The 57,194-nt window shown below is 51.7% G+C and carries 55 protein-coding genes and 1 other RNA gene (1 of these 56 running past the window's edge); 33 read left to right on the top strand and 23 right to left on the bottom strand.

What is annotated here, in order from left to right; translation table 11 throughout:
- Positions 1–28: 28 nt before the first annotated feature.
- Entirely contained in the window at positions 29–367 is a 339-nt protein-coding gene (locus N6G83_RS27420; RefSeq protein ID WP_074029572.1) for an MbeD/MobD family mobilization/exclusion protein, read from the bottom strand.
- A gap of 177 nt (positions 368–544) precedes the next feature.
- On the opposite strand from N6G83_RS27420, the gene smrA reads away from it, so the two are divergent.
- The gene (gene smrA, locus N6G83_RS27415; RefSeq protein ID WP_024530930.1) at positions 545–1,117 is read left to right on the top strand and encodes a DNA endonuclease SmrA; all 573 of its coding nucleotides are present in this window, start codon (positions 545–547) and stop codon (positions 1,115–1,117) included.
- 45 nt (positions 1,118–1,162) lie between these two features.
- Here the strand turns inward: smrA and N6G83_RS27410 are convergent, their stop codons facing one another.
- Positions 1,163–1,576: a DoxX family protein gene (locus tag N6G83_RS27410; RefSeq protein ID WP_024485123.1), complete on the bottom strand. Its 414-nt coding sequence runs from the start codon at positions 1,574–1,576 to the stop codon at positions 1,163–1,165.
- A 105-nt stretch (positions 1,577–1,681) separates the two neighbouring features.
- Positions 1,682–1,864 (bottom strand): YodC family protein, encoded by a 183-nt coding sequence (locus tag N6G83_RS27405; RefSeq protein ID WP_021178943.1) that lies wholly within the window; start codon positions 1,862–1,864, stop codon positions 1,682–1,684.
- A gap of 190 nt (positions 1,865–2,054) precedes the next feature.
- Here N6G83_RS27405 and N6G83_RS27400 point away from each other — a divergent pair, with 190 nt between their 5' ends.
- The 13 genes from N6G83_RS27400 (at position 2,055) to N6G83_RS27340 (ending at position 18,549) form a co-directional block, all read left to right on the top strand.
- Positions 2,055–2,534: a GNAT family N-acetyltransferase gene (locus N6G83_RS27400; RefSeq protein WP_211135567.1), complete on the top strand. Its 480-nt coding sequence runs from the start codon at positions 2,055–2,057 to the stop codon at positions 2,532–2,534.
- A gap of 218 nt (positions 2,535–2,752) precedes the next feature.
- On the top strand, positions 2,753–3,118 hold the full coding sequence (locus tag N6G83_RS27395) for an antiterminator Q family protein (protein ID WP_021807641.1): 366 nt from the start codon (positions 2,753–2,755) through the stop codon (positions 3,116–3,118).
- A 285-nt stretch (positions 3,119–3,403) separates the two neighbouring features.
- Entirely contained in the window at positions 3,404–3,808 is a 405-nt protein-coding gene (locus N6G83_RS27390; RefSeq protein ID WP_199062864.1) for a phage tail terminator-like protein, read from the top strand.
- 103 nt (positions 3,809–3,911) lie between these two features.
- Positions 3,912–4,574 (top strand): phage tail protein, encoded by a 663-nt coding sequence (locus tag N6G83_RS27385; RefSeq protein ID WP_024530933.1) that lies wholly within the window; start codon positions 3,912–3,914, stop codon positions 4,572–4,574.
- A gap of 73 nt (positions 4,575–4,647) precedes the next feature.
- Entirely contained in the window at positions 4,648–4,998 is a 351-nt protein-coding gene (locus tag N6G83_RS27380) for a phage tail assembly chaperone (RefSeq protein WP_029711939.1), read from the top strand.
- Entirely contained in the window at positions 4,998–5,300 is a 303-nt protein-coding gene (locus tag N6G83_RS27375) for a DUF1799 domain-containing protein (RefSeq protein WP_065686660.1), read from the top strand. Before N6G83_RS27380 ends, N6G83_RS27375 begins: the two co-directional genes overlap by 1 nt.
- Before the next feature lie 57 nt (positions 5,301–5,357).
- Entirely contained in the window at positions 5,358–7,646 is a 2,289-nt protein-coding gene (locus tag N6G83_RS27370; protein ID WP_211135908.1) for a phage tail tape measure protein, read from the top strand.
- A 283-nt stretch (positions 7,647–7,929) separates the two neighbouring features.
- Positions 7,930–8,271, top strand: coding sequence for a phage tail protein (locus N6G83_RS27365; protein WP_024486957.1), 342 nt, complete (start codon positions 7,930–7,932; stop codon positions 8,269–8,271).
- Between the two features lie 8 nt (positions 8,272–8,279).
- Positions 8,280–9,032 (top strand): phage minor tail protein L, encoded by a 753-nt coding sequence (locus tag N6G83_RS27360; RefSeq protein WP_211135907.1) that lies wholly within the window; start codon positions 8,280–8,282, stop codon positions 9,030–9,032.
- Positions 9,033–9,034: 2 nt separating this feature from the next.
- Positions 9,035–9,745 carry a C40 family peptidase gene (locus N6G83_RS27355; protein ID WP_021807649.1) on the top strand — a complete coding sequence of 237 codons (711 nt, stop codon included), beginning with the start codon at positions 9,035–9,037 and terminating at the stop codon, positions 9,743–9,745.
- Entirely contained in the window at positions 9,745–10,395 is a 651-nt protein-coding gene (locus N6G83_RS27350; RefSeq protein WP_409529726.1) for a tail assembly protein, read from the top strand. Before N6G83_RS27355 ends, N6G83_RS27350 begins: the two co-directional genes overlap by 1 nt.
- A 58-nt stretch (positions 10,396–10,453) precedes the next feature.
- Positions 10,454–16,132, top strand: coding sequence for a phage tail tip protein (locus N6G83_RS27345; protein WP_211135905.1), 5,679 nt, complete (start codon positions 10,454–10,456; stop codon positions 16,130–16,132).
- Between the two features lie 41 nt (positions 16,133–16,173).
- The gene (locus tag N6G83_RS27340) at positions 16,174–18,549 is read left to right on the top strand and encodes a hypothetical protein (protein WP_211135904.1); all 2,376 of its coding nucleotides are present in this window, start codon (positions 16,174–16,176) and stop codon (positions 18,547–18,549) included.
- Between the two features lie 137 nt (positions 18,550–18,686).
- On the opposite strand, the gene N6G83_RS27335 is transcribed toward N6G83_RS27340, so the two are convergent.
- Positions 18,687–19,424, bottom strand: coding sequence for a bifunctional 2-polyprenyl-6-hydroxyphenol methylase/3-demethylubiquinol 3-O-methyltransferase UbiG (locus N6G83_RS27335; protein WP_211135903.1), 738 nt, complete (start codon positions 19,422–19,424; stop codon positions 18,687–18,689).
- 259 nt (positions 19,425–19,683) lie between these two features.
- On the opposite strand from N6G83_RS27335, the gene N6G83_RS27330 reads away from it, so the two are divergent.
- A complete protein-coding gene (locus tag N6G83_RS27330) occupies positions 19,684–20,139 on the top strand; it encodes a GNAT family N-acetyltransferase (RefSeq protein ID WP_211135902.1) in 456 nt (151 codons plus the stop codon).
- 51 nt (positions 20,140–20,190) lie between these two features.
- Here N6G83_RS27330 and N6G83_RS27325 read toward each other — a convergent pair whose 3' ends face one another.
- From N6G83_RS27325 to N6G83_RS27315, 3 genes are all read right to left on the bottom strand, one after another.
- Complete coding sequence (locus N6G83_RS27325) at positions 20,191–20,718, bottom strand: rhodanese family protein (RefSeq protein ID WP_024530945.1); 528 nt, start codon at positions 20,716–20,718, stop codon at positions 20,191–20,193.
- Positions 20,719–20,725: 7 nt separating this feature from the next.
- The gene (locus N6G83_RS27320; RefSeq protein ID WP_024530946.1) at positions 20,726–21,028 is read right to left on the bottom strand and encodes an ArsR/SmtB family transcription factor; all 303 of its coding nucleotides are present in this window, start codon (positions 21,026–21,028) and stop codon (positions 20,726–20,728) included.
- A 126-nt stretch (positions 21,029–21,154) separates the two neighbouring features.
- Positions 21,155–21,793 carry a LysE family transporter gene (locus N6G83_RS27315; protein ID WP_211135901.1) on the bottom strand — a complete coding sequence of 213 codons (639 nt, stop codon included), beginning with the start codon at positions 21,791–21,793 and terminating at the stop codon, positions 21,155–21,157.
- 215 nt (positions 21,794–22,008) lie between these two features.
- On the opposite strand from N6G83_RS27315, the gene N6G83_RS27310 reads away from it, so the two are divergent.
- A complete protein-coding gene (locus N6G83_RS27310; protein WP_199063627.1) occupies positions 22,009–22,356 on the top strand; it encodes a DUF6404 family protein in 348 nt (115 codons plus the stop codon).
- A gap of 52 nt (positions 22,357–22,408) precedes the next feature.
- Here the strand turns inward: N6G83_RS27310 and N6G83_RS27305 are convergent, their stop codons facing one another.
- The 9 genes from N6G83_RS27305 to smpB form a co-directional block, all read right to left on the bottom strand.
- Entirely contained in the window at positions 22,409–22,666 is a 258-nt protein-coding gene (locus N6G83_RS27305) for a hypothetical protein (protein WP_211135900.1), read from the bottom strand.
- A 58-nt stretch (positions 22,667–22,724) separates the two neighbouring features.
- On the bottom strand, positions 22,725–23,954 hold the full coding sequence (locus N6G83_RS27300) for an MFS transporter (protein WP_211135899.1): 1,230 nt from the start codon (positions 23,952–23,954) through the stop codon (positions 22,725–22,727).
- Between the two features lie 15 nt (positions 23,955–23,969).
- The gene (locus N6G83_RS27295) at positions 23,970–24,731 is read right to left on the bottom strand and encodes an ABC transporter ATP-binding protein (protein ID WP_098930000.1); all 762 of its coding nucleotides are present in this window, start codon (positions 24,729–24,731) and stop codon (positions 23,970–23,972) included.
- A complete protein-coding gene (locus N6G83_RS27290; RefSeq protein WP_370592699.1) occupies positions 24,731–25,747 on the bottom strand; it encodes a FecCD family ABC transporter permease in 1,017 nt (338 codons plus the stop codon). Before N6G83_RS27290 ends, N6G83_RS27295 begins: the two co-directional genes overlap by 1 nt.
- Positions 25,748–25,764: 17 nt before the next feature.
- Positions 25,765–26,766 carry an ABC transporter substrate-binding protein gene (locus tag N6G83_RS27285; RefSeq protein WP_094982617.1) on the bottom strand — a complete coding sequence of 334 codons (1,002 nt, stop codon included), beginning with the start codon at positions 26,764–26,766 and terminating at the stop codon, positions 25,765–25,767.
- A gap of 512 nt (positions 26,767–27,278) precedes the next feature.
- Positions 27,279–27,692 carry a GFA family protein gene (locus N6G83_RS27280; RefSeq protein ID WP_211135898.1) on the bottom strand — a complete coding sequence of 138 codons (414 nt, stop codon included), beginning with the start codon at positions 27,690–27,692 and terminating at the stop codon, positions 27,279–27,281.
- A gap of 242 nt (positions 27,693–27,934) precedes the next feature.
- Positions 27,935–33,490: a DUF3320 domain-containing protein gene (locus tag N6G83_RS27275; RefSeq protein WP_211135897.1), complete on the bottom strand. Its 5,556-nt coding sequence runs from the start codon at positions 33,488–33,490 to the stop codon at positions 27,935–27,937.
- Between the two features lie 428 nt (positions 33,491–33,918).
- Positions 33,919–34,282: a transfer-messenger RNA gene (gene ssrA / locus N6G83_RS27270) on the bottom strand.
- A gap of 48 nt (positions 34,283–34,330) precedes the next feature.
- Entirely contained in the window at positions 34,331–34,813 is a 483-nt protein-coding gene (gene smpB, locus N6G83_RS27265; RefSeq protein ID WP_021178921.1) for an SsrA-binding protein SmpB, read from the bottom strand.
- A gap of 161 nt (positions 34,814–34,974) precedes the next feature.
- Between smpB and N6G83_RS27260 the strand changes: the two genes are divergently transcribed.
- On the top strand, positions 34,975–35,409 hold the full coding sequence (locus tag N6G83_RS27260) for a type II toxin-antitoxin system RatA family toxin (RefSeq protein ID WP_021178920.1): 435 nt from the start codon (positions 34,975–34,977) through the stop codon (positions 35,407–35,409).
- Positions 35,402–35,686, top strand: a complete 285-nt coding sequence (locus N6G83_RS27255) for an RnfH family protein (protein ID WP_074029510.1) — start codon at positions 35,402–35,404, stop codon at positions 35,684–35,686. The genes N6G83_RS27260 and N6G83_RS27255 overlap by 8 nt, the downstream gene beginning before the upstream one ends.
- Positions 35,687–35,799: 113 nt before the next feature.
- Here N6G83_RS27255 and bamE read toward each other — a convergent pair whose 3' ends face one another.
- The 3 genes from bamE to nadK form a co-directional block, all read right to left on the bottom strand.
- Positions 35,800–36,138, bottom strand: a complete 339-nt coding sequence (gene bamE, locus N6G83_RS27250) for an outer membrane protein assembly factor BamE (protein WP_021178918.1) — start codon at positions 36,136–36,138, stop codon at positions 35,800–35,802.
- Between the two features lie 103 nt (positions 36,139–36,241).
- The gene (gene recN, locus N6G83_RS27245) at positions 36,242–37,903 is read right to left on the bottom strand and encodes a DNA repair protein RecN (RefSeq protein ID WP_024485806.1); all 1,662 of its coding nucleotides are present in this window, start codon (positions 37,901–37,903) and stop codon (positions 36,242–36,244) included.
- A gap of 86 nt (positions 37,904–37,989) precedes the next feature.
- On the bottom strand, positions 37,990–38,868 hold the full coding sequence (gene nadK / locus N6G83_RS27240; RefSeq protein ID WP_024485805.1) for an NAD(+) kinase: 879 nt from the start codon (positions 38,866–38,868) through the stop codon (positions 37,990–37,992).
- 124 nt (positions 38,869–38,992) lie between these two features.
- Here nadK and grpE point away from each other — a divergent pair, with 124 nt between their 5' ends.
- Positions 38,993–39,568: a nucleotide exchange factor GrpE gene (gene grpE, locus N6G83_RS27235; RefSeq protein WP_021178915.1), complete on the top strand. Its 576-nt coding sequence runs from the start codon at positions 38,993–38,995 to the stop codon at positions 39,566–39,568.
- A gap of 55 nt (positions 39,569–39,623) precedes the next feature.
- On the opposite strand, the gene ung is transcribed toward grpE, so the two are convergent.
- Positions 39,624–40,307 carry a uracil-DNA glycosylase gene (gene ung, locus N6G83_RS27230; RefSeq protein WP_021178914.1) on the bottom strand — a complete coding sequence of 228 codons (684 nt, stop codon included), beginning with the start codon at positions 40,305–40,307 and terminating at the stop codon, positions 39,624–39,626.
- A 348-nt stretch (positions 40,308–40,655) separates the two neighbouring features.
- Here ung and grcA point away from each other — a divergent pair, with 348 nt between their 5' ends.
- The 3 genes from grcA to N6G83_RS27215 all read left to right on the top strand — a co-directional run bounded on the left by grcA (position 40,656) and on the right by N6G83_RS27215 (position 42,926).
- The gene (gene grcA, locus N6G83_RS27225; RefSeq protein ID WP_021178913.1) at positions 40,656–41,039 is read left to right on the top strand and encodes an autonomous glycyl radical cofactor GrcA; all 384 of its coding nucleotides are present in this window, start codon (positions 40,656–40,658) and stop codon (positions 41,037–41,039) included.
- A gap of 176 nt (positions 41,040–41,215) precedes the next feature.
- The gene (locus tag N6G83_RS27220) at positions 41,216–42,178 is read left to right on the top strand and encodes a DUF2974 domain-containing protein (RefSeq protein WP_211135896.1); all 963 of its coding nucleotides are present in this window, start codon (positions 41,216–41,218) and stop codon (positions 42,176–42,178) included.
- Entirely contained in the window at positions 42,171–42,926 is a 756-nt protein-coding gene (locus tag N6G83_RS27215; protein WP_211135895.1) for an ankyrin repeat domain-containing protein, read from the top strand. The genes N6G83_RS27220 and N6G83_RS27215 overlap by 8 nt, the downstream gene beginning before the upstream one ends.
- A 50-nt stretch (positions 42,927–42,976) precedes the next feature.
- Here the strand turns inward: N6G83_RS27215 and srmB are convergent, their stop codons facing one another.
- Entirely contained in the window at positions 42,977–44,293 is a 1,317-nt protein-coding gene (srmB, locus tag N6G83_RS27210) for an ATP-dependent RNA helicase SrmB (protein WP_024485802.1), read from the bottom strand.
- An 87-nt stretch (positions 44,294–44,380) separates the two neighbouring features.
- Here srmB and trmN point away from each other — a divergent pair, with 87 nt between their 5' ends.
- Positions 44,381–45,160 carry a tRNA(1)(Val) (adenine(37)-N(6))-methyltransferase TrmN gene (gene trmN / locus N6G83_RS27205; RefSeq protein ID WP_211135894.1) on the top strand — a complete coding sequence of 260 codons (780 nt, stop codon included), beginning with the start codon at positions 44,381–44,383 and terminating at the stop codon, positions 45,158–45,160.
- 4 nt (positions 45,161–45,164) lie between these two features.
- On the opposite strand, the gene nadB is transcribed toward trmN, so the two are convergent.
- A complete protein-coding gene (nadB, locus tag N6G83_RS27200) occupies positions 45,165–46,766 on the bottom strand; it encodes an L-aspartate oxidase (RefSeq protein WP_024529381.1) in 1,602 nt (533 codons plus the stop codon).
- Positions 46,767–46,979: 213 nt separating this feature from the next.
- Here nadB and rpoE point away from each other — a divergent pair, with 213 nt between their 5' ends.
- Genes rpoE through rseC form a run of 4 tightly spaced genes read left to right on the top strand, consistent with a single transcriptional unit; the run spans position 46,980 to position 49,671 of the window.
- Entirely contained in the window at positions 46,980–47,555 is a 576-nt protein-coding gene (gene rpoE / locus N6G83_RS27195) for an RNA polymerase sigma factor RpoE (RefSeq protein WP_012146382.1), read from the top strand.
- 30 nt (positions 47,556–47,585) lie between these two features.
- On the top strand, positions 47,586–48,239 hold the full coding sequence (gene rseA / locus N6G83_RS27190; RefSeq protein ID WP_024529380.1) for an anti-sigma-E factor RseA: 654 nt from the start codon (positions 47,586–47,588) through the stop codon (positions 48,237–48,239).
- Positions 48,239–49,198, top strand: a complete 960-nt coding sequence (rseB, locus tag N6G83_RS27185; protein WP_199062701.1) for a sigma-E factor regulatory protein RseB — start codon at positions 48,239–48,241, stop codon at positions 49,196–49,198. The genes rseA and rseB overlap by 1 nt, the downstream gene beginning before the upstream one ends.
- A complete protein-coding gene (gene rseC, locus N6G83_RS27180) occupies positions 49,195–49,671 on the top strand; it encodes a SoxR-reducing system protein RseC (protein ID WP_024529378.1) in 477 nt (158 codons plus the stop codon). Before rseB ends, rseC begins: the two co-directional genes overlap by 4 nt.
- On the opposite strand, the gene N6G83_RS27175 is transcribed toward rseC, so the two are convergent.
- Positions 49,668–50,492, bottom strand: a complete 825-nt coding sequence (locus tag N6G83_RS27175) for a hypothetical protein (RefSeq protein WP_211135893.1) — start codon at positions 50,490–50,492, stop codon at positions 49,668–49,670. The two genes, rseC and N6G83_RS27175, sit on opposite strands and share 4 nt — an antisense overlap.
- Positions 50,493–51,025: 533 nt before the next feature.
- Here N6G83_RS27175 and lepA point away from each other — a divergent pair.
- The 6 genes from lepA to pdxJ form a co-directional block, all read left to right on the top strand.
- Positions 51,026–52,825 carry a translation elongation factor 4 gene (gene lepA, locus N6G83_RS27170; protein ID WP_024529376.1) on the top strand — a complete coding sequence of 600 codons (1,800 nt, stop codon included), beginning with the start codon at positions 51,026–51,028 and terminating at the stop codon, positions 52,823–52,825.
- Between the two features lie 31 nt (positions 52,826–52,856).
- Positions 52,857–53,834 (top strand): signal peptidase I, encoded by a 978-nt coding sequence (gene lepB, locus N6G83_RS27165; protein ID WP_211135892.1) that lies wholly within the window; start codon positions 52,857–52,859, stop codon positions 53,832–53,834.
- Positions 53,835–54,176: 342 nt separating this feature from the next.
- Positions 54,177–54,857, top strand: coding sequence for a ribonuclease III (gene rnc / locus N6G83_RS27160; RefSeq protein WP_021178901.1), 681 nt, complete (start codon positions 54,177–54,179; stop codon positions 54,855–54,857).
- A complete protein-coding gene (gene era, locus N6G83_RS27155) occupies positions 54,854–55,762 on the top strand; it encodes a GTPase Era (protein ID WP_065686632.1) in 909 nt (302 codons plus the stop codon). The genes rnc and era overlap by 4 nt, the downstream gene beginning before the upstream one ends.
- An 8-nt stretch (positions 55,763–55,770) precedes the next feature.
- The gene (gene recO / locus N6G83_RS27150) at positions 55,771–56,502 is read left to right on the top strand and encodes a DNA repair protein RecO (protein WP_021178899.1); all 732 of its coding nucleotides are present in this window, start codon (positions 55,771–55,773) and stop codon (positions 56,500–56,502) included.
- A 74-nt stretch (positions 56,503–56,576) separates the two neighbouring features.
- Positions 56,577–57,194, top strand: partial view of a pyridoxine 5'-phosphate synthase gene (pdxJ, locus tag N6G83_RS27145; protein WP_211135891.1) — the 5' portion only. It continues 114 nt past the right edge of the window; the window shows 618 of its 732 coding nt (coding positions 1–618); the start codon lies at positions 56,577–56,579; the stop codon falls past the right edge of the window.

The following is a 57,194-nucleotide window of genomic DNA, read 5'->3' as shown; positions in this document are numbered from 1 at the left end:
TGGTGCGCAGCATACGCGCCCGAAATTGTCAGTGTTGCTCGCCGCTGAAATTGTCTGCGGCCCGTTGTTTATTATGCACATGGCGATTAAAGGTGGCGGCATCTTGTGCCAGCGCATCCAAATGGGCACCCAGCATCTTGATCTGCTTGACCAGGGCATGCTGTTCCGGCACCGAACTGGCGGTGCTTAGTTTGTTGAGCAGTTGTTCATTCTGCATGCGCAGGGCGGTTTCACGCCGTTGCGCTTCGGCCAACTGCTGTTGCAGAGCCTGGTAGCCTTGTTGCCATTCACGGTGCTGCTGTTCGAAGCTGGCTTGTAACTCATTCATTGCATTCTGAAACTGGATTTCCAGCTCGCGCATATTCATGGGTTGGATCCTTTGCGGCACTCAATAATGGCTTGCAGTATAACGAAAACCGCTCACAACCTCACCCGTTGCCGTCAATTCCTCACTTGCAACCCTGACGAGGCGTCTTACAATCAAGCCATTCCCACTAAAAGCAATAGCCCGCCGGTGGGTGAAATCTCCCGAGAGTGATGTGAAATGAGCGACGAAGAGAACGATTTTTTTGCCCAGGCGATGACCGATGTGAAGCCGTTATCCGCGGGGCAACCCACGCTGTACCTCAAGGCGCAGGATCCTGTCGATAAACGTGCGCGCCGGGAAGCTCAGGCGTTACAGTTGGAGAACTTCCTCAGCACCGGCTTTCTGGACATTATTCCCTGCGATACCCCGTTGGAATATAAGGGCGAAGGTATTCAGCAAGGGGTGCTGGATAAGCTGCGTCACGGCCACTATCCACCACAGGTCAGCCTCAATCTGCTGCGCCAGCCTGTCGAGAGCTGCCGCCAAGCGCTGTTCCGCTTTATCATCCAAGCGGAGAAAGACAGCCTGCGTTCGTTGCTGATTGTGCATGGCCGTGGGCGCACAGATCAAAGCCATCCGAATATCATCCGCAGCTACCTGGCCAAATGGCTGGAGCAGTTTGAACAGGTGCAGGCGTTTTGCCGGGCACTGCCACGTGACGGTGGTGAGGGGGCGTGCTATGTCACCTTGCGCAAGTCTGCCGCAGCCAAGGCGGATAACTTCGAACGCCATGCCAAACATAGCCGTTAAGGTGTGAGCATGGCGGCGCAGGGGAGCTCCGCCATAGAGGGAGCGTTAGCGGTTAAACCACTTATAATCCAGAGAGTAACGGCCAGCACCGGTGACGGCAAGCAGCAACAGGCCAGCGATAATACTGATGTTTTTAAAGAAGTTGATTTCGTTGCCGATCATTTCTGCCCCGCTAAACCGCCAGAACGGGTGGCCGATAAAGGCGGTGCCCAGCACATAGAGCGCATAAATGATGGCTATCGGCCGGGTGAAGGCCCCCAGCACGATGAAGATACCGAAAATGAACTCCACCACCACGGCGACAACTGCGGCCAGGTAAGGCATTGGCGTACCGTAGCCCTCCATCGCCGTGACCGTGGCACCAAAGTTGGTCAGCTTCATCCAACCGAAAATCAGAAACAGGATCATCAGCAAAATTCTAGCTAACAGAATGGTGCCGTCTTTTAAACTTTCGCTCATTGTGAACCCCTTAACCACTACCCAAAATAGGTTGCTGTACTAGGTAAATACTAGATCAACTTCACTTTTTATCCAGGGACATGGCTTCAGGGAGCAAACGGAATATCAGCAGACGCCGAAGTCGTCGTCTTCGTGATAGGGGTTCACTTCGTTGGCCTGTACCTCGGTGCGTTGTTCAACCCCCAGTTCGACCCAACTGCATATCAGCGCCTCTCCATCCTCTTCGATAACGGTCATTTTTGGCCCACCGGTTTTACGCTGCACAAAATCACCCACGCTAAATGACATATCGTTTCTCCAGATCTGTTAGGGGGAAAACTGAGTATAGGAGACTGTAGGCATTCCTCTATAAACATTCCTCAACGGCCACCTTACGTAGGTACGTGCCCGCTCAGATGCCCGGTAAATTGCCGTTTGTGCCTGAATTGGTTAAGTATTATGCTGGCAGCAGGAAAATCACTCTAGTTAGGGAACATCTATGACAATTGAAATTCGCCCGGCGGTGAAAGCCGATGCCAAGCTCATTCTGGATATGATTATTGAGCTGGCTGTGTACGAAAAGGCTCGTGATGAGGTACGCACCAACCAGGCAGAGATCGAGGAAAGCCTTTTTGGCCCCAACGCCTGCGCAGAGGCGCTGATTTGCAGTGTCAACGGCGAGCCAGCAGGCTATGCGGTGTTCTTTATGAGCTACTCGACCTGGCTGGGCAAGAACGGTATCTATCTCGAAGATTTGTACATCACCCCCAAGTTCCGTGGGGCGGGAACGGGCAAAGCCTTGCTGCGCCATATTGCCCAGCTTGCCTGTGAACGCCGTTGCGGACGCCTGGAATGGAGCGTGCTGGACTGGAATCAGCCAGCGATTGATTTCTATCTCAGCATTGGTGCGGCTCCGCAAGATGAATGGGTGCGCTATCGTATGGAAGGCAAGGTACTCGAGCAGTTTGCCATATCTTAATCTGCGCCCGCTTCGGGGGAGGCATCTCCTCCGAAGGCTGATATTTAATGCTTTTTTCCACCTCTGGCGCTATCCTCCCGCAATAGTGCTGCACCAATACCTTCATTTCCTGCTCGTTTTTCCCCCTGCTTTGTCCTGTGAGGTTTCCTACAACACCCATCGATGGGCGGCTTTGCCTCGCCTGGTTACACTAGAGCCAAGAAAAATAAGGAGGTCTTATGCGGGACATTCAACAGGTTTTGGGGCGTTGGGGCGTGTGGGCTAGAGAAAGCTCTTCTCTGGGATATTCGCATATCGCCGCCGGTTTTAAAGGGTTGCTGCCGGGCAGTAGCAAACAGCAGGCCTCTTGCTGTGACGAGGACGGCTTGGTGGTGGATCGCGCCGTTGCTCACCTCCAGGCCCTACGTCAGCCGGAGGAGCTGGAACTGATCTTGCGTTACTACGTTTACGGGCAATCAAAGTCCGCCATTGCTCGCGGCTGGAAATGTTCGGAAGGCCGGGTAAGGCAACAGATGCAGGTGGCAGAAAGTTTTATCGAGGGTTGTCTGGTCAGCCAGAATATTCGTTTGGAAATGGATAGATAAACTATTACCGATAATAAAAAATAAAGGCTTTTTAAATTGAAGTAATTACTACCCCGCAATGCGGGGTGGTTTTGTTATTTCAAATTAGTGGAGAAAAATAATTTAATAAAAATCTATTCGCTACGAGTTTTATCTAGTAAATTGATAGCGTGGTTATTGTGTTTCGCAGTTGATAAATATTTTTTAAAATAAACTTCTCGCTACGAAATATATCAGCTAGAGTGCTATTACTGGTTTAACCTAAAGTGATGCACTCTTATCAATAGGGTTAAACCAGGAGGCGCTATGAGCACCTTGCGTATCAATGATTTGTTTGAGTCCAGGTTAACGGTCTGGGCTGAAGAGAATGATATTAAATACACCTTGGCTAATGTGACGTTTACGGCGGATGACGATCTTCATCTGGAACCGTTTATTGCTCCGGAGCCTGCGGTGGCGTTAGGTATTTCCCAAGAGGTGCAGACCTACAGCGGGAATTATCAGGTTAATATTGTGATGAAAAAAGGGACAGGAGCGAAAACTGGCTATCAACTGGCGGAGGAGATTATCTCATTATTCCCCAGGGGGTTGGTACTGGCGGACGATGCTTTTAACTGTTATGTCAATGCTGGTGGCAATATCCTGCCAGCGATTGCCAAGGATGAATTATATACCCTGCCAGTCACCATCGGTTATTGGGCCGGGTATTAATAACACACTAGTGTAGTAAACATCGCTGGGGGAACTCTCCAGCACGTAAACCAAGCATACCGCCATTCGGCGGTTTTTTTATATCTGAAATTGGAGAATTACCATGGGTTTTGCATTACCAAATGGCGCCACCGTATTTGCTGGCGCGCCAACAGCACCAGGCGTAGTAACCACCGCAGTCAGCAATGCTAACGGCGCCGTATTTACCGTGGCCACCGGCCACAACCTGAAGGTGGGTGACATCGTGATGGTGCGCTCCGGTTGGGGCCTGATCGACAGCCTGGTGGCCAAGATCACTGCCCAAGTGGATACCAGCATCACCATCGGTGCCATCAATACCACCGACGTGAGCTTCTTCCCAGCCGGTGGCGGCAAAGGCTCTTTGCAGAAGATCGCCAGCTGGACGCAAATTCCTCAGATCACCGAGGTAGCGCAGTCTGGCGGCGATCAGCAATACGTGCAGGTGCAGTTCTTGGAAGACGATCGTCAGCGTAACCTTGCCACCTTTAAAGCGGCCAAAACGCAGACCTTTACCTTTGCGCACGATGCTTCCCAGCCGATCTACAGCCTGCTGCAAGATGCCGATCGCAATGGCGTCACGCTGGCGTTCTACATGCATGTGCCAAAAGCCAAGGAGCTGCGCTACTGGTCTGCGGTACCGGCTTTTGATCCGCAGCCCACCACCGCGGTTAACCAGGTTGAAACCGTGCAGGTGGCGCTGGCGGTGCAGTCTTGCGATATGACGTTCTATAAAGTGACTGCTTAATCAGTCCATCAACGAGCCCGATATTTTTCGGGCTCGACTTTTTGCCGAATTATTTAACGATAGAGAGATAATCATGACCGAATTTAATCTGACACCGAATCCAACCTTTAAAGTCGATGTCAGTATTCCTCGCGCAGGTGACAGTGATGGGGTATTGACGTTTACTTTCAAACATAAAAAGCGCAGTGAATTGGAAAAACTGGAGAAAGCGCTTCGTGAGGCCAGCGAAGAGCAGTTGAGCTCTGGCAACTATAGCAATCTACCGATGGCCGACTTCTTACGTGAGATCTGCGCCACTTGGACTTTACCCGATGAGTTGAATCAGGAAAGTCTAATCACTTTGCTGGACAACTATCCACGTGCTTTTGATGCTATCGCTACGGCTTATACCAAAGAGCTGATGGCGGTACGAGAAAAAAACTAATCGCGCTTGCTGAAGCCTTCTATTCTCCGGAAACGCCCCGTGAAGAACTGGCTGCATTTGGTCTATCTGCCGATGACTATGAAACAACCGTTCTCGATGTTTGGCCAGATATGCAGCCAGCATTCCAACTTTTTCAAGCGATGGCAACCCAATGGCGTACCGGTATGGGAGGTATTACGGGGTTAGATTACAATTGCCTTCCCTGGTTAATGCGGGTTTATGCCGTGGAGGATGAAGCAAGCGTGTTAAATGACATCCGAATTATGGAAACCGCAGCGCTTAAGGTGATCCACCAAAAATAATCGTCTGCGATGATGCCAGCCTTGAGCTGGCTTTATTGTTATAGCCAGGAGTAAGGCATGGCAGATATTACAACTATGACGCTGCGTGTTAATGCCAGTGATTTGCAGCGGGCTAATAGAGATCTGGTTGATTTGCAAAGCAACATTTCTGTGGCAACGGGACGATTCGAAATGTTGAATCGTACTTTACGTAGCGGAATGCAGGAGATCAGCCGTTATAGCAATATTGGTAGACAACTGTCTCAGCTAGGAGATAGTACCAATGCTTTTATAATTAACTTGAAAAGAAGCACTGCCGCAATAGAGGAGTACCGGCAAGCGCTGGAAGGGATGCAAGGACAAGCTTCGAATACAGCTTCCATTTCTGGCTCTCCCTCAGGGGATTTTGGTTGGAAAGAGGCTTTGGACCAAGGTTCACAGCTAGTAGATACCTATGATCAGGTGCAGAAATTACTTGCTCCATTAGGAAGGATGGCTGCTCCGGTTGCTTTAACTGTGGGTTCAATAGCATTGCTTGGTACCGCATATTATCAAGGTGCAAAAGAGTCTGAAGAATTTAACAGGCAGTTAATCCTAACCGGTAATTATGCAGGGAAGAGCTCGGACCAATTACAGGATTTAGCGCGTAAATATGCTGATTTGGGTGGCGGTATGGATACCGCCTCTGAAACCATAGCAAAAATAGTTGGAACCGGTGCATTCTCTGGTGAGCAAATTGACGGGGTAACAAAAGGTGTCTTGGCACTACAACAAGCCACCGGCCAGACCGCAGAGCAAGCTATCAATGCGTATAAGAAAATATTTACCGATCCAATAACCAGTGCTTATGAATTAAATAAAGCCTATAATTATTTGTCTGTCGCTGAATTTGAACATATTCTTCAGTTGGAAGAACAAGGGAAGGTTGCAGAAGCTAGCGACTTGATAGCCCAAAAGACGACAAGCAACTTCGAAGATCGCACAAAGAAATTAATCGAAAATCTTGGTTATATAGATAAAGCCGTTCTTATAGCTAAATCTAGCTGGAGCTCATTCTGGAATATGCTGAAAGGTATCGGTCGAGATGATACCCTTTCAGAACAGCTTGACGCTGCCAGGTTAAATGTTACTAATGTAAAAAACAATTTACATCGTTATCGGGATATTGATGCGAAAACGAAACCAGACTATGGTACTGATTCTCGACTAATCGTAGATAAAAAGAAGATAATTTCAGATGCTGAAGGTAAAGTTTGGCTTCTGGAACAGGTTGTTAATTTAACTAACGATTTGTCAGCATCTACCTCTGCAGGGAATGTTGCACAAAAGTCAGCTATAGACCAGTTAAAAAAGGAGCATGATGCCAGGGCGACACTTAGAAATAAACCATCAGGAGCGACATACTCAAGCCCTCATAGAAATATAGCGCCGGCTCCTACAGTTGGAGTTGTAGCTCCAACTGTTCCAGATACGCAAGAATTACTTAAGCAATCTTCATCTGACTATATTAAAAACATGACGGAACGGCAGGAGGTTTTACGTGATAGCGCTGGTAAAAGTAATCGAACTATCCAGCGTGATGCAAGCAAGTCCCAATTTAAGAAAGAATGGATTCAAAAAGGTGGAGAACCATCAGGGATTGATTATGAAAGTCAATTAAAAGCCCTTACTGACTTCCATGAAGCTGAGGACGAAATCCGCGGTAGTTGGCTTGATGGAGCACAAAAAGGCTGGAGTGAGTATCTGGACTCCGCGACCAATGTGTACGACTCAATGGCCAATATCGGTCAGGCCACCTTTAGCGGTTTATCAGACATGCTTACCAGCATGGTGACCACTGGCAAAGCCAATTTCCAAGAGTTTACTGCCTCAATCCTGAAAATGATTATCCAGGTGATTAACCAACTGCTGGTAGCCTTTGTCATGCAAAAAGCTATGGGTTGGATTGGTGGTGCGTTTACTCCTGCTGCCACAGGGAAATCCAGCGGTGGCTATACCGGCGACGGCGGTAAATACGATCAGGCGGGCGTGGTGCATCGTGGCGAGTTCGTGATGACCAAAGAAGCTACCCAGCGGATCGGCGTGGGCAATCTCTACGCCATGATGCGCGGCTATGCGGAGGGTGGCCTGGTGGGTGGCAACAAAGCCCCGATGTACGGCCTGGCAGCAGAGCAGGGGGGCGGTATTACGGTCAACAGCACCGTGGTTATGAACAATGACGGCTCGGCGAATACGGCTAATAGTTCCTCTGCCGGTGACGGCATGGGCAAGCTGGTGCAGGGCATCGTTAATCAGGCAATCACCGAACGTTTGGGCAAAGAGCTCAAGCCGGGCGGCCTGATCTGGAATGCTTCAGCGGCCCGCTAAATCACCTTATCAATTATCAATAGTAACAACCGCAGTCTGGCATCAGGCCCCATTAATTGCATCTCAATCGTTATTTCCCCTCACCCCAACCCTCTCCCACAGGGAGAGGGAGCTGGTATGGCGCCGTGTTCAGGTACAGAAGTAACCTGTAACAAGGGTGATAGGAAAGACGAATGTATGATCCAATATGTGGCACGTACTGTCCCCTCTCCCTGTGGGAGAGGGTTAGGGTGAGGGGTAATTCGGGCCCAGCGACTGACGGTTATTACTGCTCGGAGTCTTTATGCTTATCGATACTTTCCAATGGCAAACCCAGGCCTCGCCTAGTGGTAACTTTGTACATAACGTCAGAAGTGCGCAGTTTGGCGACGGCTATAAGCAGGTCAGCAGCAATGGGCTGAACCAGGCGGTGCAGCAGTGGCAGTTGGCCTATACCGGCCATCCGGCCGTGACCCAGTCGATGCTGGCCTTTTTAAATCAACACGTGCTCGTCGCCTTTTTCTGGACGCCGCCCAACGGCAAGAAAGCGCTATTTCGTGTCAAGTCGGATTCAATCTCCGTCACGCCGCTTGCGCGCAATGTGGAGGCGTTGAGTTTTGCCTTTGAACAAGCCTTCGGCGTATAGGTGCAATCATGTCATTTAACAGTGAAGTGCAAAAGCTGGCACCTGGGGAACTGATCCAGCTGATTGAAATTGATGGTACCGCCTTTGGGGCCGCCATCATGCGCTTTCATGCGCACAATATTCCCCACACTCAGGCCGAGATCGCGGCGGCGGGCAATGATGCCCAGCGGCTGAAACCAAAATCGATCTGGTGGCAGGGAAACGAGTATGAGGCCTATCCCTACGAGATCACCGGCCTGGCAGCAACCAGCGACGGTTCACAACCAACACCCAGGCTCAGCGTCGCCAACCTCAGCAATCTGGTGTCTTCGTTGTGTCTGACCTTCAACGACATGGTGCAGGCGAAAGTGCGGGTGCATGACACCTTTGCCAAATACCTGGATGCGATCAACTTCCCCGAGGGGAACGCTTTGGCTGATGCTTCGCAGGAGCGAGTGCAGGTTTTCTACATCGACAGCAAAAGCACCGAAACCAACAGCGTGGTGGAGTTCCAGCTTTGTACACCGTTCGATCTGCAAGGCCAGCAACTGCCCTCGCGGCAAATTCACGGGCTTTGCACCTGGTGCATCCGGGGTTGGTACCGTAGCGGCAGAGGTTGCGATTACAGCGGCGGCGCCTGTTTTGATAAGGACGATAAACCGATCGACGATCCGGCGTTGGACGTCTGCGGTGGCCGGGTATCCTCCTGCAAAAAACGCTTCGGTGACGCGCAACCCCTGGCCTTTGGCGGGTTCCCTGGCTCCAACCTGTTGGGGAGGTAATGATGCAGGCTGAAATCATGCAGGCCATTTGTGAGCATGCCGCAGCGGAATATCCCAATGAGTCCTGCGGTTTTGTGGTGCAGAACGGACGTAAGGCGCGTTATCTGCCATGCCGAAATGTGGCGGAAAACGCGTTGGATAACTTTGTCATTTCCCCTCAGGAATACGCGCAGGCGGAAGATCAAGGCGAGATCATTCGCATCATTCACAGTCATCCTGATGTGCCCGTATTGATCCCATCGGAGATGGATCGCCTGCAGTGCGATCACTCGGGCATTGTCTGGGGCATCGTCTCGTGGCCGGAAGGAGATTACACCGAAGTTGTGCCACGCGGTGAGCGGCCGTTGGTTGGGCGCAGTTGGCTGTTGGGGCATGCCGACTGCTGGTCATTGATCCGGGATTACTATCGCCAGGAACACGGCATCGCGCTGAATGATTACTCGGTAGAACATGAATGGTGGATCGACGGCAAAACCCGCCTGTATGACGATCACTGGTACGCCGAAGGATTCCGGGAATTTCAGGGGCCGATGCGCGCGGGCGACATGATCATGATGCAGGTTTCAGCCCCGGTTACCAACCACGCGGGTATCTATCTGGGGGACGGCATGATGCTGCATCACCTGTTCGGCCAACTGAGCCAGCGTTATCCCTACAGCGGATATTTTCAGGAGCGGACGGTACGCGTAGTCCGCAGGAAGGAGCTTCTATGATGCAAACAACAAGACTGATCCGGTTGGGTGGCCAACTGGGTAAAAAGTTCGGCAAGACCCATCGGCTGGTGGTGGCGGATACTCGCGAAGCACTGCGGGCGCTGTGTATCACCTTGCCCGGATTTGAGAGCTTTATGATGAATGCCCATAAGGACGGTGTGCAGTTTGCCTTCTTCAATGGCCCACAAAATATCGGCCTGGCCGAGTTTGCCACCTCCAAAGGCAGTGCCGATATCCGCATTATGCCGGTGATTGCGGGGAGTAAAAGCGCCGGAGGATTTCAGATTATCTTGGGAGTGGCTGCGCTGGTAGGGGCATTCTTTACCGCAGGTGGAACGATGGGACTTTACACTTCGGCGTTGGCTGCCTCTGGCGCAACAGCAACTCTTAGTGCCACGGCGGTTGCCGCTGTTAGCGGTTTAACAATGATGGGTGCTTCAATGGTACTCGGTGGTGTCATGCAACTGATGACGCCACAGCCGGATTTCGGCATGTCCTCTTCACAATCGGTGGAAAACAAACCCTCCTACGCCTTTGGCTCACCGGTCAACACCACGGCGCAGGGCTACCCGGTGCCAGTGCTGTACGGCGAACGGGAAATCGGTGGCGCGGTGATTTCTGCCGGTATTTACGCTGAAAACCAGCAATAACCCCCTTTAGGGCATTTTTCTACAGGTCGCATTCGCGGCCTTTTTTTATGGGCGCAATATGACAAAGTTAACTATTCATGGGCGCAAGGGCGGTGGTGGATCGGCGCATACGCCGGTTGAAGCTCCCGATGATTTGCAGTCCAACGCTAAAATCAAAATCCTGCTGGCGCTGTCTGAAGGGGAAATTGCCGGTGAGTTAGACGGCACCCGCATCCTGCTCGACGGCACCCCGGTACATAATCCCGACGGCAGTGAAAACTTTACCGGCCTGAAGTGGGAGGTGCGTAACGGCACCCAGACTCAGGATTATATCCAGGGCATGCCAGATGTTGAGTCTGAAACGCCGGTCAACGTTAAGCTGACCACCACGAACGTCTGGACCAAAACCTTCACCCGAACCGATATCGACGCGCTGCGCATACGCATGGGCTTCCCGGCGCTGTTCCAGCAGGAAGATAACGGCGATATGAACGGTTCGCTGGTGGAATATCTGATCGAGCTTTCCACCGACGGCGGAGCCTATAAAACCGTGGTCACCGGTACGCTAAAGGGCAAAACCACCAGTCTGTACGAGCGCGATCACCGGATTAATCTACCTAAGGCAACCACCAGTTGGACGCTGCGCATCAAGCGCATCACCCCAGACTCCACCAGCAGCAAGCTGGTAAACACGACCCAGATCCAGACCTACACCGAGATCGTAGACGCCAAGTTCCGCTATCCCAACACCGCCTTGCTGTTTATCGAGTTCGATGCCCAGCAGTTCAGTTCAGTGCCGAAAATTACGCTCAAGCCGAAGGGCAAAATCATCCGTGTGCCGGCCAACTACGATCCGTTGGCGCGAACCTACAACGGCAATTGGGATGGCAGCTTTAAATGGGCCTGGAGCAACAACCCGGCCTGGGTGTTTTACGATATCGCGCTGGACAAGAATTACGGCTTAGGCAACCGGGTTACCGCCGCCGAGATCGACAAATGGGGGCTGTACAGCATCGCGCAGTATTGCGATGAGCTGATTGATGACGGTTTGGGGGGCGGGGGCAAAGAACCGCGTTTCCTGTGCGACGTGTATATCCAGTCGCAGCAGGATGCCTACACCGTATTGCGGGATATCGCCGCCATCTTCCGTGGCATCACCTACTGGGGCAACGACCAGCTGTTTGCCTACGCGGATATGCCGCGCGATGTGGATTTCGTTTATTCGCGGGCCAACGTCATCGGTGGTGAATTTGCCTATGCGTCGGGTTCTTACAAGAATCGCTATACCTCTGCGCTGGTGAAATGGGGCGATCCGGCCAACCATTATGCCGACGCGGTGGAAGCGGCTTACGATAACGAACTGGTGAAGCGCTACGGCGTTAACCAGACTGAAATCACCGCCATTGGCTGTACGCGGCGCACCGAGGCTCACCGCCGTGGGCGCTGGGCGATCCTGAGTAACGCCAAAGATCGTACCGTCAGCTTTACCGTCGGGTTGGACGGCAATATCCCGCTGCCAGCTCGGATCATCGGCATTGCGGATGCCATGCTGGCAGGCAAGACCAACGGTGGGCGCATCCATTCCGCGCAGGATCGCGTGGTGGTGCTGGATCGTGAAGTAGCGTTCGGCAAAGGCGATCGCCTGATCGTCAATCTGCCAGACGGCACGGCGCAGGCTCGCACCATCGCCAGTATCGCGGCGGACAAACTTACGGTGACGCTGACAGCCCCGTTCCGCCAGCAACCAGAGCCTGAAGCGGTCTGGAGTATCGATTCCGACAGCCTGGCGATCCAGCAGTTCCGCGTGGTGTCGGTCCAGTCCAACGATGATGGCACCTTCGCCATTAACGCCGTTGAGCACGATCCGGATAAATACGCCTTTATCGATAACGGCATCCACCTGGATGCGCCGCCAATCACCGTGACGCCACCAGGAGCGATGCCAGCTCCGGCGAATATCGCCATCTCGCGCTACGACTACGTTAGTCAGGGGATTAACGTTGCCTCAATGCGGGTGCAGTGGCGGGCCGTTGCAGGCGCGGTGACCTATGAAGCCCAGTGGCGTAAAGATAATGGCAACTGGGTAAATGTGGGGGCGACGCCTTCGCTCGGGTTTGACGTTAACGGCATTTATGCCGGTAACTACGATGTGCGAGTACGAGCGGTGAATGCGGTGGGTGTTTCCTCGCAGTGGGGGCACGCCGAGCCGAGTTATCTGGCAGGCAAAGCGGGTGTGCCGCCCAAGATTGTTTCGCTGACGGCAACCAAAGATGTGGTGTTTGGCATCCAGCTTTCCTGGCGATTTGGCCAGAACTCTGCCGATGGCCTGAAGACCACCCTGATGGTAGCCAGCCGGGCGGATTTCGCCGATGAACGCTTGCTGGCCGATGTGCCTTATCCGCAGCATCGCTATGACATGCAAGGCCTACGTGCCGGGCAGGTGCTGTACTTCCGCGCGGCCTTTACCGACAAAACCGGCAACCAGTCCGACTGGAGCGAGTTTGTACGCGGGATGGCTTCGGACAGCGCGGACGTGGTGTTGGCGCAAATTGCACAAAGCATTACCGAGACCGAACTGGGCAAAGATCTGTTGGAGAAGATCAACAGCCTGCCTTCGGATCAGAACGTGCAGGATCTTGCCGAGAAGATCGCCCAGGCGCAGGCCGATATCGAGGCGAACAGGGATGCGCTGCAAGGGGATGTCGATACCCTGCAAGCAGCGCTGAACAAGGTTAACGCCGAGCTGGCGGGCCGCAATGCCGATCTGAGCAATGCTATCGACGTGCTGCAACAGGATTTGACGCAGCTAGGCAAAGCCGCCATCGAAAACAGCCTGACCATCGAGCATAACCGCCAAAAACTCTCCCAGGCCCAGGAGGCACTGAATAGCGATATCAAGGATGCGCGCGGGGAAATTGACAGCACCCGCGCCAGCTTGACGCGTGCAGATGCCGAACTGCAGGCCAAGGTCGATGCCCTTACCGGTGGCACCAACGCGGCAATGGCCCAGGTCGCTTCGCAGATCACTCAATTGCAGGACGGCGACCAGCAACTGGCCAGCAAGCTAGACGTGGTAATTGCCAAAGCTGAAGGGAACGCAGCGCAAATCGCGCAGGAGAAAGCGGCGCGTGTGGATGCCGATGGGGCGTTGGCCAAGGATATCAGCTCGGTGAAAGCCACGGCGGATAATCAGCAGGGATTGATTATCAAGCTGGAGCAGGCGCAGGCCGATGCCGATTCTGCTTTGGCGAAGGTGGAGTCCAACGTTTCCGCCAACGCCAAGGCAATCGGCAGCAACAAGACGGAACAGGACAAGGTTAACTCGCAGATTACGCAGAAAACCGAAGCGCTGGCCGATCAGCAGAAAACACAGGGCCAGCAGCTCAGCGGCCTGACTTCTGAGTTCAGCGAAAACCGGGCGGATGTAACCCAACAGCTGAAAACGCTGGCGGCAACAGACTCGGCTCAGGCCCAGCAGATTTCCGGTTTGCAGGCCAGTACGGGCAGTAACACTGCGGCTATCCAGGCAGAGGCGAAATCCCGTGCCGATGCCGATGGGGCGCTGAGCCAACGGGTTGACGTGATCCAGGCGACCAGCCAGGAAAACACGGCGGCTATCACCCGCCTTGGCATCGCGCAAACTGAAGCCGAAAGCAGCACGGCCAGCCTGCAACAGGCTTTGGAGGCCACGGCCAAGGCGAATATAGAACAGGCGCTTAAACAGGACAGCGATGTTCAACGTCTGGACGAGAGCAGCGCCCGGTTAACCACGGCGCAAACCGTTTTCGCCGATCGGCAGCAGGCGCAGGCCCAGCAAATCACGCAGCTGGACGCGAACTTTGGTGATGTGTCTGCGCAGTTGCAGCAGGAGATCACCACCAGGGCCAGCGAGACTGGCGCGTTGTCACAACGCTTTGACCATTTGAGCGCAGATGTCGGCAGTAATCAGGCCGAGGTGGATCAGCGTTTGCAGGCGCTGGTGGATAGCGACAGTGCTCAAGCGTCGTTGATTACCGGTCTAGGGGCAGCCAGTGGCGAAAATAAAGCGGCGATCGCCGCTGAATCGCAAGCGCGGACCACGGCGGATGAAGCGTTATCCCGGCAATTGAGTTCGCTAGATTCTACCGTTGGGCAAAACACGGCGGCCATTAACGATCGGCTGCAGACGTTGGCCAATCAAGACTCTGCCATGGCGGAGCAGATTGGTTCATTAACGGCGACCTCTGGCGAATACAGCGCGGCGATCGGCGAGTTGAAGCAGGCACAAAGCGATTCGGCGGGTTCGCAGGCCTCGCTCAGCAGCTCGCTTGAAGCCATTGCCAAGGCGGATATCGAGCAGTCGTTAAAGCAGGCGGAAGACGTTATCAGCAATGACGTGGTCACCGCATCGATCAAGACCCAGCAGAACGTAATGGCGGACGATCAGCACGCCCAGGCGCAGCAGATCACCGAATTACGCGCAAGCTTTGGTGATGTTGATGCGCGCTTGATGACGGAACAGACGGTGCGTGCGGAAGCTGACAAGGCGTTAGCCCAGCAAGTGACTACGCTGGCAGGCACCGTGGGGGACAACAATGCCCAACTCAATCAGCAACTGCAGGTGCTGGTGGATACGGACAGTGCCCAGGCCAAGCTTATTAACGACCTGACCAGCCGAACAGGAGCGAATGAGGCCTCGGTTACCGCCCTGAGCCAAACGCTAACCGATAGTAATAGCGCGACGGCTCAGCAAATTGGCGCTCTGCAATCCGCTACCGGTGACAATACTTCGGCGATTACTTCATTGTCGAAAACCGTGACCGATAACCAATCGGCAACGGCCAACGATATCAAGTTATTGAATACGGCGGTGGGGGATAACAAGGCGGCAGTCCAGCAGGTGAGTTCTGCGCAGGCGACCTTGGATGGCAAGGTTTCCGCAACCTGGTCGGTAAAAGTTGAAACCAGTAAGAAGGGGGAAAGCAGCGTTGCTGGTTTGGCATTGGGGGTTGATGACGCGGGGAACCGGCAATTCCTGGTGCGGGCCGATCGATTTGCCTTGGTGACCAAAGATGAGGGCAATGTGTCTGTTCCCTTCGCGGTGCAAAATGGCCAGACGTTTATTAACTCGGCGTTTATTGCTGATGGGACGATTACTAATGCAAAAATAACGGGTTGGATAGGCTCTGATAACTTCATCGATGGTAGGCAGGGCTGGGCTATCAATAAGTCTGACGGTAACGCTCAGTTTAATCAGGTTTCTGTTCGTGGGCATATCGAGGCTTCATCTGGAACGTTTAATAATGTAGTGATAAATGAAAACTGTACTGTAAAAGGAACAGTCTATGCCGAGCGTATAGATGGTGAAATCTCAAACTCGGCAGTGATTCCGACAATATCTTATGAAAATAACTCAAAGGGTGGTTATTTTTATTTTGACCGTGAGTTACAGCTTTACGGACGCTATCGTTATAATATGATGTGCATTTTAGATCTTGGGGTTTTTATTACCTCCGTCAATAATTTTAATGGTAGTTCATGGTTAGAGATCGAAGTTTATAAAAATGGTATTAGTGCCTACAAGGAAAGGTTTGATGGCATGAAAACGGGGGATACATTGTCTAATATCGTTCCAATACCCATCTATCCAGGTGAAGCTGATATTCCTATTGTGATTGAGTTTCGTCAAGTTATTCACGGGTGGTTGTCTTACAAAATAAATAAAAAAATGTTATCTATTTTTAAAACAAACCCTTCATCTATTAACTTTAAGTTCTAGTATTCAGTAAAAATACCGTAATGCTTATGGAGAGTAATTCTATGTGGTACAAAACAGGTACGATCAATTTAATCGCTAATAACGCCACCGTAACCGGTACCGGCACCGCGTGGGCCGATGCCAAGTTTGGCGTGATGCCAGGCATGATTTTGTTGGCACCGGACAATAAGCTGTATGAAGTTAAACAGGTGAATAGCAATACCTCACTAACCCTTAATAGCAACTATTCCGGTTCAACGGCCAGCGGGCAGAGCTATGCGATTATCACCACTTATGAAGGTGATATCAGCCAGTTCTCCGCTCGCTTTGCCGCGATGCTCACCTTCTTCCAGGGGAGTCGCAATGATACGGTGAGCTGGTTCACTGGCTCAGGGGATATGACCTTTACCAAAGATGATGGTACAAAACTAACGGTGCCGACGTTGGCGAAGGTTCAGGCGGATTATGTTTCTAGGTCATCGACTCTTGACCAGAGTATTGCGAGTTCGGTGTTAATGTCTAAACCGACTCGCCTTGCGTCGACAACAACGCCTGAGTTTACTCCAACAACTCAAGGGGCTTGGGTATCTTGGAACCGAGATCCTTCTAGTGCGAATAGTGGTTATGCTGCTGCTACTGATTTTATAAACCACAAGGGAGGCGGCACAGGTGGATGGAACTTCTGGAATTCAAATGGTACAGCAACAAATCTATCAGCAAAACTAAGCCCAGCAGGCTTCTTTACAACAATGGGGGGGTTAACGTCATATAACGATCAGGTTATGCAGGCAAACACTGAGGGCGGGAATGTTATAATTCGTTTTAAAGGAGCAGACGGTGTAGAAAAAGGCGCCTTTTATAACTCGACCTCTACTGGCCAAATGACACTTCGTTGGGGGGGGCAGCAGCACAGTTTAATTGGTCAGGCTGATGGTCAATTAAATATCCCCAAAACGCTAACTTTTAATATGGCTTATACGACTCCTGCTGCAGTTCCTGATGTTGCAAATTTGCCGGTTATGTTTAGAGGTGCTGATACAGCTCAGTTTGCTAACCCTAATAATATAAATATTGGGACGTGGTATGGGTTTGCCGTTGTTCCTACATGCCCGGATAATATCACCGCTGCGGGTGTGACACGTGGTTCTCCAGTTTTCTATGTAAATGCTAGAACAGGTACGGCACACGTTATAAATAATATGTATGTTGGTACCTCTGCAGTCCTAAAAGTTGGTGATCATGGTATTGGTGGGACAACCGCGCCTACGGTTAGCGATCCAAATGCAGTTGGCACAAATCAGTTTGTACGAATTCCTAGTGGTACGAAAAATTCACCTGGTACGGCTGCATGGGCCGGAATAAATTCAGGTTTTGATGGCGGTTCAAGATATCAGCTTCTATGGGAGCAAGGGACCTCTGCAGTAAACCTTCAAACGAGAATTCGCGAGCCGTTAGGAAATTGGAGCCCTTGGAAGAAAATTGTAACAGATGAGTCTGTTGCCCAAATTGTTGCGCCTTTAATTCCATCTACAGGTAATGGTGAGCGCTATTGCAAAATTGCGGAGCAAAGCATTACTACGACTGGCAATCGTGGAATGGTGTTCATGGTGACACAAGGTCGACAGTATGGTGAATTGGGGATGGATATCTCCTATATTTACTTCTGTGCAAGAGGAGCAACGACTACATCACTTGCTGCTAATGGGCTTCATCACATAAAATTAGGTTCGACCTCTGCTAATTCTAGTGCTAATGATATTCATTGCGGTGCTGTATATAATTCTGATACATCCATGTGGGAGTTGTGGGTTTCTGGAAACGGATACAATTGCCCAAGAGTTTCTCTTATTGGCAACGTCGAAACCGGAACGATGAATGGTGTTACAACTGATGTAGATTTAGTATGGAGACCAACTAGGCCATCGGGTTACACAATTGCATCTGAAAAGCGCACTTGGACAGATTTTAACACCACCGTAGACGCCAACGGTTTCCTGAAAAAAGCCTCACCCATCGCCCGTCTCTCCAGTAACCCAGAGAAAATGCCCGACGAATACCTGGATGGCTTTACCTTGTCGGGGCTGGCTGCGGTGAATGGCGAGGCTGCGGGCGTTACCGCTGAGCGAGTCTCGGTTGGCGTATATAAAGTGACAGGTTCGCTAGGTTTCGCGCTGGAAGGTTGGAACATCGAAGTCCCACAAGACGTCAACGGTAACCGCCTGTGCTTCGTCGCCACCGAAGCGGCTGAAGACGGCACGATCACGGTCAAGGTCAGCAAACGCCGCTTTGATATTGATACCGCAGCAATCGTGGCCGGGGAGTCGATGGATATTCCTGAAGGGCGCTGGATCGATCTGCGCTTGGAGATGCCGCCGGTTGAGGAAGTTCAGAGTGAGCCAGAGCCTGAAAGCCACGAAGGCGAAATGGCGAGCGAGTAAGTTGTACCGGCAGTGAAAACGGTGTTGTCCTGAAGTTGCCCAGAACCGTTCGCTGTGAATAAGCTTGGAAAGTATTGGGGGGAGGCAGCCTCCCCAATATTGGATGTTTTAACGAAATTTAACGAAGTGAACAGCCATTACGCAGCGGGTTTTTGTACCGCCAGGATAAAGATCATCGGGCGTTCTTTTTCTTCATCCAGTGCCGGGTTGTCGGCAATCTGCTGAGCTGAAGGACCCCACTCGTTCAGATAGCGGATGGTGAATCCCTGCTGGACCAGCAAATTGATATAGGTGCCCAGCATACGGTGCTGCTTAATCACTCCTTCTGCCAGCCAGTTGGAAATACGTTGCCCTTCTTGCTGATAACCATTGATCGGCCAGGATTTTTGCCCTGCCTCATCCACTAACCAACCCTGATGCTTTGGCGCAGTATAAATCGGGTGCTCGGCGGTAAAAATAAACTCCCCACCATTCACCAATGCCTGATAAACGGTAGCGAACAGCTTGCCGAGATCCTCGATATAGTGCAGCGTCAGCGAGCTATAGACCAAATCAAAGCTGGCTGCTGGTAGTTGTAGCGCTTCCAGATCCTGCTGGCGGTATTCAATCGCCGGATCTTCGGTCATCTGTTTCGCCTTGCCCAACATCTTCTCTGAAAGATCCATTCCCAGAACCTGGGCTGCACCTTGCTCATGAGCACTGCGGCAGAACCAACCGTAGCCACAGCCAAGATCGACCACCTTTTTGCCCTGTAAATCGGGCAGGATGCTGCGGATTGTTGACCATTCCGGTGCACCATCTAAACCCTGTACTGAACGGCTGAGTTGCGCATAGCCGTCAAAGAAGGTTTGATTGTCATAGATATTTTGCGACATAACGTCTCCTGAATTATATAAACCGCATAACAGCGCGGCGTTTTAATGGTATGCGTTCAGCAAACAGACTGCCAACAAAAATTGGGCCTCTACCCCCTGTCTTTCAAGCTGCAGCGTTGTTACCTGCACTTGTCCACCCCAGTCACTTACAAAAGTAAGTTCCTGGGGATGATCAAGCTTGTCGCCTAGCTGCAACTTGAAATCCAAAGGGTATAGGTGTGTATTTATGAGTGTAAAACTTTGTCATAGAGGGGCCTGAGTGAAAATTATTTCGGTGCGTCAGGAGCCAGCCTACCGCGATGTGGCTATCGATTATTTCCAGCGACAGTGGGCATCGCCAGAGACCATGATGCTGTATCAAGACTCGATAACCCGTTGTATCGACGCGGTAAATCCGCTGCCGCAGTGGTATTTGTTGCTGGATGGGGAAACCGTTGTGGGTTGTGCGGGTCTGATTACCAATGACTTTATCAGCCGCATGGAACTGTATCCGTGGCTATGTGCGTTGTACGTCGATGAGCATTATCGTGGGCAAGGTCGCGGCGCATTGTTGGTCAACCACGTAGCCAAGGCCACAAGCGAGCTGGGATTTCCCCGTTTGCATCTGTGTACCGATCATGTCGGTTATTACGAGAAATTGGGTTTCAGCTTTGATGGGCTTGGTTATCACCCGTGGGGCGAGTCGTCACGGGTCTATTCGTTGGGTCTTGCCTAGTGGCGTAGCGGTTAAACGGGCGCAGCGGCGCCCCTACGGTTGAGCATCTCGCTATTTGGGCTGGTTCCAAGGCATTTTGACCAACAGCGTCGCCATTCCGCAAAATCCGCTGATGCCAGCAAATAGCAACCCAGCACCTACAAAGCCGGACAGCAGGAAGAACAGGGGGGATATGACATACCCCAAGATTGTCCCTGCCAGAATAAGTGAGCCAGCAGCAATCTGCACCTGTCGCATGATGGGAAGCGGCTGGTTCTTACCCTTCACGATAGGCAATCCCTGTTGCTTCCAGCCGTTGATACCGCCTTCAAGCAGGTAAACCTTGGCAGGTGTTGCTGCCCCTGCCAATAGCGCTGCGTTTTCTGCCGTACGGCGGCCAGACTGACAGTGAAAAATCACTACATCCTCCTCGTTAACCGCCTGCGGTTTCCCACCTTTCTCAATATCAGTCAGCGACAGCAAGCTGGCTTGGGCAATATGCTCGTGGGCATATTCATCCATTCCGCGAATATCCAGCAGCTGCGCTCCCTGCATGATAAATTTTTGCGCTTGCTGGGCAGTTATCGTTTCTATGTTCATGGTGTCCTCAGGGGCAATAGATGGCTTTTAGCGTGCTGATGACCTGCTGCACGGCGCTATTTTTAATCGAGTAGTTGATGCGCTGCCGATCGCGGGTGCTTTCAATCAGCCCTTCCTCGCGCATCTTGGCTAGATGCTGTGATGTCGCTGATGGGCTAAGCCCGGTAGCTAGTGCTAACTCGCCGGCACTGGTGCCTGGAGCATCAACCAGCATACAAAGGATCAACAGGCGGCGGGGGTTGCTCATGGCTTTGAGCAACGTCGCGGCGGCATTGGCGCTGGCAAGCAGAGAGGCGTTTTCGTCAGTCATTAATTACTTTAGTATTTGCTAAATTTAGTAAACACTAAAGTAATTGGCGGGAAAATGCACGTGTTTTTTCAAGCGGCAGACAAAGATCCAAACTTGATCTCACTCACACCATTGGATATATAGCGGCTATAGGGAGCGGCGCATGAGGCCTTCGTAAATCAGCTTAATGGCGAAAGCCCCGATCACCACACCGATCGCTCGGCTGGCTATCCGTTGCATGCTGGCATAGGTGCGCCGTACCGCTGGCAAGGAGAATGCCTGGCTGAGAAAAACGCGCCAGATAACCGAACTGAGCACTATTCCCAGCCAGGCACTCAGTTTGGCCCAGGTGGGCGTATTGGGGCTCAGGGTTACGGAGAAGATACTGATGAAAAACAGCACCGTCTGCGGATTAGCGAGATCGGTGATCAGGCCCCGGCGGAAGAAGATATACCATGGCGCACTGAGCGGTTGTTGCAGCGCAGGGGAGTGTGGCGTTGCCTGCTTATTCATACTCTTATAGGCAAACCATAGAAGATATAACCCGCCGACGATCTTGATGAATGAGAAGATCCCCTCGCATTGGGTGATCAACGTTGCCATGCCAAACAGGCCCAGCCCGGAATAAAGGGCGTCACCCAGCGCTACGCCAAGCCCGGTGAGCATGCCTGCACGGCTACCGGAGGCCAGGCTGGTCTGCACCACGACGAACAGGTTGGCGCCGGGGTTGAAAAACGTTAACACAAACAGGCCGATCGTCAGGGTGATTGCATGTAGTGGTTCCATCTCGGCTATCCTTTCTGCGCTCAAACGCCAATGATATGGCTAGTCCTGCACCGGCGATGCGAATCGCATCACATCTATAGCTGAGGTAATGATAGAACCATCTCTGGCCCACTATAGGGCTAGGATCTAAACGGTGAAAAGCTCTTAACTGGCAGTTCTCAAGCTGTGCTCAATCTGATAAAAAATAGACTTGTTGTTAGTGAAAGGACTCGACGATGACGTTTGATGAAAAAAAAGAACGAGCATTAGCGTTGATGGCAGAGAAAAAAATGTGGCGTAGCAATTATGCTCCACCGCTCCTGCGCCTGCTGTGGAAGTTTGGCGTCCAGATGCCACCGCCACCGTTTATGCCGTTCTGGTTGAATGTGCTTTGCTTCGGTGGCTTTTTTGGCTCTGTGTGGGGCCTGTTTATGTGGTTTACGACTTGGAAAAGCGAATGCTACAGCGTATTGATGGCGCTGCAGACAAGCTTGTTGGCTGGTGGACTGTTTGGCTTGATGATGGCGCTATATCACTATTGGCGAAAGCGAGTAAACAAGCTGCCGGACTGGGACAGTCTTTGATAGATGAGTGGGGGCATAAGTCAGTCGCCTGAACCCCCAGCAAGCTGTGCCTTCAGCCTTTCGGCAATAAGGCATCAATCAGTGAGGTAAACACGCCCCCAGTAGTAAAGGCATGCGCTGTTTTGTATTCCTCACCCCTTATGTCTTTAAATCTGGCAAGGGCCGCTTGCGGGGAAGTGGATTGCAACTCTTCAAATTGCTTGGCATAGCCTTTATCTAACAGGTGTTTCTGATTGTCTGTGAAATCAGGGACAGAGTTATCCAGTACCACAATCTGCTCGCCCTTCACGAAAAAACTGTAAATCACCATAGTATCTTCCTTAAGTTAGTGTCACGACGATCCCAAGATCGGATGAAGGTTGTGCAGACTATTTTCGCATAGGTCGACAAATCACAACCATTGCTATCGCGCTGCAAAATGGGAAAAATGCCAGTTGTAGCCAGGGGGAAATGGCCTCATGGGAAGGGACCAATGCGGCGTCAAGTTGGTTGCCGAGAAAGAAATTTCCCGCTAATACCGCACATCCTCCGGCTGAGGCAAGTGCACCATAGTGTGCGCCCAGCGTCGATTCGTTAGCAAACCATGGGATCAAATCTTTCACTGAAGGTACCAGCAGCATTTGCCCCAGGGTCAGTAACGTCACAAAACAGGCGGCAGGCAAAAGCCGGGAACCGTTTTCTGGCGGAGGGGTGGCAGCAAACAGCGCGACGCTGAGAAATGAGACGGAAATAAGCAGAAAACCCATGGGCAGGATGCGCGCAGCTCCGATGTGGCGAGCAAAGCGTGCAAGCGGTAGCTGTAGGGCAATAATCAGCAGCGATGCCAGCACAAACAACGGGCCAAGATCTTTTTCACTGCCGCCGGCACGTTGGATCTCCACAGGCAGCGCAAAATATAACTGGTTATAGCTTAACAGCCATGAGCTATAGGCGATAATAAAGGCGACAAACCGTGGTTTACGGAATGTCGTCCACCACGGAAGGATGTTTAGTGTCTGTTTCCTGACATTCGCAGCGGGAAGGCAGAAAAACAACACCACCAGTGCGACGACGAAGACACCAGCCCCCGCCAGAGCCACCTGACGAAAACCCAACCCTGTCAACAAAGCCCCTGCCACCGGCCCCAGAACTGCCCCCAGCTCTCCACAAACCGCAAATAACGCAAACCATTCCGCCCGGCTGCGTTTGCCCTGTAATTCGCTTTGCGTTCCAGCCTTTGCCAGTAACGCTTCGATTGACGGAGAGAACAGGGCACCGCCAATGCCTGTAAGGCAGGCGCCAATGATAATCGGACATAGTGACTGCCCAAGTGCCAGTAGCAGATAGCCCGCCACACGGATCATACAGCCGCAGAGGATAATGATACGTGCACCGTAGCGATCGGACAACGCGCCGCCAACGATAAACATGCCTTGCTGAGAAAACGTTCGCAAACCTAATATCAGCCCGATGAGTCCACCGGACAGCATCATATCGTCGCGTAAAAACACGGCCAGAAACGGCACAACGGCGTAAAAGCCAATGTTAAAAACAAACTGGCTGCCCAGTAACACAGGCGGCCAGACCTGAGTCACTGAGCGCAAAATTGGCAAAGACATGCTAGTGACCTGGTCTTAAGCGATGTAGTGGATATGTTTTTTTCCGTGGAAGGGAGAGATTTCAATCTTTGTCTCTACCTTGAATACATCCCAAAGCAGTGACTCTGTGAGGATCTCCTGCGGGCTACCTGCGGCGACGATCTGGCCCTGTTGCATCACAATCAACGAGTCGCAGAACATGGAGGCGTGGTTGAGGTCATGAATAGCCACAATGCTGGTCACTGGCAGTTCGCTGACGAGTTTCATCAACTGTATCTGATGGCGGATATCCAGATGGTTGGTCGGCTCATCCAGGAGGATCTCCGTCGGCGATTGTGCGAGAGCTCGTGCAATGTGAACACGCTGGCGTTCGCCACCCGATAAACTCTGCCACCCTTGCTCACTTTTGCTAAGCATATCGACACGCTGGAGTGCGGCGGTGACAGTATCGTCATCCTGCGTACTCCAGTTAGAAAACGGGGAGTGATGAGGAATACGCCCCAGTTTGACCACGTCGACAACGCGCATATTGGCCTCGGTCATGCCGTGCTGCTCTACAAAAGCTACCCGGCGTGCCAACTGCTTTTTGGTTATCTGGGCGATATTTTGCCCGTCCAGCGTGACAGTACCTGAGTGGGGGCGTCGTAATCCAGCGAGGATCCGCAACAGTGATGACTTTCCGCAGCCGTTAGGGCCCAGTAGCCCGACGGTTTCTCCACTCGAAACGCTCAGCGAGATGTTGTTGACGATGGTTTTTTTACCCACACTCCAGGTAATATTTTCAGCGGCGATACTCATCACTTATTCCTTGAGCGGTAGATGATAACGGCAAAGAATGGCACGCCAACCAGCGCGGTGACCACGCCGACCGGAAGACTTTGCGGGGCTATCAATAAGCGCGAAGCTATATCGGCCAGCACCATCAAGATGGCACCTGCCAATGCGCAGGTGATAAGTAACCTGCGATGCAATGGCCCAAAGAAGAAGCGCATGACGTGCGGAACGACCAAGCCCACAAAGCCGATAGAACCTGCCATGCTGACGATGGTTGCTGTGATCAGCGCAGTGATGGTGAACAGGATCAGGCGAACCCAGGGCACGGCAATGCCCAGCGAGGCGGCAGCATCATCGCCAAAAGTAAAAGCATCCAACGCTCGAGAATAGTAAAGGCATACCGCAAGCCCTACCAGTACGACGACCAGCGCCAGTTGAAACTCAGGCCATCTCACGCCGCTGAAACTGCCCAGCAACCAAAACATCACGTCACGCGCCTGCTGCGCGCTAGCGGATGTGCTGATGGTGTAAGCAGTAATCGCGTTGAAGAGTTGAGACGCAGCAACGCCCGCTAGAATAGTGCGCTCATTACCACCGCGTGCGCCATTGGTCAAAAAGGCGACAAAGGCAAAGGCGGCAAATGCCCCTGCAAATGCCCCGGCGGAGAGCGACACGGCACCGGTGCCGATACCCAAAACGACCACTGAAACCGCGCCGGTTGAAGCGCCAGCAGAAACGCCAAGCACGTAAGGTTCTGCCAGAGCATTCTTCAGCAGGCTTTGCAGCACTGCACCGCATATTGCCAACCCGGCACCGCAGCAGGCCGCGACAAGCGCCCGGCTCAGGCGAAAGTCCCAAATCACACTTTCGTAAATGCGGCTAAGGGGCACCTCTGTCAGTCCGAGTTTATTGCTTATGGCATAGAACACGCTTCGCAGCGGGATAGAAAGCTCACCTACGCTAACGCCAATCGCGATCACCAGGAATAACAACACCACTGAAAAAACACTCGACGCGGCTAGCAGAAACGTCTGTTTCATCGGCTGTGACACTACTGTCATTTATCTAGCCCAAGATTTCTGAGCTGTTCGCCAACTTGTTCTGCACCATAGATGGTGCGAATCGTTGGGTTCATTGCCTGACCATCCATCACGACGATGTGGCCTTTTTTCACCGCGTCTAATTGACTAACCGCAGGATCGGTTTTGAGAAATTTAATCTTTTCTTCTGCGTTATCGAGCGCCCAGCGATTTCGGTCAAGGCTTGAAACTACTATCACATTGGGGTTAGCGGCAATGATGCTTTCCCAACCGACGGTTGGCCACTCAGTCTCTGAGGTGATGGCGTTATGGCCGCCTAACAGATTAGCGATAAAACCGGAAGCGCTGTTCTTGCCGCCGACATAGGCATCAGAGGAGGGGGAAGAGCTAGAGAACCAGAAGACAAACGAAAGGTCTTGGTTGTTTTTTCCGAACTCTCGGCGAAGGTCTGCTTCGCGTTGTTTAAAATCGGCAATTAGCGCCTGGCCGCGATCTTCGACGTTGAAGATTTTGGCAAAGTCTGCAATCTCTTGATAAAGGAATGTCATGTCCCACAGTTTTTGGCGGCTACCGTACATATCGCCAATGTCTTTTTTGGTTGCGCACATGCCAGGAGACATGTAGCTATTCACGCCAACGGTGGCGAGATCTTCGCGCTTGGCGACTTTACTTTCTGGGCCGAGCAGCAAAGGCAGTTGTGCGGGAACAAAATCAGGGTTTTGCGCAAGAATAGATTCCAACGTCGGTATTTCTACCGTCAGCGTTTTGATTTTTTCATTCTGTTCAGCTAGTTGCGGCAGCACTTTGGTTGGCCAAAACGCACTGGCGACTATCTTGTCCTGCAACCCCAATAGCAGCAGAATTTCGACGGTATTTTGTCCCAGTGCGACGACGCGCTCGGGGGCTTTGGTAAACGTCTCTTTATACCCACAATTCTCAATCGTTAGAGGATACGTGGTTGCCAAAGCAGAGCTGGCCGAGGCGAGCACCATTCCTAACGCACAGATGACCTTTTTCATTTAACACAACTCTTAACGGAATGAATGTTGACTGCGAAAGCGCAATGATAATGAAAATTATTTATTATGCGATAAAAATTTACTGCTTAACCCTTCGGAAAAAACGCATTAAATACACATCAAGACTAGGGATTTAGGCGGCGAAAAACACGTTAAGTTAGGCATGAGGCCGCGGGTAACCGTTTCACCTGATTTTGGCTTTGCATCAGCTCCCTCTGACTAAGGGGCTGTAGGGGGATGTTGGTCACCGTACGTGATAAACACTAACAAAACAGAGCTGGCATCTTGGGCGAACTTATCAAACACGAACGAAGCAATATTTCAGACGCAGCCAAAAAGATATGTAAAAAGCTGCCCCTTTCGGTTGAACATCAAAGAATTCGAGAACAACAAGAAGACCGACAATACGAATAGCGGTTTGAATGACAATAACTCAATTGGAGCATTTGTCTGTCATCGTAGCGGTTCTTCATGGGCCGCTTCGTGCCAAAAGCAAGCGGACGTTAAAACCATCAAGGTGTGCGAATCAACGGAGAGCAGGTCAGGCTATCAGGAAACAGTTTCTGCCACCACTCGGGTTTCATATCTTCAAACGAATGATACTCCGGTGTCAGCGCAGGATCGTTTGGATTATCAAATACTCCACTCAGTAATGCGATTATGGGTCCGTCATCTATGGCTCCAATGGAACTGCCACACCGTGGGCAAAAGGCTCGGCTTGAGGCGGGTGAGGAGCGGTAGGTTGCGGGTTTGCCACCTTCCCCGATCCATTGCACATTGGAGGCCGAAAACTCAATCCATACGGCGGATTGGGCACCGGTATGCTTTTGGCAAATATCGCATGAGCAGGTGTGTGGATTTGCTGGGCTGGTTGCCTTAAAGCGTATGGCTCCGCACAGGCAGCCGCCGGAAAACTTGTTGGTCATGCGTATTTGCTCGATGGTTGAGTGGGAGTTTAAAATTAGCAGGTGAGGTTTGAGATCGCTATAACTTAAGGTGATTTGTTGATTTTTTAGTGTATATCTGGGTGTGACCATTCGGCATTTTGAAGCTTAACGCAGGAACTCAACAGCTAAAGCTTGCTTTAGCGTGATGAATCAAAGCGAGTTAATATCAGGCATCGGACCACAAGGCCGCTTTCGCGACCTTGGGCTACCGTCTACAGCCATTAATTTTCTACTGTTTCGCTAACAATAATCATTGTATTTTCTCTCTTCAGAATACCTTCATTCAATAAACCTTCTATGACTTCAGATATTGTTTTTCTCAAGACACTGCTTGTGGCTCTGAATCCCAACATTCTGGAAACAGATGAAATGATCTCGTCATCTGTGGCCCCTAAGTTTCTTGCCACCACTGCGTTAATGCCGACGGCTATTTCTTCAGGAGCAATCATTTCAGGTTTTCTCAGACCAGATGACTGAACGTTCTGCCGATTTCGGAGCGTGACCTCTGAGGCGCTACACATAAGGAAATTCCCAGCCTGCAATATCGCTCCTTTTTTGCATGCGATACTGATTGCCTGATTTACTGCCGCTTCTATTCTTGCCCCGGCACGCTGTAACCCCCATGCGGTTCTTAGGCGTGTAACAACTTCACTGACATGAATTGGTGACTCTGTTTGAACAATTTTTTCAATCAGGTCTACCAGAATGCTCGCTGGTGTTTCATGAAGCTGCCAATTGGCATGAAACTCTGGGGTAGACTCGATATAATTATCAACATGCTCAAGACTCTGTTCAGCATCGATAAGACCAATTTCTGTTACAGACTCACGTTCAATCGTGATAATTTCAATGGGAACAGCTCTGGTATCAGAACTTCTGCGCTCCAAACGAAGGGCAAGTTCATTTTTTGCTGTTTCGATTGCTTCAACAGTACGTTGCAACTGTTCTTCTGGTCGCTGGAACCAGTCTGAACTCCAAATTCGGTGAATAATCCACCCATGATCCTCTAACACGGATTGGCGCAATCTGTCACGCTCACGGGCGGACCGAGAGGAATGATAGGCTCGACCATCACACTCAATGCCAATCAGATATCGTCCTGGCATATCAGGATCTGCAATGGCTAAATCGATAAAGAAACCAGCAATGCCAACTTGTGGATGGACCTGGTAACCTCTTTTTTGAAGTGCGTCAGCCACCTGTTCCTCAAACACACTATCCATTGTACGATCGGATTTTTGAGCCAGAGATAAACGTCCTGTGCGAGCGTATTGAAGAAACAATTTGAACGCAAAGACACCTTTGCCTTTTGCCCGCTCAAGATCGATATCTTCGTCAGTGATTGACGCAAAAACCTCACAACGTCGTTTTGCTCTACTTATCAGAACATTCAAGCGACGTTCTCCACCCTCCGCGCCTAGAGGGCCGAAGCGCATCGCCATGTAACCATTGGTATTTTTGGCATAGCCAACGGAGATCATAATAACATCGCGCTCATCCCCCTGAACGTTCTCTAGGTTTTTAACAAAGAATGGTTCATTTGGATGGGCATGAAAGAAATCTTCCAACTCTGGATTCAAGCGGCGTAATAACTCTAGTTCATCCTGGATTGCTTTTCGCTGTGAAACCGAGAATGTCGCAACACCCAAAGACAACCCTTTATGATTTTGTGCGTGTTCCATTATTGCTGTAGCTACACGCCTTGCTTCCACCGGGTTAGAGCTGCTGCTTCCTGACTCAAAAACACCATTTTGCACATGATGAAATAGCAACCCCATTCCGGCTTCTTGAGTATACGGACTAGGTACTATAAAGAGTTTATTCTCATAAAATTGGCTGTTAGATACGGCAATTAATGACTGATGGCGGCTACGATAATGCCAACGCAACATTCTCTGCGGTAACCCTCTCGCGACAAATAATCCCAATACGCTCTCGATGTCTGCCACCTGTGAGAGTTCATCATCATCCTCATTATCCGATTCCGTCATCCTAGAGAAGAAGCTGGTTGGGGGTAATTGTCGTTCATCCCCGACGACAACTACTTGCCCACATCTTGCAATGGCGCCGATGGCATCAACAGGTTGGATCTGGCTAGCTTCATCCATCACGAGAAGATCAAATTTTTGGCATCCAGGTACCAGAAATTGTGCAATAGATAATGGACTCATCATCATTACTGGCTTTAGTGCTTGTATCGCCAGGCCAGCCTTTAGCATTAGCTGCCGGATTGGCATGTGCCCCCTCTTACGTGCCATTTCTGCACGCAGAATACCAACAGGGCCTGCACCACCTATTTGAGATGGAATTCTACGATGATGTGCTCTAACCACTTCAAAGCTAGCTGCTTTGATACGCTTACGATCCAAGTCAGAAAACTTTTCCACTTCTCGGGAATGAAGCTCTCCATCAAATCGAACAAGCTCAGGATCTTGTTCCACCATTAATGCCAATAAGGATTCATAATAAGTACGTTCAACAGCGGTGAAGCTGTTTTCTTGCGTAAGGTTTCCATTTGCAAGTTTTTCAATAAACTCGCTCATGCCTAGTTTTTTAGCTAAAGAAGCTCGGTATTGCCAAGCAACCCATTTGGAAAGCTGTTCTGAATTATCCATCCACAATAGTAACTTAGTGCCTGCTGCAAGTATTGATAACTCATCAATTGAAGCTACTTTAAACAGTGTCTCAGTTTTTGAAGCCAATCTTATCGACAGGTTATCGATAAGATTGATAAGTTCAATGCCTGTCTGTTGATACTCCTTTGCAAGTGTCGCTATTTCATTTCGATTGTTGATGTTAGCTGCAATATAACGTAAATCCTGATGCTGCTCTATCCAGTTGGAGGCCTGCATCAATAATTTCCAATCGGACTCACTTTTCATCCAGCTATCCGAAAATGCCTGAGCGCCTAGAATATCAAAAGAATCTATTGTCTGAGATAGTTGCTTCAACTTTATGAGTTTCGATAGTAAGCATCGCCTTTCACTTAAGTTCTCTGGCGCATTTTTAAATATTTCTCTAGATCTTTCGTCAACCCAGATTAACTTTTTAACATGTTTCTCGATAAAATTAAGAGATACACGATTTATAGAAAATTTATTTTCAAAAAATTCATTTGGAGACGAGCCGAAAGCGTTCCATAGAGTATCTAACTGAACACTCACCTGTTCAAACGTGGTGTTAAGTTGCTCAACTTGGTATCTGACTAAATCACGATCCGCAAGGCGGCTAGCAAGAACTCGAGTTTCTGTATTGAATTCTTTTAATGTCTTCATCCAATCTATAAGTGCTAACAATAGTTGGCTATTGCTATTTTCTCCACGCCAATCACTGCCAAATGCGGATTGTCCAAATGCATCGAATTCTTTTATTTTTTTTCTTAATGATTGTACTTCCAGCAGTTTATCTAGTAATTCAACTTGCAATGGAATTGGCATTGAAGGATCGCGAATAAGGGATCGCACAAAAGCCCGTGATTTTCGCCATTCACTGCTTAAAAAACGAAGAGGATCTGTTTGTACTGCCAAACTGTTTCTCGCAGTAATAACGTCAGCTTCCCAAGCAACCCCTTGTAGTTGGTGTTCAATATTAGAATACGTTTCGGTTAATCGTACTATCGAGTTAACAAGGTCTGAAGCTTGTTCAACACCTTGCTCCCAAACGGATGCAATGAGGGCTTCGGGGCTGACATCGGGCACAGAGGCCACTTTTTCACCTAGTTCGATCAACTGCTTGATATCTTGGCAAGTATCACGTCCTATTTGGGAGCCTAATTCAAGCTGGAGTTGACGTGCTTCAGCCAGCAGTTTTGTCAACGACCTCTGAAGAGGAATAGCGGTGGCAAAGCCTGAGGGTAATAAACTATCGGGAAGCGTTTCTAATTCAACCTCGAGTTCAGTAAGAGGCATGCTTAAATTTTCAACTACAATCTCATTCTCAAGTTCTGCAAAGCTTCTTTGATAATCAAGACCTAAATTAATTAGATTATTGATCTCTGTTAGTTGAGTTTTCCATATTGGCGAGGTTAAGGCCTCCATAGAGAGATTGGGCGCGCTGTTAATGTGCTCCGTAACCACCACGAGTTCATCAATATCTTTGAATGTATTTGGAGCAGGGAGTAACGCTACATCTCTTGCCAGTGCTATAGTTTTAGAATAAAAATCCGCTAGTTGGATTAGCACTGTGTTAATATCCGGGACTAAACGTTCCACTTCGCTGGGTATAATTCTTTCAAGACCAACGCCATGCCACGGGTGATTATCAGGTATCCCAATATCATTTACCCTATCTAAGAGTTCTTTTGTAAGATCTAAGCGTTTTGTTACATCATTGCTGCTCCAAAATTCGATACCGTGCAAACGGAAATTTGTTGGGGCTTGGCCAACATGACGTAGACGGACTAAGTGACCCATGACTTGATATGGAGTGAGCTCCGAAGGGCTATAAACCTTATGGATCCTGGCTGGATGCTGGTTTAATAGATCTCGCACTTCGGTCAGATTATCTATCAATGTGTCAGAGAATTCTCCACGTGGGGAACCTAATTCCCAAACTCTTTTAAGCTCTTCCAGGAAGGCGCGTTTGTTTGTTTTGTTGCTGTGTAACTCTAGACAAGCATCGCCAACGCCAGACTGATCAAGACGACGCTTAACAACCTCTAGAGCGGCCATTTTTTCAGCAACGAAAAGCACTGTTTTTCCATCCGCTACAGCTGAAGCAATGATGTTCGCGATAGTTTGTGACTTACCTGTTCCAGGTGGGCCCTGTATGACCAAACTTTTACCCCGACGGACCTCATGAATCGCAAGAGTTTGTGAACTGTCACTATCCATGATGTGCAGCATATCTTTTGGTGGAATAATAGGGTCGATAGGTGCATCTTCGGATAGCAGGCTGTCATCCTCATCAAACCCATCCGACATCAGTGCACGGATAATGGGTTGGGAGGTAATACTATCTTTGGCAGGCCAATTAGCAGGATCTAGATCGCGATACATTAAAAATTTAGCGAAGGAAAATAAGCCCAAAGTGATATCATTTTCTAGAACTTGCCAATCAGGCTTAAGGCTAACTGCTTCAGCGATATCTGACATGTAATTGATGATATTTAATTCATGATTATCATCTAGTCTCATCTCTGGAAGAGTAATTTGGTGAATTCTTTCTAAAAAAGCCTCAAGAGAAAGGTTGGCGATAATTTCTTCGTTCCTTGCTCGTAGTTTAAACCTTTCACCGACATTACCACGCTCAAGAGTTACAGGAATTAAAATTAAGGGTGCATAGCGAATATTTTCTTTATTAGCAGGATCTATCCATTTTAACGTTCCCAGGGCTAAATAAAGAATATTGACACCTTGTTCTTCCTCTAACGTTCTAGAATCGTGATAAAGGTCCAATAGCCTTTTTTGTAACCCTTTAGCCGTTAGCCTTGTTTGGAGTTTTGTATCTAAATGCTGCGCTTTTGGAGTATCATTTTCTTTGAACGGATAGAGAAATGTTTCAATGTTATCATTCGCTTCTTCACTTTCCTGGCTATCATCATCTTTGCCAGTTTTTCCATGCAGGAAGGTAAAGGTTTTTGCTTCAACCACTAATAGCTTATAAATATCTTCAGAGCGCTCATCACACACATCAAGAAATTTTGACGTCCGTGCTCTGGGAATGTTGAGCAATCTATTTCTAGCACCTAAATCAAGCAGTTGCGCTCGCGCTCTTTCAAGTTTTTGCTCAAGGGAGAATGCATTGCTTTGAAATAGTGTCCCTTCGTTATCATTCATACAATTATTAGTCCGTCATATTGTTCTTGTTAACCCCTACGCTATCTGAGATATCATTGCGGTAGGATGCTATGAAAGAGTGCTGATGAATATTTTATAATAATTTGATAATGACTTTACTCCAGCCCCGAGAGGAAGTGAAGAGGGGTATTCTGGTTTAGGTCTCTGTTTTCGCGTCTTTTGCCGAGTGGTCGCAAGATTACCTTTCTAAGGTTCGATTAGACAGAGGAGGATAGGGGGCGATTTACACGTTTAGATAGGATATTTGATGTGGTTAGGAAAATTCTTACCTATTAAAAGTTTCCTCCATAAAGTCGCTAGCCTCATCATCGAGGGCGTAAGTTTTTAACACAAAAAAGCCCGCAACGTGAATTGCGGGCTTTTTCGTCACTGTCGCCGGGTCTATCTGGTATCACTGGCGACCTATTTGGTGGAGCTGGGGGGATTTGAACCCCCGTCCGAAATTACTACACCGTCGGCACTACATGCTTAGTCCAATCTTTACATTCGCCGGTCAGCTGCGGATGGACACGCCACTAACAAACTAGCCTGATTAGTTTTAGCACTTTAGCCCCAGGCAGGACTTCCATGCGATCTCTTTTGGGTTTGACCTCTCTTTATCCCCGTCTTAAGAGCGGAAGCTAGGGAGAGAGGGCTCTAAGCAGGGTATTAAGCTGCTAGTGCGTAGTTTTCGTCGTTTGCGACTATTTTTTTGCGGCTTTTTACGAGGCAAACCGCCCCTCGGCATGCTCCTAGGGCTTCGCAAATCCCGTCGAATCCAGAATCAGCCCCAAGTACTTTGTGCAGTATAACAGAAGATTACCCTGTTAAGCCAGCGGCTTAACGATTGGCATGCTTCATGATACGGGCTTTCGCCGTCTGCCACTCACGATCTTTGATGTCATCGCGCTTATCGTGTTCTTTCTTACCTTTGGCTACGCCGATCTTCACCTTGCTCCAGGCATTTTTCCAATACATGGAGAGGGCGACGACGGTATAACCATCGCGGGTAACGCGGCCGATCAGTGAGTCTAGCTCACGTTTTTTCAGCAGGAGTTTACGGGAACGTGTTGGATCGCATACCACATGAGTTGAAGCAACGTTCAGCGGCGAAATGGTGGCGCCAAACAGATAGGCTTCACCGTCGCGGAACATTACATAACTGTCGCTGATGTTAGCTTTGCCAGCACGCAGTGATTTTACTTCCCAACCTTGCAGGGCCAAACCCGCCTCGATCTCCTCTTCAATGGAGTATTCGAAACGTGCTCGCTTGTTTTGTGCAATGGTTGCGGAACCGGGTTTGTATGCTTTTTTCTTTGTCATAGTGCGCTCATTATACTGGATGACGCAGCGAAAGAAATCCTTTCCCACTCAGCACCTGCGCAATTTCTCGCATTTTGGATCCGTGCCGCGCGTAGCAGATTTTTTGTTTGGCGCCAGATAAATGGTATTATCTGTACGTTTTTTGCCTCTCAGGAAATGATATGCCCCAGATCAGTCGTTCTGCCTTAGTGCCGTTTAGCGCTGAGCAGATGTATCAGTTGGTTAACGATGTTCATTCTTACCCCGATTTTCTGCCAGGATGCACCGGCAGCCGGGTGATTGCCGCTTCCCCTAATGAAATGACCGCCGCGGTAGAGGTGGCAAAAGCCGGCATCAGCAAAACCTTTACCACGCGCAATACGCTGCTGGATAACCAAAGCATCAATATGCAGCTGGTCGATGGCCCGTTCCGCAAGCTGATGGGCGGCTGGCAGTTCACTGCGTTAAGCCCCGAGGCGTGCAAGGTAGAGCTGCACCTGGATTTTGAGTTCACCAACAAACTGATCGAGCTGGCCTTCGGTAAAGTGTTTAAAGAACTGGCCGGTAGCATGGTGCAAGCGTTCACTCAGCGCGCCAAAGAGGTCTACAGTGTCTGAGATACGCGTTGAGGTGGTCTATGCGTTGCCAGAACGCCAATATGTGCGCCAGGTTAAGTTAGTAGCAGGCAGCAGCGTTGAGCAGGCCATCCTGGCTTCTGGGCTGTTAGAGCTACGGAACGATATCGATTTGGCCAGCAACAAGGTGGGTATTTACAGCCGACCGGCTAAGCTGAACGATGTGCTCAATGATGGCGACAGGGTAGAGATTTACCGGCCATTGATTGCCGATCCGAAAGAACTGCGCCGTCAGCGGGCAGAAAAGGCAAAAAAATAAGGCGCTCAATGCGCCTTATCTTCATCAGAACGTTGTCTTCCGAGTTGCAGCCTGCGACTGTCATGAAGGATCTCACTCTTCCCCCATGGGCCGGATGACAGCTCCGGCTCGGCTTACTCAGTCAGTGCCGGTTTATTCTGCAGATCCGTCAACACACCTGCGCTGTCGAACGTCAACGTCAGCGTTTGCTGCGTGATCTTCTCATGGCCTGGCTCTTGGCGGAACACGTAGAACCACGTCTGGGTACCAAACGGATCCTGCATCATTGGCGTGCCCAATGTGTAAGCAACCTGTTGTTGCGTCATTCCCTTGTGGATTTTTGCCACGTCGGTTGGTGTCAGGTAGTTACCCTGGTTGATATCAGGCCGGTAAACCACCTTCTCAAAAGTAGAACAGCCTGCGGTCAGCATCACAAGAACCACAGCGGCAGCTGTCAGCATTTTACAGCGCATAATAATCACATTCCTTTAGGGCATAGGATGCCGATGATAATAGACCTTGCAGCAGTTGGGAACCTTTACAGGGCCTCATTATGACCTCAGGAAAGTAAAAAAGTTATGCGGCCAGCAATTCTTTTGCATTTGCCAGCGTATTTTTAGTGACTTCACTGCCGCCAAGCAGGCGCGCCAACTCTTGCAGACGGGCGCGTTTGTCCAAGGGGGACATCTGGGTTTCGGTTACCGTGCCGTCGGTTTGCTTGCTGACAAATAAATGCTGATGACCGCAACCGGCGACCTGCGGCAGGTGGGTCACGCACATAACCTGGGTTGATTCACCCAACTGGCGCAGCAAGCGGCCAACAATGGCGGCCGTTGGGCCACTGATGCCTACGTCCACCTCATCGAAGATCAGCGCCGGAGTTTCCATTTTACGGGCGGTAATGACCTGGATGGCTAATGCGATGCGGGAAAGCTCACCGCCGGAGGCCACTTTTGCCAATGGTTGCAGCGGTTGCCCCGGGTTGGTGGAGACACAGAATTCAACGCGGCTGGCCCCCTCACTGCTCAGGTATTCCGGTTCAAAGCGGACGTCGATATTAAATTTGCCGTGCGGCATCGAGAGTGCATTCATGCTCTCGGTGATCAGGGTGGTTAACTCGGCTGCATAGTGCTGCCGCTTCTGGTGCAACTGCTCAGCCAGCGCCAGCGCCTGTTGATGATGCAGGTTGACTGCTTCGCTCAGGTGTTGCTGATCGCTAGCCTGTTGGGAAAGCAGCTGTTGCTCATCCAGCAGTTGTTGATGCAGGCCGGGTAATTCTTCCGGTGAAACATGGTGCTTACGTGCCAGGCTGATTTGGCGCGACAGGCGCTGCTCCAGCTCATGCAGGCGGTTGGGATCGAGATCCATGCGGTCTGCGTAATGGCGCAGTTCATCGCTGGCTTCGCTGATTTGGATCGAGGCTTCTTCCAGCATATCCAGCAGGCCGCTTAACTTCTCATCCATGCCGATCAGATCCAGCAGCAGGTGCTTGGTGGTATAGAGCTGGCTGAGCATGTTGTGTTGTTCGTCATCGGCCAGCAGTTGCAGGGCCTGCTGGCTGAGGGTCAGCAACTGGCCGCTGTTGGCCAGACGCTTGTATTCGCTGTCGATCTGCTCAAACTCACCGGCCTGTGGGGCGAATTCGTTCAGCTCTTTCAACTGGTATTGCAGCAGTTGCTTGCGGGCATCGCGCTCGAGAGATTGCTGCTGATGGTGTGCCAGTTCGCGGCAGCTTTGATGCCATTGGTGGTAAGCCTGGTGCATGGCGGCCTGCAAGGCCGGTTCGCCAGCATAGGCATCCAGCAACTGTTTTTGGTGTTCGGGTTTTAGCAGCAACTGGTGAGCGTGCTGGCCGTGGATCTGGATCAGGCGCTGGCCAAGTTCCCGCAATTGGGAAAGGGGAACGGCGGTGCCGTTGATAAAGCCACGGGAGCGGCCATCTGTCCCGATCACGCGGCGCAGCAGGCACTCGTTGCTGTCATCCAGCTGGTTTTGTTCCAGCCATTCGCGGGCGGATGGGGTATCTGCCAGTGAGAAGCGGGCACAGATATCGGCACGGGAGGCCCCCAGACGTACCACGTTGCCGTCTGCGCGGTTGCCGAGGCACAGGCCCAACGCATCAATAGCAATCGACTTACCGGCACCGGTCTCACCGGTGATTGCCGTCATACCCGCTTGAAAGTCGATCTCCAACTCACGAACGATAGCAAAATTGCTGATGGTTAATTGCGCCAACATAGGGACCTTCCTGTGTATAAACACATAACTGTGATTTCATACAGTATAAACTGGTTTTATATACAGTAAAGCGGTTGGCGCCATTTTTAGAATAATTTTTTTGACCAGCCCAATTTGGTGCTCAACGTATTGAAATAGCTGTAGTCCTTGGGGTGGATCAGGTTTAAGTGGAAGTCGCTGCGGCGGATCAGTACCTCTTCGCCTTCCTGAATGGGCAGGGCGATCTGGCTGTCGCAGCTGATTTCCAGATCGCTGCCGATATGGGAAAACTTCAGGCGAATGGTGCTGTCGCCGTTGATCACCAGCGGCCGGGCGGAAAGCGTGTGCGGGAACATCGGCACCAATGCGATGGCTTCCAGCGATGGAGTCAATATTGGCCCGCCTGCGGAAAGCGAGTAGGCGGTAGAACCGGTCGGCGTGGCGATGATCAGGCCATCGGAACGCTGCGAGAAGGCGAAGCGATCGTCTATGTAAACTTCGAACTCGATCATATGCGCCACCTTGCCAGGGTGTAACACCACTTCGTTAATCGCGGTGCTGACGCGGCATTGCTGGTGCTCTTTATGGACGATGGTTTCCAACAGGAAGCGCTTCTCGTCGATATATTCCCCTTCCAGCACGTCCGCCAACTGCTGGAGTGCGTTGTCTGGGTCGAGATCGGTCAGGAAGCCGAGATTGCCACGGTTGACCCCGATCACCTTGATGTCATAACGCGCCAATACGCGCGCTGCGCCCAGCATGTTACCGTCACCACCCACCACGACGGCCAGATCGGCCCGTTGACCAATCTCCGCCAGGCTGCCGGTATCTACGTCTTTCATGCCCAAATCGTGGGCAATCTGGCGTTCAAGGATCACCTTGTAGCCACGGGCAACCAACCATTCGAACAGCATTTCATGAGTAGCCAATGCGGAAGGGTGACGCGGGTGCCCAACAATGCCAATACATGCAAATTTTTTCTTCATCGCTGCCATTTTCCTCACCAGGGACGGTTTATGCCCCACATTGTGACCGGTTGACTTGAAACCCCGGTTTTGATCCCCATAATAAGCCAAGTTGCGAGATTAATGCTAAAACGCGGAGATATTCATGAGTAGTAAAGAACAGAAGACGCCAAACGAGCAAGCCTCGGAAGAAATGGAACAGCAAGCACAGCACGAGGAAGCCATGGCGGCAGGCGCCGATCTGCGCGATGATCGCATTGCCGAGTTGGAAGCCCAACTGGCTGAAGCTCAGCAACGCGAGCGTGATAGTGTGCTGCGTGCCAAGGCCGAAATGGAAAACGTTCGTCGCCGTAGCGAGCTGGATGTCGAGAAGGCTCACAAATTCGCGCTGGAAAAATTCTCCGGTGATTTGCTGCCTGTGATCGACAACCTGGAGCGTGCACTGGAGCTGGCGGACAAGAACAACCCTGAACTGGTCGCGATGATCGAAGGGATTGAACTGACGCTGAAGTCACTGCTGGACGCGGTACGCAAGTACGGCATCGAAGTGGTAGGTGAACTCAACGTGCCATTCAACCCGGACGTTCACCAGGCGATGAGCCTGATGGAATCAGCCGACCATCAGCCGAACCATGTGATGATGGTGATGCAGAAAGGCTACACGCTGAATGGCCGCCTGCTGCGCCCTGCGATGGTAGCGGTATCCAAAGCCAAGTCCTAATAAGACCTGCTGAGGATAAAGGCACCCGCGTGGTGCCTTTTTTGTGCCTGGTGGATCATTCCTGCGGCAGGTGCGGTACCCAGTCAATCGGTGCCAGGCCTTGTTGTTCCAGTAACTGATTGGTTTGCGAAAAGTGGTGGCAACCCAGGAAACCGCGATGGGCAGAAAGCGGGGAGGGATGCGGCGCTTTCAACACATGATGGCGCTGGCGATCGATAAAGCTCCCTTTCTTTTGTGCGTGTGACCCCCACAGCAGGAACACGACACCCTCGCGATTTTCGTTTAACGCGGCAATGACCTTGTCGGTAAAGGTTTCCCAGCCCAGATTGGCATGAGAATGCGCCCGGCCACCTTCAACGGTTAATACGGTATTGAGCAGCAGTACGCCTTGCTCGGCCCAGCTTTGCAGGCAGCCGTGTGTCGGGCGTTCAAAGCCGGGGATATCCGTCACCAGCTCTTTGTACATATTGACCAGTGAAGGCGGCGCAGGGATGCCTGGGCGCACGGAAAACGACAGGCCATGGGCCTGGTTCGGGCCGTGATAGGGATCTTGCCCCAGGATCACCACTTTGACGTCTGCCAACTCGGTAAAGCGGAAAGCGTTGAACACGTCTTTCTGCGGTGGATAAATGGTCTTACCAGCCTGGCGTTCATTAGCTACAAAGGCGAGTGTATCCAGAAAGTAGGGCTGCTCTTTCTCTTTGCCGATGACGTCGTGCCAGGTGAGGGAGGTAGACATAAGCACTCTCCTTTGTTTTTGTTAGCAATTCATGGTGCATAGCTTACCGTTAACCTCCGCTCGGCGAAACCCGCTTTTTCAGTAGGTATGGCGAGCGAGATATACAAATATTTTTGAAAATTTACAAAAATAATTTTAATGAGCAAAAAGGTAAAATTGATATAAAACATAAATTTGCCTCCGTCGCTCATTTCAGTACCCCGTAAAAATTGATTTTAGTCAAAGAATTGACCCGGTTTGACTGGTATACAGAACAACAAGACAACATTGGTTTTACCAAATGGCCGGAAACCACAACCGAGTTTTCGGCGACGTAGAAATTTTTCTCCCTATTACGGAGGCAACAAAATGATTACTGGTATTCAAATCACTAAAGCGAACAATCAAGCACTGGTGAACTCTTTCTGGCTGCTGGATGAAGAGAAATCAGAAGCGCGCTGTGTATGTGCCAAAGCGGATTATGCGGAAGATCAGATCGTGCCTGTTAGCGAACTGGGCCAGATCGAGTACCGCGAAGTACCGATGGAAATGCAACCTACCGTGCGCGTAGAAGGTGGTCAGCACCTGAACGTGAACGTGCTGCGCCGTGAAACGCTGGAAGATGCGGTTAAGAACCCAGAAAAATACCCGCAGCTGACCATTCGTGTTTCTGGTTATGCGGTGCGTTTCAACTCACTGACGCCAGAACAGCAACGTGACGTTATCGCACGTACCTTTACCGAAAGCCTGTAATTTTCGGCTAGGTAGACAAAAGGGAGCTTTGGCTCCCTTTTTTAATGCCTTCACGGCAGAAAATAGATTTTGATCACATTACCTGCAAAAAATAATCATTCCCATTACAGAACTCGTATGACTCGCCGATAGCTAAATCAGTTCCATTTGGGGCTGTCTATTGATAAGGAGTCTCTATGAGTTTGCCTTTGAGTTTCATCTCGACGATGACGCCCATATCCGCTGTATCTGCTGCGGCACTCCCGGCTCAAAACGCAATAAAGCCAGTCCAAACCGACGAGCCACAGGTGACAAAAACTGCTGTGTCGCTCCCCTCTGAAAATAGTCGTAATGCACAAAACCTGTTGAATTCACTGACTCACGATCTCTCTGCTGCGGTCCCTTTGGCTGCTAGGCGGGAGGTGTCTCGTGGGCAAGAGTCTCAGCAGGGCGATTACTCTTTGGCGTTATTGGCCAAGGATGTCTACAACCTAACGGGGCATGGTGCAGAGGGTTTTTCGCGCATGAGTGATAACGATTTGCTGAGTGTTGGCATTGACCCCGCAAGTCTATTGGATACAGCCTCGGGCTTACAGGCGGGTATTTATTCGAATAAGCAGCACTATGTGCTGGCTTTCGCTGGTACTAATGATATGCGCGATTGGCTGAGCAATGTGCGCCAGGCTACCGGGTACGACGATGTGCAGTACAATCATGCCGTGGCGATTGCCAAGAATGCCAAAGCTGCGTTTGGTGAAGCGTTAGTGATCACCGGCCATTCGTTGGGGGGAGGATTGGCGGCAACGGCGGCGTTGGCAACCGGTTCTCTAGGGGTAACATTCAACGCCGCTGGGGTTTCCGATCATACTCTGAACCGTTTCGGTATTAATCCCGCTGCGGCAAAGCAAGATGCAGAATCTGGCGGGATCCGTCGTTACAGTGAACAATACGATATGTTGACGGGGACACAGGAGTCGACCTCTCTGCTTCCAGATGCTATCGGGCATAAAATCACCATTGCCAACAATGAAACTCTGAGCGGCACTGATGCTTGGCGGCCAAGCAAATATTTCGATCGCAGCATGACGGCACATGGCATCGATAAGGTAATCAGCTCAATGGCGGAACAGAAGCCGTGGGAGATCAAGGCGAATGCCTAAAAGGTGGTGCAGAGGCTGCTGGATAGCGGCTCTCGTTTTGCCCCTGTTTGGGATCGCTGGGTTATTGATGGTAGCCAAGGAGCACTATATGGAACAGCAAAATTCGCCATTTGCGGGTACCAATAGCCTGTCTTTATCACAGGCGGTGGCTGAAGGTGATGTTTGGCAAATTAGCCAGCAAGCAACAGCTGAACGGCTTCATGTGCGGGGAGATTTGCAGATTACACTGTTGCAGTGGGCGATTTTGCAGCAGAGGCCAGGCAGTGTGCAGGCATTGATACAGGCGGGGGCAGATATTGGGCAACCTGGTATGGAGGGCAACGGGGCATTGCATACGGCGGCGATGGTCAAGGATGCGCAATATTTACGCTTGCTATTGCAACAGGCTCCCCAGGTTAATATACGTAATCTGGTCACTGGGGCTACGCCATTAGCCGCCGCTGTGCTGGCGGGGCGTGAGGAGCAGGTACGTATACTGTTGAATGCCGGGGCCGACAGTACATTGAGTGACAGAGTAGGGGATACGCCCTTGCACCTGGCCGCAAAAATCAACGCACCACAGTTGGCGCTGCTCCTGTTACAAACGGGGGCTGATGCCAAGGCACTAAATCAGCAAGGGAGAACGTTCCAGTATTACTTTGCCCAGACGCCAGTGCATTTACAGAATAGCGAGTTGCGTGAGCAGTACCGTCAATTGGAGAGCTGGCTCAAAAGTCAGAAATTGGCAGGGCACTATACTCAGCCTTGAAAATAAAAAACCGCCTTCAAAGTGATGGCGGTTTTTTGATGGCACAGAGATTATTGTGCGTCTGGTTTGGCTTTTGGCTGGCGGCGCTTACCGACGTTTTTCGCGTCGCGATGGCGTACCTTCACCTTGGCCTTCTCTTTGTTCTTCAGCTTGTCTTCGATGCGCTTGGCCAGCACCTTCTTCGAAGGTTTACCGTTGCTCTTCTCGCTAGGTACCTTGGTGGACGGACGCAGTTCGTCGATCACACGGGCTTTCAGTGGCTCATTGAGGTAACGCCCCACTTTGCCCAGCAGCAGATGGTCGTGCGCCTCTACCAGCGAAATGGCGGTGCCTTTACGCCCGGCACGGCCAGTACGGCCAATGCGGTGCAGATAGGTATCGGCAGTGCGCGGCATATCGAAGTTGAACACGTGGGTGATATCCAGGATATCCAGCCCGCGCGCTGCAACGTCGGTGGCGACCAGCACGTTGACGCGGCCATCCATCATGCGTTTTACCGCTTCGTTACGCTTGGCCTGCACCATTTCCCCTTCGAGATAGCAGGTATTGATGCCCGCTTCACGTAGCCAGGCGGCCAGCTCATGCACGCGCTCACGCTTACGTACAAAGATCACTGACTTCTGCACGTCCGGCTGTTGCAACAGATGCACCAGCAGGGCGGTTTTATGCTTCACGTCATCGGCGCGGTAATACCATTGCAGGATCTTTTTACGTTCGCGGCGGGAAGGATCGGCTTCAACCTCAACCGGCTCCTTCAGGATGCGCTCGGCAAACTCGCGGATAGCTTCGCCTTCCAACGTTGCGGAGAACAGCAACGTCTGGGTACGCCAGCGGGTTTCCGCCGAGATGGTCTCGATATCTTGCGCAAAGCCCATATCGAGCATGCGGTCGGCTTCGTCCAGGATCAGTGTTTCTACCGCACGGCAGTCAAAGTTTTCTTCTTTGATGTATTGCAGCAGGCGGCCGGTGGTAGCAACCACCACGTCCTGGTTTTCACTAAAGACTTCGGCGTGGTTCATATACGCCACGCCGCCGGTGATGGTGGCGATATCCAGCGAGGTATGCGCAGCCAATTCACGAGCCTGATCGGCCACCTGCATTGCCAGCTCACGCGTCGGGGTGAGGATCAGTACGCGCGGTGGGCCAGACTTCTTACGTGGGAAATCCAGCAGATGCTGCAGAACCGGCAGCAAGAATGCGGCGGTTTTGCCCGTGCCGGTCGGTGCCGAACCTAATACGTCGCGCCCGTCCATGGCTGGCGGGATAGCCTCGGCCTGGATAGCGGTGGGGCGATCGTAGCCTTTATCACGCAAAGCGAGGATCAGGCGCTCATCGAGTTCGAGTTCGGAAAAATTGGTTGCTGTCATTATCTACCTCTACTTGGGGCGCCGATTATAGACGGGATGGCCGCAGGGTTCACCCTTTTTAACTTTTACCCTAAATCAGTTTGCCTTATGCTACGCCAGTTTTGTCTGCTGGTGGCTATTGTGAGTAATCAAATTAAAACTAAATCGACCCCGCGCCGCGGCGGTTTTACCTTTAAGCAGTTCTTTGTCGCCCACGATCGTTGCGCGATGAAGGTGGGTACCGATGCGGTTATGCTCGGCTCCTGGGTTGCCGTGGAAAACGTGCAGCGGGTGCTGGATATTGGCTGCGGCAGTGGGCTGATCGCCCTGATGTTGGCGCAGCGCACGGCTGGCGAGGTCACCATCGATGCGGTTGAGCTGGATAACGCCGCCGCCTTGCAGGCACGTGATAACGTGTTGGAGTCGCCTTGGCCGCAGAAGATCCAGGTGCACAGCCAGGATATCCATCATTTTGCCCAGCAGCATGCCCATTGTTACGATCTGATCGTCAGCAATCCACCGTATTTTGAGCCTTCTGTCGCCTGTCGCGATCTGGCTCGCACCAACGCCCGCTATACCGAAACCCTGACTCATGACGCCTTGCTGGATAGCGCCGAAAGGCTGATAACGGCGGAGGGGCAGTTCTGCGTGGTGCTGCCTTATGAGATTGGCGAAGCTTTTGAAGTGAATGCCCACCAACGTGGCTGGCACACCGCACGGCGGCTGAACATCAGCGACCGGGCCGACACGCCAAAACACCGTTTGATGCTGGCATTAGCGCGCAAACCGGTGGCGAAAGAAGAGGCCGAGCTGGCAATAAAACTGGCGGATGGCAGCTACACCACCGATTTCCGCCAGTTGATTACCGATTTCTATCTGAACTACTGAAGCCTCAGGGTTGCAGAATGGTGGGTTTTGGCTCCGGCAACATATCCGGGTAATCCAGCGTGTAATGCAGCCCACGGCTTTCCTTGCGCTCCATCGCGCTGCGCACAATCAGTTCCGCCACCTGCACCAGATTACGTAGCTCCAGCAGATTGTTGGAGATGCGGAAGTTGGCGTAATACTCGTCAATCTCCTGCTGCAACGTATTGATGCGGCGTAGCGCCCGCTCCAGGCGTTTGGTGGTGCGCACGATCCCGACGTAGTCCCACATAAACAGCCGCAGTTCGTGCCAGTTATGCTGGATCACCACGCGTTCATCCGAATCATCCACCCGGCTCTCATCCCACTGTGGCAACTGTTTGGCCAGCTTGATGGCAGGCAGACGCGTCAGAATATCTTCGGCGGCGGACCAGCCATAAACCAGGCATTCCAGCAGTGAGTTGGACGCCATGCGGTTGGCTCCGTGCAGGCCGGTGTAGCTTACTTCGCCAATCGCATACAGACCGTCCAGATCGGTGCGGCCATGCTGATCGACCATCACGCCGCCACAGGTGTAATGCGCCGCAGGGACGATCGGGATCGGCTGCTGTGTCAGGTCAAAGCCCAACGTCATCAACTTTTCGTGGATCATCGGGAAGTGCTGGGTGATGAATTCCGCCGGCTTGTGGCTGATATCCAGATACATGCAGTCAGCACCCAGGCGTTTCATCTCATGGTCAATCGCGCGGGCGACGATATCGCGCGGCGCGAGCTCACCACGTGGATCAAAGTCTGGCATAAAGCGGCTGCCGTCCGGGCGTTTCAGGTGGGCACCTTCACCGCGCAGCGCTTCGGTCAACAGGAAGTTACGCGCCTGTGGGTGGAACAGGCAGGTTGGGTGGAACTGGTTGAATTCCAGGTTGGCGACCCGGCAGCCTGCGCGCCAGGCCATGGCGATGCCGTCGCCCGAAGAGATATCCGGGTTGGTGGTATATTGATAAACCTTGGCTGCTCCGCCGGTGGCTAACACCACCGTTTTGGCACGGTAGGTTTCCACCTGTTCCCGCTCACGGTTCCAGACGTAAGCGCCCACTACGCGCTTGGTGCCCGGTAAGCCGATCTTGTTGGAGGTGATCAGGTCGACCGCATTGCGGCGCTCCATCACGCAAATATTGGGGTGAGCACTTGCTTTCGCTACCAGGGTAGTCTCTACTTCTTTGCCGGTGGCGTCGGCAGCGTGCAGGATGCGCCGATGGCTGTGTCCGCCTTCCCGCGTCAGGTGATAGCGTTCTTCACCTTGGGAGTTGGTTTCGGTGTCGAACAGGACGCCCTGATCGATCAGCCACTGTACGCAGTGGCGTGCATTGCCGGCAATAAACTCGACGGCGTCTTTGTCACACAGGCCGGCTCCGGCGATCAGCGTGTCATCAACGTGTGAGGCGATGCTGTCCGTTTCATCAAACACCGCGGCGATCCCGCCTTGGGCATAAAAGGTGGCGCCTTCATTGAGCGGACCTTTGCTGAGTACAGTAACCTTGCAATGTTGCGCCAGGCGCAACGCCAGGGAGAGGCCAGCAGCACCGCTACCGACGATCAATACATCGCTAACATGTTCAGATGATGGTTGCATAACGTATGATGTGTGCAGAAGAAGAGTGAAATTCATGTTAGCCTACTTGTCCGGGCAAAAGCCACGGACAAGGTGACATCAACAAAAAAACAATGGCGGTATGGAACTTAGCGTTCCGTATGAACTCCAAGCGAGTGCTTGCTCAGGAAAATAATGTATGGCTGGCGGTACAATTTCACGCGTGGAGATAGATTTGGGGAGAATTTACCTCGGATGAGCGAGCAGTTAACGGATCAGGTTCTGGTTGAGCGGGTCCAGAAGGGCGATCAGAAATCGTTTAACTTACTGGTAATTCGTTACCAGCATAAAGTGGCGAGTCTCGTTTCGCGCTACGTACCACAGGGCGACGTGCCGGATGTGGTGCAGGAGTCGTTTATTAAAGCTTATCGCGCACTGGAGTCGTTCCGTGGCGATAGCGCCTTTTACACCTGGTTGTATCGAATTGCTGTCAATACAGCAAAAAATTATCTGGTTGCTCAGGGCCGGCGCCCACCATCAAGCGATGTGGATGCCAATGATGCCGAAAATTACGAAAGTGCGGGCGCACTGAAAGAAATTTCGAACCCTGAGAACTTAATGTTGTCAGAAGAACTGAGACAGATAGTTTTCCGTACCATTGAGTCACTCCCAGAGGATCTTCGCATGGCGATTACCCTGCGGGAGTTGGATGGTCTAAGCTACGAAGAGATAGCCGCCATCATGGATTGCCCGGTCGGAACCGTACGTTCACGTATTTTCCGTGCTCGGGAGGCTATCGATAATAAAGTTCAACCGCTGATCCAACGTTAGCGATAGCGGACACTGGAAGGGTACTTAGGCATGCAGAAAGAAAAGCTTTCCGCTCTGATGGATGGTGAAATGCTCGACAATGAGCTGCTGAGTTCATTGAGTAAAGATCGGGCGCTTCAACAAAGCTGGCAGAGCTATCACCTAATCCGTGACACGTTACGGGGTGATATCGGGCAAGTCATGCATTTCGATATCGCAGACCGTGTTGCTGCCGCATTGGAAAAAGAGCCCGCTCGTCTGGTTCCTTCGGCAATCCCCGAATCTCAACCGCAACCTCACACCTGGGGTAAACTGCCGTTCTGGCACAAGGTTCGTCCTTGGGCTAGTCAGCTAACTCAAGTCGGCGTTGCCGCTTGTGTCTCTCTGGCAGTGATCGTGGGTGTGCAACAGTACAATCAGCCAACTGCCCAATCAGGCGCGGCTGAAACACCAGCGTTCAATACGTTGCCAATCATGGGGCAAGCTTCCCCGGTCAGCCTGGGCGTCCCGGCAGACAGTTTCTCAACCGGCAGCGGTCAACAGCAGCAGGTGCAGGAACAGCGTAAGCGTATCAATGCCATGCTGCAGGATTATGAGCTGCAACGCCGTTTGCACTCCGATCAGCTGCAACTTGAACAAAGCAGGCCACAGCAGGCCGCAGTTCAGGTTCCTGGAACTCAGTCTTTAGGAATGCAACAGCAGTAATGAAGCAAATCTGGTTCTCCGTTTGTCTTTTAACGGGCGGCCTGCTCAATTCAAATATCGCCTCGGCGCAGGAACCTGCGTCCGGGGCGTTATTGCAACAAATGAGCAGCGCCAGCCGTTCACTCAATTATGAACTCGCCTATATCAGCATCAGCAAGCAGGGGATAGAGTCGTTACGCTATCGCCATGCAGTGATCGATAAACAGCCCTTGGGGCAGCTGCTGCATATGGACGGCCCTCGTCGGGAAGTGCTGCAACGTGGCGGTGGGATCAGCTATTTTGAGCCTGGTCTGGAACCGTTCACGCTGTCTGGCGATCACATCGTTGACGCTTTGCCCGCCATCGTATTTGCCGATTTCGACTATCTGGCGAAATACTACGACTTCATCTCCGTTGGCCGCACCCGCATTTCCGATCGGCCTTGTGACGTTTACCGCGTCGTGGCTCGTGACGGTTCCCGTTACAGCTATGTGGTCTGGATGGATATGGAGACCAAGTTACCGCTGCGGGTCGATCTGCTCGATCGTGATGGCGAAACGCTGGAACAGTATCGGGTCATCTCGGTAGTGGTGGGCGATCAGGTGAAAAGCGTCATGCAACCTTTGCTTAAAGCCAATCTGCCACCGCTATTGACCCTACCCGCGGCTGAAGACGTTAAGCTTGCCTGGAAAGCTGGTTGGTTGCCTGCTGGCGTTAACGAGGTGGCGCGTAATCGCCGCAAGTTACCGAATGTGGCAGTGCCGGTTGAATCGCGACTTTATAGCGATGGCTTGTTCAGCTTCTCGGTTAACATCAGCCCTTCGGGCAGCAATGCCAGCCAACAGTTTTATCGTCAGGGCCGCCGTACCATCCAAACCGAAATTCGTAATGGCAATGAAATTACCGTGGTTGGAGAATTACCTCCTTCAACGGCGAAACGCATTGCCGACAGCATTACTTTCAAGGTAGCGCCGCAATGATGAAAGAGTGGGCCACGGTGGTCTCGTGGCAACAGGGCGTGGCACAGCTGCGTTGTGAGCCTAAAGCCGGCTGTGGCAGTTGCACCGCGCGTTCTGGCTGCGGTGCTCGCGCATTCGACGAACTGGTGCCTGAAAGTGAACATCACCTGCAGGTGGCAATCGCCCAGCCTCTGGAACCCGGCCAGCGCGTCGAAGTCGGTATCGCCGAAGGCAGCCTGTTGCGCTCGGCGATGCTGGTCTATCTGACCCCGTTATTAGGCATGATGCTAGGCGGCGGCCTGCTGCAATGGTGGTTGGGCAGTGACGCAGCGGCGGCACTCGGTGGGATTTTAGGGGGCGGCCTCGCTTTCCTGATCGCACGTGCATTGGCTAAACGCCTCGGCGAACAGGCCAATTATCAACCCGTAGTGCTGCAAATCGGCTTGCCGCCGGGTGCCTTGCGGTTGCACACCGAAACTGAATCCCCGATTTAATACGGCGGCCGCGTCATCGCCGGGTTGCTATAGGCGGGGATGCGGTTGTTGATCATATGCTCCATCAGTGCAATAAACAGATCGGCGCTGAACAGCGAGTCATAACCCAGCGAAAACAGTTCATTGCCTTGTAGATCCAGCAAACGAAGGGTGCCACGCTGCAGATTGTTTTCCAGCCGGTGGATCTTTTCGATCTGAACCTGGGCCTGGGCGGTACTCAGCGTCGTAGCGCTAAGCCGTAATGTTTGGGTCGGTTTCTCTTGCCATGAACCAAGCCAGCCCTTTCTGCTATTGAGATAGGCGAAGGTCAATATTTCCCCCTGATAAAGCGAATTTAATGCCAGCGGCCCACGCTGCTGGATCTGTTGTTGGATCAGGGTTTCAATCAACTGCCGAGAGTGAGAAATATTGCTCTTGATGTTGTACCAGAACGCCGCCTCCGAGGTGCGAAACGCCATATTGTCGCTCAGCCCGCCAAGCAGCCTGCTACCGCGAGAATGGTAGATATCGGCAATCTTTTCAAACGCAATAAACCGTTCTTTATGACTGTGGTGATCCAGCACGCGCACGCCGTGCTCATACAGGCGATAGGTCAGCATTGGCCGCAGATAATGGCGCAATGCCAGCAACATAGTGCCTAACAGAATGGTAACCGCGCCGGCTTGCAGTAAGGCCAGAACGTGAGGATCTTCCATGTTGCTCAATAACGGCATTAACAACAGCACCGCACCGAGTGTGAACAGCAGCGTTACCGCTGCCAAAATGCCCCAGTTGACCTTGGAAAAATCGTGCCGGCTCAGCATTTGCCCTTTATCGATCATGATAAACCTTCCAATCAATGTTCAGAGGAGATGCTGGTGAACTCTGGTGGGCTTGCCGATGTTGTCGTGCCCTGAAGTCTGTTTTTATCCAAAGTTCTTGTCACTTGTAACCGAGGGGCGAGGGAGCGTATATGGGGGTTTATCCGAAAGCAGGTGCCGGGTCGTTTAAATGTAAGTTATTGATAAAAATATTATTTATGAGGTAATTGAGATTGGGTTTATTGCGTAATCGCATAATATGTATTACCACCGGGTTAATATTGTCTGGCCAACAGGATTGGCGCAATTAACCCACAATTTTTATCAGGCCTTCGCCGCGTTAATATCTGCTTTCATCAACTGCGGCGCGTTGTAACACTAAACTACGTATAATCGAATAGCTTCCCTACACCGATTGCTAGGTTTTCAGTGTTGTGGCATGTAGAATGCTGCGATTCAGGCGAAAAATAGCCGACCCATTCACCGTCGCTTTATGTCCATGCGGGTTCCATAGGCGAGTAATTCAGAAATACCAAGGCAGAAAAACTAATTAAATGAAACACATAAGAAATTTTTCTATCATTGCCCATATTGACCACGGTAAGTCGACGCTGTCTGACCGTATTATCCAAATCTGCGGCGGCCTGACCGAACGTGAAATGGCCGCACAGGTGCTGGATTCTATGGATCTGGAACGTGAGCGTGGTATTACCATCAAAGCGCAGAGCGTAACGCTCGACTATAAAGCCAAGGATGGGCAGGTTTACCACCTTAACTTTATCGACACTCCTGGGCACGTTGACTTCTCCTATGAGGTTTCCCGCTCACTGGCCGCCTGTGAGGGTGCATTGCTGGTGGTGGATGCCGGGCAGGGCGTAGAAGCCCAGACCTTGGCCAACTGCTATACCGCACTGGACATGGATCTGGAAGTGGTGCCGGTGTTGAACAAGATTGACCTGCCTGCCGCCGATCCGGATCGCGCTGCACAGGAAATCGAAGATATCGTGGGCATTGATGCGACTGACGCGGTGCGCTGCTCGGCAAAAACCGGCGTTGGCGTGCCTGAAGTGCTGGAGCGTCTGGTGCGTGATATCCCGCCACCAGAAGGTGATGCGGATGCACCGTTGCAGGCACTGATCATCGATTCCTGGTTTGATAACTACCTTGGCGTTGTCTCCTTGATCCGGGTGAAAAACGGTACTCTGCGCAAGGGCGATAAAGTTAAGGTCATGAGCACCGGCCAAACTTATAACGCCGATCGTCTGGGGATCTTCACCCCGAAACGTGTCGATCGCGACGTGCTGAACTGTGGCGAAGTGGGTTGGTTGGTCTGCGCAATTAAAGATATCCTCGGCGCACCGGTGGGCGATACCTTGACGCTGGCTCGCCAGCCGGCAGACAAAATGCTGCCAGGCTTCAAAAAAGTGAAGCCACAGGTGTATGCCGGCCTGTTCCCGATCAGTTCCGACGATTATGAAGCTTTCCGTGATGCGCTGGGCAAGCTGAGCCTGAACGACGCCTCCCTGTTCTATGAACCAGAAAGCTCCACCGCGCTGGGCTTTGGCTTCCGCTGTGGCTTCCTGGGTCTGCTGCACATGGAGATCATTCAGGAGCGTCTGGAGCGTGAATACGATCTGGAACTGATCACGACGGCACCTACGGTAGTGTATGAAGTCGAAACCACCGGCAATGAAACCATCTACGTCGATAGCCCTTCCAAGCTGCCGCCGTTGAATAACATCGCTGAACTGCGTGAGCCGATTGCGGAGTGTCACATGCTGATGCCGCAGGAATATCTGGGCAACGTGATCACGCTGTGTATTGAGAAGCGTGGCGTACAGACCAATATGGTTTACCACGGTAACCAGGTGGCGCTGACCTACGAAATTCCAATGGCCGAAGTGGTGCTAGACTTCTTTGACCGTTTGAAATCCACCTCGCGCGGTTACGCGTCGCTGGACTATAACTTCAAACGTTTCCAGGCCTCGGACATGGTGCGCGTTGACGTGTTGATCAACAACGAACGCGTAGATGCGCTGGCGCTGATCACTCACCGTGATAACGCGCAGTATCGTGGCCGTGAACTGGTTGAGAAAATGAAAGAGCTGATCCCACGCCAGCAATTTGATATTGCGATCCAGGCGGCGATCGGCACGCATATCATCGCTCGTTCTACGGTGAAACAGCTGCGTAAAAACGTGTTGGCCAAGTGCTACGGCGGCGACGTCAGCCGTAAGAAGAAGCTGCTGCAGAAGCAGAAAGACGGTAAAAAACGCATGAAGCAGGTGGGTAACGTTGAGTTGCCGCAGGAAGCGTTCCTGGCCATTCTGCACGTGGGTAAAGACGGTAAGTAAGAGCGAAAGCTCGCGTAACTAGGGAGTTTGCATGGCGAATATGTTTGCCTTGATCTTGGCGATAGCCACTTTGGTGACCGGGATCATCTGGTGCTTTGAGCGCTTTAAATGGGCGCCGGCACGCCGGGCGAAAATCGCGGCGGTCAATGCACAGGCGGCCGGAACGGTCGACGAAGCGGCCTTGGCGAAAGTGGCCAGGCAGCCGGGTTGGGTTGAAACCGGGGCTTCGGTGTTCCCGGTATTGCTGTTGGTGTTTGTGGTGCGTTCGTTTATTTACGAACCGTTCCAGATCCCTTCAGGCTCAATGATGCCGACGCTGTTGATTGGTGATTTTATTCTGGTGGAAAAATTTGCCTACGGCGTAAAGGATCCGATCACCCAGACCACGCTAATTGAAACCGGTCATCCCAAGCGTGGCGATATTGCGGTCTTTAAATATCCACGCGACACCAAACTGGATTACATCAAGCGCGTGATTGGCGTACCTGGCGATCGCGTGACCTATGATCCGGTGAATAAGCGCGTGACGGTGCAAGAGTTCTGTAATAGTGGCCAGGCGTGTGATACCGCATTGGCGGTCACCTACAGCGATATGCAACCGAGCGATTTTGTGCAGATGTTTACCCGCAGCGGCATGGGTGAAGCCAGCAACGGTTTCTTCCAGATCCCTCTGACGGATAACGTGCCACAGGGCGGTATTCGCCTTGGCGAACGCAAGGAAACTCTGGGCAACGTAACTCACCGCATTCTGACCGTGCCCGGTGCACAAGATCAGGTCGGCGCTTACTATCAGCAAGCAGGCCAGCCGTTGGGCGAGTGGGTAGTACCCGCTGGCCATTACTTCATGATGGGCGATAACCGCGATAATAGTGCAGACAGCCGTTATTGGGGATTCGTGCCTGAGAAGAATCTGGTAGGTAAAGCCACTGCGATCTGGATGAGTTTTGAAAAGCAGGAAGGTGAATGGCCAACGGGCGTCAGATTGAGCCGTATCGGTGGTATTCACTAATAGCGTTTTGCAAACTGCAGCCAATTAGGCTGCAGTTTATATGGTCAAGATCCCTATGGATTTCGAGTTACAGCTAGGCGACACGCTATTTAATCCCCAGGAGCTTACTTTTGGGTAAGTGACTGGGGGAAAATAGTGCAGGTAACAACGCTGCAGCTTGAAAGACGACGGGAAAAACGCAGCAATATATTTCCACTCGTTGTAGAATAGCCCCTCGAGCGATAAAAGTTGGCCCCTTTTGGGCGCCACTGCAAACGAAACAGCTTTGGATTGGCTTTTGGCAAAGCAGGCCTGTTCCGTATGCTGCAAGTTTTTGACGCATTCTTGATCTATTGGTAACTCATGAACCCCATCGTAATAAACAGGCTGCAGCGGAAGCTGGGCTACACTTTTCAACAGCAGGAGCTCTTACTGCAAGCGTTAACTCACCGTAGCGCCAGCAGTAAACACAATGAACGTCTTGAGTTTCTGGGTGATTCGATCCTTAGTTTTGTCATCGCCAATGCGCTCTACCAGCGTTTTCCTCGCGTAGACGAGGGAGACATGAGCCGCATGCGTGCCACGCTGGTGCGGGGCAATACGTTGGCGGAGATGGCGCGCGAATTCGATCTGGGCGAGTGTTTACGCCTTGGGCCGGGCGAACTGAAAAGTGGTGGATTCCGCCGCGAGTCAATCCTGGCGGATACGGTGGAGGCACTGATTGGCGGTGTGTTCCTGGATAGCGATATTCAAAACGTTGAGCGACTGATTTTGGACTGGTATCGTAGCCGGTTGGACGAAATCAGCCCCGGTGATAAGCAGAAAGACCCGAAAACCCGCTTGCAGGAGTTTTTACAAGGTCGTCATCTGCCGTTGCCAACATATCTGGTGGTGCAGGTTCGCGGTGAGGCGCACGATCAGGAGTTTACTATCCACTGTCAGGTGAGTGGTTTGAGCGAGCCCGTCGTGGGCACCGGCTCAAGCCGCCGTAAAGCCGAGCAGGCGGCAGCGGAACAAGCGCTGAAAAAGCTGGAGCTTGAATGAGCGAAGAAAAACAATACTGCGGTTTTATTGCGATCGTAGGTCGTCCCAACGTGGGCAAATCCACGTTGCTGAACCAACTGCTGGGGCAAAAAGTCTCCATCACCTCGCGTAAACCACAGACGACCCGTCACCGTATTATGGGTATCGATACCGATGGCGCTTATCAGGCCATTTACGTCGACACCCCGGGTCTGCATATCGAAGAAAAGCGCGCCATCAACCGTTTGATGAACCGCGCGGCCAGCAGCTCAATCGGCGACGTCGAGCTGGTGATCTTCGTCGTAGAAGGCACGAACTGGACTGCCGATGATGAAATGGTGGTCAACAAGCTGCGCAGCCTGAAAAGCCCGGTGCTGCTGGCGATCAACAAGGTCGACAACGTTACCGACAAATCCAAGCTGTTGCCGCACATTGCGTTCCTAAGCAAGCAGATGAACTTCCTTGATGTGGTGCCGATCTCTGCCGAAAAAGGCATGAACGTGGACACCATTGCGGCTATCGCGCGCAAAGTGTTGCCGGAAGCGGAACACCATTTCCCGGACGATTACATCACTGACCGTTCTCAGCGCTTTATGGCGTCGGAAATCATCCGTGAAAAGCTGATGCGCTTCCTGGGTGAGGAACTGCCTTACTCGGTGACGGTCGAAATCGAACAGTTCGTACCGAATGAGCGCGGTGGTTACGACGTGCACGGTCTGATCCTGGTTGAGCGTGAAGGCCAGAAGAAGATGGTTATCGGCAACAAAGGTTCGAAGATCAAGACCATCGGTATTGAAGCCCGTCAGGATATGGAACAGATGTTTGAGGCCAAAGTGCATCTGGAACTGTGGGTGAAAGTGAAATCCGGCTGGGCGGACGACGAACGTGCGCTGCGTAGCCTGGGCTATACCGACGACCTGAAATAAACTATCCAATGGATGGCTGGGAGCGCGCTTTCGTCCTGCATGGGCGGCCTTTTAGTGAAACCAGCCTGATGCTGGACCTGTTCACGGAAGGCCATGGGCGGGTGCGCTTGCTGGCAAAAGGCGCACGCAGTCGCCGTTCCAATCTAAAGGGTTGCTTGCAACCCTTTACTCCTCTGTTAGTACGCTGGGGCGGTCGTGGCGAAGTCAAAACGCTGCGCGGTGCCGAAGCGGTCTCCCTTGGTTTACCCCTCAGCGGCATGATGCTTTACAGCGGCCTTTACGTGAATGAACTGTTGTCACGGGTGTTGGAGCAGGAAGGCAACTATTCGGTGTTGTTCTTCGATTATCTGCAATGCTTACAGGCTTTGGCGGCGGAGGACAGTTCCCCGGAACATGCCCTGCGGCAGTTCGAGTTGGCGCTGTTGGGGCACTTGGGTTACGGGCTGGATTTTCTCCATTGTGCTGGCAGCGGCGAACCGGTGGATGACGGCATGACCTATCGCTATCGCGAAGAAAAAGGCTTTATCGCCAGCTTGGTGGTGGATCATTACAGTTTTACCGGCCGTGAACTCCGTGCTCTGGATGAACGCCAATTTCCCGATGCAGAAACCCTGCGTGCAGCCAAGCGCTTTACCCGCATGGCGCTGAAACCCTATCTCGGCGGTAAGCCGCTGAAGAGCCGTGAACTGTTTCGTCAGTTCGTGCGCAAACAACCCGATACCCCCGTCGACGAAGCCTGAGTGGTTTCTGCTTTTGCCGTTTTGCTCGCCCGTGTAAACTGCTGCTACTGAAAATGAATTAGTAGAGGGTTGTCATGGCTGATTTACTGCTGGGCGTCAATATCGATCATATTGCCACGTTACGTAACGCGCGCGGCACCAACTACCCGGATCCGGTGCAGGCGGCATTTATTGCCGAGCAGGCGGGGGCCGATGGCATCACCGTTCACCTGCGTGAAGATCGCCGTCATATCACCGACCGCGACGTGCGTATCCTGCGCCAAACCATCCAGACCCGTATGAACCTGGAAATGGCCGTCACCGATGAAATGCTCGATATCGCCATTGAGCTGAAACCTCAATTTTGCTGTCTGGTGCCAGAGAAACGTCAGGAAGTGACCACTGAAGGTGGGCTGGACGTGGCCGGGCAGCAGGACAAAATGACCGTGGCGGTTGAACGCCTGGCACAGGCTGGCATTTTGGTTTCGTTGTTTATCGATGCCGATCACCGTCAGATCGACGCGGCGGTGGCCGTAGGTGCACCTTATATCGAGATCCATACCGGTGCCTATGCTGAAGCGCAGGGCGATCTGGCCATTCAAGCCGAGCTCAAGCGCATTGCCAAAGCGGCTACCTACGCGGCCAGCAAAGGCCTGAAGGTGAATGCGGGCCACGGTTTGACCTATCATAATGTGCAGCCGATCGCCGCGCTG

It is taken from the genome of Serratia sp. PL7, assembly GCF_945957435.1.
The sequence above is the reverse complement of the archived record's forward strand: the minus strand, read 5'-3'. Positions and strand labels throughout refer to the sequence as shown.

Bases quoted from the DNA above. Each gene is read 5' to 3' on its own strand.
- N6G83_RS27420 (WP_074029572.1), bottom strand. From the start codon at position 367: ATGAATATGCGCGAGCTGGAAATCCAGTTTCAGAATGCAATGAATGAG.
- smrA (WP_024530930.1), top strand. From the start codon at position 545: ATGAGCGACGAAGAGAACGATTTTTTTGCCCAGGCGATGACCGATGTG.
- N6G83_RS27410 (WP_024485123.1), bottom strand. From the start codon at position 1,576: ATGAGCGAAAGTTTAAAAGACGGCACCATTCTGTTAGCTAGAATTTTG.
- N6G83_RS27405 (WP_021178943.1), bottom strand. From the start codon at position 1,864: ATGTCATTTAGCGTGGGTGATTTTGTGCAGCGTAAAACCGGTGGGCCA.
- N6G83_RS27400 (WP_211135567.1), top strand. From the start codon at position 2,055: ATGACAATTGAAATTCGCCCGGCGGTGAAAGCCGATGCCAAGCTCATT.
- N6G83_RS27395 (WP_021807641.1), top strand. From the start codon at position 2,753: ATGCGGGACATTCAACAGGTTTTGGGGCGTTGGGGCGTGTGGGCTAGA.
- N6G83_RS27390 (WP_199062864.1), top strand. From the start codon at position 3,404: ATGAGCACCTTGCGTATCAATGATTTGTTTGAGTCCAGGTTAACGGTC.
- N6G83_RS27385 (WP_024530933.1), top strand. From the start codon at position 3,912: ATGGGTTTTGCATTACCAAATGGCGCCACCGTATTTGCTGGCGCGCCA.
- N6G83_RS27380 (WP_029711939.1), top strand. From the start codon at position 4,648: ATGACCGAATTTAATCTGACACCGAATCCAACCTTTAAAGTCGATGTC.
- N6G83_RS27370 (WP_211135908.1), top strand. From the start codon at position 5,358: ATGGCAGATATTACAACTATGACGCTGCGTGTTAATGCCAGTGATTTG.
- N6G83_RS27365 (WP_024486957.1), top strand. From the start codon at position 7,930: ATGCTTATCGATACTTTCCAATGGCAAACCCAGGCCTCGCCTAGTGGT.
- N6G83_RS27360 (WP_211135907.1), top strand. From the start codon at position 8,280: ATGTCATTTAACAGTGAAGTGCAAAAGCTGGCACCTGGGGAACTGATC.
- N6G83_RS27355 (WP_021807649.1), top strand. From the start codon at position 9,035: ATGCAGGCTGAAATCATGCAGGCCATTTGTGAGCATGCCGCAGCGGAA.
- N6G83_RS27350 (WP_409529726.1), top strand. From the start codon at position 9,745: ATGCAAACAACAAGACTGATCCGGTTGGGTGGCCAACTGGGTAAAAAG.
- N6G83_RS27345 (WP_211135905.1), top strand. From the start codon at position 10,454: ATGACAAAGTTAACTATTCATGGGCGCAAGGGCGGTGGTGGATCGGCG.
- N6G83_RS27340 (WP_211135904.1), top strand. From the start codon at position 16,174: ATGTGGTACAAAACAGGTACGATCAATTTAATCGCTAATAACGCCACC.
- N6G83_RS27335 (WP_211135903.1), bottom strand. From the start codon at position 19,424: ATGTCGCAAAATATCTATGACAATCAAACCTTCTTTGACGGCTATGCG.
- N6G83_RS27325 (WP_024530945.1), bottom strand. From the start codon at position 20,718: ATGAACATAGAAACGATAACTGCCCAGCAAGCGCAAAAATTTATCATG.
- N6G83_RS27320 (WP_024530946.1), bottom strand. From the start codon at position 21,028: ATGACTGACGAAAACGCCTCTCTGCTTGCCAGCGCCAATGCCGCCGCG.
- N6G83_RS27315 (WP_211135901.1), bottom strand. From the start codon at position 21,793: ATGGAACCACTACATGCAATCACCCTGACGATCGGCCTGTTTGTGTTA.
- N6G83_RS27310 (WP_199063627.1), top strand. From the start codon at position 22,009: ATGACGTTTGATGAAAAAAAAGAACGAGCATTAGCGTTGATGGCAGAG.
- N6G83_RS27305 (WP_211135900.1), bottom strand. From the start codon at position 22,666: ATGGTGATTTACAGTTTTTTCGTGAAGGGCGAGCAGATTGTGGTACTG.
- N6G83_RS27300 (WP_211135899.1), bottom strand. From the start codon at position 23,954: ATGTCTTTGCCAATTTTGCGCTCAGTGACTCAGGTCTGGCCGCCTGTG.
- N6G83_RS27295 (WP_098930000.1), bottom strand. From the start codon at position 24,731: ATGAGTATCGCCGCTGAAAATATTACCTGGAGTGTGGGTAAAAAAACC.
- N6G83_RS27290 (WP_370592699.1), bottom strand. From the start codon at position 25,747: ATGAAACAGACGTTTCTGCTAGCCGCGTCGAGTGTTTTTTCAGTGGTG.
- N6G83_RS27285 (WP_094982617.1), bottom strand. From the start codon at position 26,766: ATGAAAAAGGTCATCTGTGCGTTAGGAATGGTGCTCGCCTCGGCCAGC.
- N6G83_RS27280 (WP_211135898.1), bottom strand. From the start codon at position 27,692: ATGACCAACAAGTTTTCCGGCGGCTGCCTGTGCGGAGCCATACGCTTT.
- N6G83_RS27275 (WP_211135897.1), bottom strand. From the start codon at position 33,490: ATGAATGATAACGAAGGGACACTATTTCAAAGCAATGCATTCTCCCTT.
- smpB (WP_021178921.1), bottom strand. From the start codon at position 34,813: ATGACAAAGAAAAAAGCATACAAACCCGGTTCCGCAACCATTGCACAA.
- N6G83_RS27260 (WP_021178920.1), top strand. From the start codon at position 34,975: ATGCCCCAGATCAGTCGTTCTGCCTTAGTGCCGTTTAGCGCTGAGCAG.
- bamE (WP_021178918.1), bottom strand. From the start codon at position 36,138: ATGCGCTGTAAAATGCTGACAGCTGCCGCTGTGGTTCTTGTGATGCTG.
- recN (WP_024485806.1), bottom strand. From the start codon at position 37,903: ATGTTGGCGCAATTAACCATCAGCAATTTTGCTATCGTTCGTGAGTTG.
- nadK (WP_024485805.1), bottom strand. From the start codon at position 38,868: ATGAAGAAAAAATTTGCATGTATTGGCATTGTTGGGCACCCGCGTCAC.
- grpE (WP_021178915.1), top strand. From the start codon at position 38,993: ATGAGTAGTAAAGAACAGAAGACGCCAAACGAGCAAGCCTCGGAAGAA.
- ung (WP_021178914.1), bottom strand. From the start codon at position 40,307: ATGTCTACCTCCCTCACCTGGCACGACGTCATCGGCAAAGAGAAAGAG.
- grcA (WP_021178913.1), top strand. From the start codon at position 40,656: ATGATTACTGGTATTCAAATCACTAAAGCGAACAATCAAGCACTGGTG.
- N6G83_RS27220 (WP_211135896.1), top strand. From the start codon at position 41,216: ATGAGTTTGCCTTTGAGTTTCATCTCGACGATGACGCCCATATCCGCT.
- N6G83_RS27215 (WP_211135895.1), top strand. From the start codon at position 42,171: ATGCCTAAAAGGTGGTGCAGAGGCTGCTGGATAGCGGCTCTCGTTTTG.
- srmB (WP_024485802.1), bottom strand. From the start codon at position 44,293: ATGACAGCAACCAATTTTTCCGAACTCGAACTCGATGAGCGCCTGATC.
- trmN (WP_211135894.1), top strand. From the start codon at position 44,381: ATGCTACGCCAGTTTTGTCTGCTGGTGGCTATTGTGAGTAATCAAATT.
- nadB (WP_024529381.1), bottom strand. From the start codon at position 46,766: ATGCAACCATCATCTGAACATGTTAGCGATGTATTGATCGTCGGTAGC.
- rpoE (WP_012146382.1), top strand. From the start codon at position 46,980: ATGAGCGAGCAGTTAACGGATCAGGTTCTGGTTGAGCGGGTCCAGAAG.
- rseA (WP_024529380.1), top strand. From the start codon at position 47,586: ATGCAGAAAGAAAAGCTTTCCGCTCTGATGGATGGTGAAATGCTCGAC.
- rseB (WP_199062701.1), top strand. From the start codon at position 48,239: ATGAAGCAAATCTGGTTCTCCGTTTGTCTTTTAACGGGCGGCCTGCTC.
- rseC (WP_024529378.1), top strand. From the start codon at position 49,195: ATGATGAAAGAGTGGGCCACGGTGGTCTCGTGGCAACAGGGCGTGGCA.
- N6G83_RS27175 (WP_211135893.1), bottom strand. From the start codon at position 50,492: ATGATCGATAAAGGGCAAATGCTGAGCCGGCACGATTTTTCCAAGGTC.
- lepA (WP_024529376.1), top strand. From the start codon at position 51,026: ATGAAACACATAAGAAATTTTTCTATCATTGCCCATATTGACCACGGT.
- lepB (WP_211135892.1), top strand. From the start codon at position 52,857: ATGGCGAATATGTTTGCCTTGATCTTGGCGATAGCCACTTTGGTGACC.
- rnc (WP_021178901.1), top strand. From the start codon at position 54,177: ATGAACCCCATCGTAATAAACAGGCTGCAGCGGAAGCTGGGCTACACT.
- era (WP_065686632.1), top strand. From the start codon at position 54,854: ATGAGCGAAGAAAAACAATACTGCGGTTTTATTGCGATCGTAGGTCGT.
- recO (WP_021178899.1), top strand. From the start codon at position 55,771: ATGGATGGCTGGGAGCGCGCTTTCGTCCTGCATGGGCGGCCTTTTAGT.